The following is a 57182-nucleotide window of genomic DNA, read 5'->3' as shown; positions in this document are numbered from 1 at the left end:
TAGCTTCTTCTTCTGCTCTTGCCGCTGCTTTACGCTCAGCTTCTGCTTCAGCTTTTGCTGCAGCAACTGCTTTACCATTTTCTGCTTCTTTAGCATCAGCAATTGCTTTTGCTTCAGCAGCTGCTTGAGCGGCGATTTCAGCTTCTGCTGCTACTTTAGCTTCAGCTTCTGCTTGCTGTTGTTCTTCAACTTCGCTGCGCTTAACATAAGTGCGTTTTTTACGCACTTCAACATTAACTGACTTAGCTTTACTGCCATGTCCCATCGTTAACGTTGATTTAGATTTACGGTTAAGCGTCATTTTTAATGGTCCGGCTGTTGAGTCGTCACCATGTTGCTTTTTCAAGTGGTCTAACAATGCTTCTTTTTCATCTTGTGATACGGAATCGGTCGCGGATTTATTCACGCCAGAGTCAGCCAATTGGCTAACTAAGCGGTCCACCGGTGTACCAATTTCTTGAGCAAGTTCTGCTACAGTTGTGTTTGACATCTACTATATTCTCCCGGGAATTATTCTTCGTTAAACCAACAAATATTACGCGCAGCCATAATTAACTCGCCCGCTTTGGTTTCATCTAATTCTTCAATATCGGCAATTTCGTCAACGCCTTGTTCAGCTAAGTCTTCAAGGGTAATTACACCACGACTTGCTAATACAAATGCTAAGTGACGTTCTAAACCGTCTAGCGCTAATAAATCAGCTGCTGGTTCTGCATTTTCAAGAGATTCTTCACTTGCTAATGCACGAGTCGTTAATGCCGCTTTGGCACGTTCACGAAGCGCTTCAACAATATCTTCATCCATACCGTCAATTTCTAACATTTCAGCTGCTGGTACGTAAGCGATTTCTTCTAACGTAGCAAAACCTTCTTCTGCTAATAAGTTAGCAAAATCATCATCGATATCTAAGTTATCTGTAAACAATGAAATAACTTTATCGTTTTCGGCTTGATGCTTCTCGTTCATGTCAGCAACAGTCATCACGTTTAATTCCCAGCCAGTTAATTGGCTAGCTAAACGGATATTTTGACCACTACGACCAATGGCCATCGCTAAATTGCCTTCTTCAACAGCAATATCCATGGTGCCTTTGTCTTCATCAACAATAATTGATGCAACTTCAGCTGGAGCCATTGCGTTGATAACATATTGTGCTGGGTTATCGTCATATAAAACGATATCAACACGTTCACCACCAAGCTCAGTTGAAACGGCTTGCACACGTGAACCACGCATACCAACACAAGCACCTACTGGGTCAATACGCTTGTCATTAGATTTTACAGAAATCTTTGCACGTGAACCTGGATCGCGAGCAGCGCCCTTAATTTCTAGCATCTCTTCGCCAATTTCTGGCACTTCTACGCGGAAAAGTTCAATTAACATTTCAGGCTTAGAACGAGTCACTAATAATTGTGCGCCGCGCGTTTCTGTTTTAATTTCGTATAACAAACCACGAACACGATCCCCTGGACGGAATGTTTCACGAGGTAACATATCGTCACGGTAGATAACCGCCTCTGCATTATTACCTAAATCAATAATGATGCTATCGCGACTGGCTTTTTTAACAACACCTGTCACTAGTTCGCCAATTTGTTCTTGGTAAGCTTCAACAATAAGAGCACGTTCTGCTTCACGAATTTTTTGTACAATAACTTGTTTTGCTGTTTGCGTAGTTACACGGTCAAATTTAACTGATTCAATTTGATCTTCAATGTAATCGCCTAACTGCAACTCTTCATTGTCATACTGTGCAGCTGACAAACTCATTTCTGCAAATGGGTTTTCTGCTACGGCGTCATCGGCAACAACCAACCAACGTCGGAAAGTATCAAATTCACCATTAGTACGGTCAATAGCAACACGAACAATAATGTCACCTTCATATTTTTTCTTTGTTGCTGTTTCTAAAGCGGTTTCCATTGCTTCAAAAATGCTTTCACGGGGTAATGCTTTTTCGTTAGATACGGCATCTACAACCAGTAATATTTCCTTACTCATGCTACTTAGCCTTTTTAATCGTTTCTGAACAGTTCAACTATTTATGTAATGACGTTGAACAACTACGTATTTTTATTTTATTGTTATTATTTGCTTAGCTTTTTTTATTATGATTAAAAACCAAATTGCCCTTAACAATATTACCAAGCACTAATTCATAGTCTTCACTGTCGACCGTTACTACTAAAGTATCGTTTTCAACGGCAGCTAAGCGACCTTTAAATTTGCGGCGACCGTTTAATGGTATAGATAATTTTACTTCAATAATTTCACCAATCACTGCTTCATAGTGTGGTTTATCAAATAACGGTCGGTCTAAACCGGGTGACGAAACTTCTAAATTAAACTCACTGCCGATAGGGTCTTCAACGTCAAGAATAGCGCCTACTTGACGGCTAACTTCAGCACAATCATCAACATCAATGCCATTCTCATGGTCGATAAACAAACGTAATACTGAGTTATTACCAGCACTAATATACTCAATGCCTAATAATTCCTTACCAACTTCTTCAACAGCAGGACGTAACATGTCTGTTAATTTATGTTCAAACTTAGCCAATCATTTTCTCCAAATAAAATCTTACTTTGTCTTCATGTATCAACATCCAGATACAAAAAAAGGGCTTATAGCCCAGCAATTCTTAAAGCTTATCGTGCTGAACAAATGTCCCAGATACGAAAAAGCCCCAATACGCGGGGCTTATTACACTGAACCCACGATGTTGATTTAACCTAGTGACTTATAAAATAAGCCGTCAAATCGATACAACAATATAAAATTATCTTCTAACTTTGCTTTAAGCAATAGCCAAAAAATTAATTTCAGTGAAATATTGTTATATTTAAGCTAGGTCAATTATATAGCGACTACCGCCGAATCGCAAGCCTAATTGATAGGATAAGCAATAAAACCTTAAGTTATAGAGCTCATTAACGCCTACATTATATATCGCTCTAAATAACAGTAAGTTAGTAATTTTTTATCAAGCATGCTATAAATTGAAGTAGGCCTAACTTTTCAGTAAATCAACATATTATGTATAGCTATTCTCAATTATTAATGCGCAACGTCATTTTAGGGATGTTTTTTAATATTCTTATTGTTGTTATGGTGAGTTATTTCTTTGCTACCTCACTCTCGAGTAAGCAATTAATGATGCAAAACTCTATTTCAGCTATTATCGACACATCAGATAAGACCAACCAATTAGAACAAGTTAAACACTTAGTTAATCTAGCTGATTTTCAATTATTTTCCCTACAACAACAAAACAAAGAAATAGTTAATTATAAAGTAGAAAACACCAACCTGCTTGTCTCTTATATTTCCCCACCCATAGTCGTATTTACTCACCCATCTAATACGACCGTTAGTTATCAAATAAACAGTAATGATGCCGCGACATTGATCTTTAAAATAATGCTGGTATCTATTTTAGCCAGCCTTATCATTATTGTTATTGCTTGTACGTTAAGTGTTAAACACACTAAAAAGCTTGTTTTTGTGGTTAACAACAAAATAAAACAGGGTATTGCTCAAGTTATATCGATGAATAAACTTGAGGCTGGTGATGAAATTATCGACATGCCTGAATTAACTCATGGACTAAAAAAAGTCGAGGCATTACTTTCCGCGCATGTTAATGATGCCAGTGCACTTGAAAAGCAAGCTTATATAGAACCTCTTACAAAATTAGAAAACCGTAATCGCTTTATTCAGTTTTTTGCTAATGATGAAAACCAGGTTGAATTTGGTGTCTTAGCGATAACACGCTGTTCTGAACTGCAAACGATAAATCAAATACACGGTTACAGTGAAGGTGATAATTATATTTGCAAAGTTGCCGACATTATCAAAAGCGTTACTGCAACCTACCGAGGTGCAAATGTTTATCGACTTAATAGTTCTGACTTTGCCACTTTGCTTCCTAACGTAACATTAAAAGAAGCTGAAAACGCTGCGAATGAAATATCCAGTAAGTTTAACGCTTACCAACAATCATCAGATTTAGATTCAGTTGGCTACACTGGGTTAGTCTATTTCGAGAAAGACAAACCACTTGGCGAATTACTGGCACTCGCTGATACCGGCATCAGTATTGCACAAACTCAACAACTAAATTCTTGGTATTCGCAAAGCGACAGTGACATTTTACATAGCTCTAGTGCGAATTATGGCAACCAAAATTGGCGTCAAGAAATAGACAGCGTATTAGAAAACCAACGGGTTAAATTACTTGTCCAACCGATAAAACCTAATAGCCGTAACAATAAAGTCTATGGTGAAATTCTTGCCCGCTTTTTAAATTCAACTGATGAAATGTTACCCACCGCTTCTTTTATAGCTATGGCGGAAAAGCTTGATAAAATGATGGCTGTTGACAAAATGATTATCGAAAAAGTGATCAGTGAAATTAAAACAAAAAATTTACATGACCAATTTTTTGGCATCAACATCAGTTCACGTAGTATTCATGACGAACATTTTTTAATTTGGCTTGAACGTCGTTTATTGAAAGAAGCAACTATTGCTGCGAAATTGATCTTTGAGATAACGGAATACGGCCTCCAACAAAACATTAAAACCAGTAAGCGTTTTATTGATATGATCCACAGAGTCGGTTCTCGTATTACTGTTGAGCGTTTTGGTGTGGGTTTAACCTCTTTTAAATTTTTCCGCGACCTTAAACCTGACTTTATTAAAATGGATAGTACTTATACACGTGATATTGATGATGATAAAAACAACCAGTACTTCATCAGATTAATGGTCGATCTTGCTCATCGTCTCAGTATCACTGTTCTAGCTGAAAGTGTTGAAAGCCAAGAAGAAAAGTTTACTTTAGAAAAATTATTTATCGATGGTTGCCAAGGTTTTTATTTAGGAAAGCCTGAAGCGATTTAATTGAGTATAACTTAAAGCTAAACGTTCCATCTTAATAAAGGCCAAGCATGGCAAGAAGATAGTGCATATGCAATAAAAATTAAGGCATTGAGCGGTTGTCATCTGACTAATAAAGTCGGATAATAGCGTGAATTATCTCATAAAATTAATTTTCAAATGACAGATTATCTACTGCTGTTAGTTAGCACAGTATTAGTCAATAACTTTGTTCTCGTAAAGTTCCTAGGTTTATGCCCATTTATGGGGGTGTCTTCACGTACTGAAACTGCAATCGGTATGTCATTTGCCACCACCTTTGTAATGACTATTGCTTCGTTACTCAGCTACATCGTAAATACCTATATTCTTACTCCTCTGGGACTCGAATATCTAACAACTATGATGTTTATTTTAGTCATTGCTGTTGTTGTACAATTTACCGAAATGGTCGTACATAAAACCAGTGCCAACTTATACCGTTTACTGGGTATTTTCTTGCCTTTGATTACCACTAATTGCGCGGTATTAGGTGTTGCTTTATTAAATATTTATGAGCAACATAATTTTCTTGAGTCGATTGTTTATGGCTTTGGCGCGGCTGTCGGTTTTTCTCTTGTACTTATTATGTTTTCAGCGATGCGCGAAAAACTTGCTAATGCTGATATCCCAAAACCTTTTAAAGGTTCCGCTATCGCTATGATAACCGCTGGCTTAATGTCACTTGCCTTTATGGGTTTCACTGGATTGGTGAAGTTGTAATGACCACCCTATTAGCAATACTAGTACTTGGCTGTATGGCATTAGTCTTTGGCGCCATTCTTGGCTTTGCCTCTGTAAAATTTCACGTTGAGGGCGACCCTCTTGCCGAGCAGGTTGATGCTATTTTACCACAAACGCAATGTGGCCAATGCGGTTACCCCGGTTGTAAACCTTATGCAGAAGCAGTCGCTAACGGTGAGGCTATTAACAAATGCGCACCTGGCGGCGAAGATACCATCAAAAAAATAGCAGACTTAATGGGGGTTGAACCACCACCTCTTGACGAAAACCATGATACAGACAATTCTCCTAAAGTTGCTTTTATTATTGAAGAAGACTGTATTGGTTGTACTAAATGTATTCAAGCTTGCCCTGTTGATGCAATCTTAGGTACGACCAAACAGATGCACACTATAATAGCCGACGAATGTACTGGCTGTGACTTATGTATAGACCCTTGTCCGGTTGATTGCATAATAATGATACCTATCGCTAAAACACCACAAAACTGGCAATGGGATCTTAATAATATACCTGTGGTACAGCTTGATTAGGTGAGGATTCGTGGGATCAGTTATTGAACGTATAAAGCGCGCTAATTTTTGGACTTTTCATGGCGGTATACATCCACCAGAACAGAAGTTCTTAACCACTGATAAGCCTATCAGAGCGGTTAGCATACCTGAACAGCTAATACTGCCATTACAGCAACACATAGGTATTGCTGCAGATTTACGGGTAAAAGTAGGTGATAAAGTACTTAAGGGGCAAGCACTCACCCAGAGTATGCATCCTATGGCTGTTCCTATTCACGCTCCTACGAGTGGCACTATTACTGCCATTAAAAATGCCGTTATTGCTCATCCCTCAGGCCTAAGCGAATTATGCTTATTTATTAAGCCAGACGGAGAAGATACATGGCAAGAACGTCATATATGTACTGATGTAAGTAAATTAAGCCATAATGAAATAATTGATAAAATTTCCTCAGCCGGTATATCAGGCATGGGCGGTGCTGGCTTTCCTACACAAGTTAAAATAAGTACTAGAGACAAAATACAATTCCTTATTATTAATGCCGCTGAATGTGAACCTTATATTAGTGCTGACGATTTACTAATCCGCGAGCACAGCCCATCAATTCTTGATGGCATTAATATACTTGACCGTCTTCTTTCACCTGAACATATCCTCATTGGTATTGAAAATAATAAACCTGAAGCGATAAAAGTACTTCAGCAAGCAACCGCTAATAATGAAAAAATTCAAGTGTGTGTTGTGCCAACTAAATATCCTACTGGCGGTGAAAAACAGTTAATTCAAATATTAACAGGTCAAGAGGTTCCTTCAGGCGTTTTCCCAAGTTCTATGGGTATTGTTATGCAAAACATTGCCACTTGCTTTGCGATAGCTGATGCGGTAATAAACGATATTCCATTAATTAAGAGAGTGGTCACTGTCAGTGGCCAAGCTTTACAAAAGCCACAGAATGTCTGGTCATTACTCGGCACCCCAGTAGGCTTCTTGCTCGAACAATGTGGTTACCCCAATAAAGATAAAAAGCATATCATTATGGGTGGTCCAATGATGGGCTATAGCTTACCCACAGACCAAGTTCCCGTTGTAAAAACAACCAACTGTATACTTGCACCGAGTGAGCAGGAAATATCATCACCTTATTCAACCGGCACAAAAGAGGTTGAGTGTATCAGATGTGGCCAGTGTAGTGATGTCTGCCCCAGCCAATTGTTACCACAAGAATTACAGTGGAGCGCTAAAGCAAAAGATCACCAACAACTTGATAAATTAAACTTATTTGATTGTATTGAATGTGGTGCTTGTGCCTATGTTTGTCCGAGCCAGATCCCCTTGGTGCATTATTACCGAGTAGCAAAATCTGAAATTCGTCAACAAAAACAACTTGATCTAAAAGCTGAACATGCAAAGGTAAGATTTGAAGCACGAAAAGAGCGTTTAGCCAGAGATAAAATAGCACGAGAAGAAAAACACAAAGCAGCAGCAGAAGCACGTAAAGCGCGGATGAACTCAGGTACCAGCGAAGCAAAAACAGAAAAATCAGCGGTTGCTGCCGCCTTAGCTAGAGTTAAAGCGAAAAAAGCTCAACAAACCCAAGGTAGTGAAAATGTCACTGCACAGACAGAAGCACCATCGGTAGAAAATGAACAAAAAAGTCAAGTGAGCGCAGCTATTGCAAGAGCGAAAGCGAAAAAGCTAGCAGCTCAACAAAATACGGCAACTTATAAATCAGAACCACAAAGTGCGCTGGGAGATGTTCCACCGGCAATTGATGATAAAAAAGCTAAAATTGCCAATGCTGTTGCAAAGGCGAAAGCCCGTAAGCTAGCTGAAAAAAATAAGAATAGCGCAGATGATAGCGACTTAACCCTTGATAATAACATTGTTAACGAAGCAGACGCACAAGCAAACCAGGCTGATATGCTCGTTCCAGCTGATGATAAAAAAGCTAAAATTGCCAAGGCTGTTGCAAGGGCTAAAGCCCGCAAGCTTGCTGAAAAAAATACGAATAGCGCAGATAATAGCGACTTACCCCTTGATAATAGCATTGTTATCGAAGCTGACGCACAAGCAAACCAGGCTGATATGCTCGTTCCAGCTGATGATAAAAAAGCTAAAATTGCCAAGGCGGTTGCAAAAGCTAAAGCCCGTAAGCTAGCTGAAAAAAATAACAATAGCGCAGATGATAGCGACTTAACCCTTGATAATAACATTGTCATCGATACATACGCACAAGCAAACCAGGCTGATATGCTCGTTCCAGCTGATGATAAAAAAGCTAAAATTGCTGCAGCAATTGCAAAGGCGAAAGCCCGTAAACTTGCCCAGCAACAATCAAAATCAACGGCTAATACTAGCGAAGAAAAAACCAACAAACCCGTAAAATCAGAGTTGACGTAATATTATGGCCTTTTGGATAGCAAGCTCACCACATAATCATGTTCAAAGTGAAACATCATCAATAATGCGTATGGTCATTTACGCCACTATTCCCGGTGTATTTGCCCAGTGGTATTTTTTTGGCTGGGGTAATTTAATCCATATATCACTCGCTGTGATCACCGCATTAATAGCAGAATTTACCGTTTTATCTTTACGGGAGAAAAATATCAAGGCGCAACTATTTGATGGCAGCGCTATTTTAACGGCGGTATTACTGGGGATTAGTTTACCCGCCATAGCGCCGTGGTGGATCACTGTTATCGGTGTATCTTTTGCCGTTATTGTCGTAAAGCAACTATACGGAGGTCTAGGTCATAACCCTTTCAACCCTGCAATGGCCGCTTATGTCATGCTATTGATTTCATTTCCGGTACAAATGACATCGTGGTTACCACCACTTGAACTAATGACCTTACCGTTAAATTTTGTTGATACACTCTCTGTAATCTTTAGTAGCTTTACCATTGATGGCTATTCTGTTGAGCAACTAAGAACACATGTCGACGGTTATACCATGGCAACCCCCCTAGATACGGTAAAAACAAACCTAACACTGGGCTTAAACATTGCAGAAAGTATGACAAGCCCGGTCATTGGTGAAAATTTTGGAGTGGGTTGGGAATGGGTTAGTGCAGGTTTTTTACTCGGTGGTCTATTTTTAATAGGCAAAAAAACAATTCATTGGGCAACACCCGTTAGCTTTTTAGCAAGCATATTTGTTTGTTCATTAATTGCTTTTTTATATAGCCAAGATACTAACGCTTCAACACTCTTCCATTGGTTTAATGGTGCATGTATGTTTGGCGCATTCTTTATTTTAACGGACCCAGTTTCCGGCGCTACCAGTATTAAAGGCCGAATCGTTTTTGGCGCATTAGCAGGCTTTTTAGTCTTTATTATTAGAAAATACGGCGGTTACCCTGATGGCGTCGCGTTTGCAGTGCTAATTTGTAACATGGCTGCTCCACTAATAGATCAATACACACGCCCCCGTACTTATGGGCATAATATTTCATCAAGTAAAGCAGGCAAAGAATAATGGTCCTTTCTCTTACCAGTGCAGTCAGTAAAAATGCCAGGATCCTCGCTTTATTTGCTATTGCTTGCACGGCAATTGTTGGCGTGGTTCATTCACTCACCAAAGATCAAATTATCTTGCAGCAACAACAAGACTTATTGCGTAATTTAAACAGTATCATTGCCAAAAACAGCTACAACAATGTTATCTATAAAGACTGCTTCATTTTACCTAACGAGGCATTAGGCACAGTTAACCCACCAAAAGTTTACCGTGCAAGAAATAATAATAGCCCTGTTGCTGCAGCAATTACCACCGTTGCACCAGATGGATACAGTGGTAATATAGAGCTTATTGTTGCCATCAATATCGATGGTAGCATAAGCGGTGTTAGAACATTAAAACACCAAGAAACGCCTGGACTAGGCGATAAAATTGAAGAGAAAAAAAGTGATTGGATCAATAGTTTTACCGGTAAAAAGCTCATTGATAAAAATGATAATCGTTGGTTAGTAAGAAAAGATGGCGGCATGTTTGACCAGTTCACCGGCGCGACAATAACCCCACGTGCTGTGGTCAAAGCAGTACGTAAATCCGTTAATTATTTTAACGCTCACCAAGATGAATTATTTGAAGCAGCGAGTAATTGTTCAAATCAAGATGTTGCTAAGGGAGCTTAATCGTCATGAAAATTAACGATGAATATAAAGAATTAGCTTGGCAAGGTTTATGGAAGAACAATCCGGGTATAGTACAGCTTTTAGGATTGTGTCCATTATTAGCCGTAACATCGACCCTAACCAATGCTATTGGTTTGGGCTTAGCGACCTTATTTGTTCTAATTTGTTCAAATACTACCGTATCGGCAATACGAAAATGGGTACCTAAAGAAATTAGGATCCCTATTTTTGTTTTAATTATTGCTTCTTTTGTTACCTGTGTGCAATTATTAATGAATGCCTATACTTTTGGCTTATATCAATCACTTGGCATATTCTTACCCTTAATTGTTACTAACTGTGCCATTATTGGTAGAGCGGAGGCATATGCCTCTAAAAACCCAATTAAACAAGCAAGCTTTGACGGTTTAATGATGGGCTTAGGCTTTTTATTAATATTGATGTTGTTAGGTGCAGTAAGAGAAATACTTGGCCAAGGAACGCTGTTTGATGGCGCTAATTTATTACTTGGCGAATGGGCAAGTATATTACGTATTGAAGTTTACACCCTCGATAGTCAATTTTTACTCGCCATACTACCCCCAGGTGCTTTTATCGTCATGGGCTTATTTATAGCTTTAAAAAACGCCATTGATGATCGAGTAGCAGCCGCTAAGCCTAAAACAGAAAGTAAGGAAATTGAACGAGTTCGTGTCAATTTTGATGAAAAATAATAATAAAAGAATAACGCCATGAATAAAGTACAACGTTTAGAAATATTAACTCGGTTACGAGACAATAATCCACACCCAACCACTGAACTTAATTTTTCTTCACCTTTTGAGTTGCTTATTGCTGTGCTGCTTTCAGCACAATCGACTGATGTTGGTGTTAACAAAGCCACAGCAAAGCTTTATCCTGTTGCTAATACCCCTCAAGCTATACTTGATTTAGGCCTTGATGGCTTGAAGTTTTATATAAAAACAATTGGTTTATTTAATACTAAAGCGGCAAACACGCTAAAAACATGCCAAATGTTAGTTGATTTACATAATGGCGAAGTTCCCAAAGAAAGGGCGGCATTAGAAGCCTTACCTGGGGTTGGCAGAAAAACAGCAAATGTTGTTTTAAACACCGCTTTTGGCCAACTAAAAGATAATGAAGGTAAGTACTTTATTGCAGTAGACACCCATATTCAAAGACTGGCAAATCGTACCGGTTATGCGAAAGGGAAAACAGTTGAAGAAACCGAAAAAAATATTATTAAAAACACACCAAGAAAAACAGAGTTTTTTTATAACTTGCATCACTGGTTCATTCTGCATGGTCGTTATACTTGTATAGCAAGAACCCCCCGTTGTGGTTCTTGTATAATAGAAGATTTATGTAGTTTTAAAGAGAAAACCAGTTAATTCGTTCTCAGTTATTATCAGTGTATAGCCGTTAGTTATAAATTTATATACTTGTTGTATATCCGCAAAAACTCACCACTTTCCTTGATTTTAGTTAACCCTAAATTAAAATCATCTCGAATTTTTTTATCTCTAAATACGGGACGATAGTCCATGGGTTTATCTATAGTAAGTTTGTGCTCGGTAATTTCTTGGCTATCTAGACCATGCATTAAATTAAGTTTCTTTACAAAATATCTAAAGATATAACGATCGCTTACCACCACATCATAGCGCCCAAAATACAGTAACTTCACTTGTGTTAGTTGGTCGCTAACGCCATAAAACCTACTGTCTTCTTTTACTTTTTTTAGCCATTTAGGGTAGCGTTTATCTGCTCCTTGAAAAGAAACCACATTCAACGAATCTAAATCTTTAGGCCTTTCCAGTAAAATATTTTTATTCTTTAAAGTAATAAATACATTGTCATAGATTACAGCTGCCTTGGCATAAAAACCGCCTTGTGATTTTAAGTTTACCCCCATATCTCCCATGACTGCATTAACTAAATTATTGGTGAAAGCATAAGGAATTCGTCCTAATGGAAAGTACATTGGCTTTAACGTATGCCCTTTATGAGCTAAGGCGGCTTTAATAATATCTATTTCGATTCCACTATTATCATCTTCAAAAATATAAGGAGGAATTTCTTTACTAAAAGCCATTGATACTTCTGTAGCTTGGCTAATAATAGGCCATAGGAGACTACAGATAATCAAGCTATATGTGAGTGGTATTATTTTTATCATGTCATTAATTTGTTGTAATATTGTTAACAGACTACATAAGAATATAAAATAAACTATTGATAATGTCATTTTATTTTTCAGTGGGTGTATTTACTGATATTCGCTTTTAATTAGCATAGTAAATAAAATACTTTCTGTTTATAGTGGCAATTAATGTAATGGTAAATGAATTATTATCTAAACAACAGATGAAGTTTTTGCTGTTTGTAAATCATTACTTTTTATTAGCTAACAATACAAAACAGGTACAAAATGAAATTTTTACACACAATGGTTCGCGTACATGATTTAGATAAGTCACTCAATTTTTATATTAATCAGCTAGGGCTCATTGAAACAAAACGTGTCGATGTACCCAAAGGGAAGTTTTCGTTGATTTTTCTTGCGACAGAAGTTGGCGGCCCTGAAATAGAACTGACCCATAACTGGGATTCTGAAGAAGAATATACCGTTGGCAGAAACTTTGGTCATTTAGCATTTGAGGTTGCTGACATATATAAAACTTGTGCGGCGCTTATGGCATCAGGTGTTGTTATTAATCGTCCGCCTCGTGACGGCCATATGGCTTTCGTAAAATCTCCAGATGGCATATCTATTGAGTTATTGCAAAAAGATGACGCATTAGCCCCTCAAGAGCCTTGGTTGAGTATGGAAAATCAAGGAAGCTGGTAAAGTAACGGCTTAATTATCTTGTCGATGACATATCACTCGACAAGATATTTAATGTTTACTTGAGTACTGATAATAAATCACTGTGATCATCGGTCCATATTATACGACTCTTTTCGCCAATATTTGGCATTGGCCAAGCACTCGCGTATATTTTAATGCGCGCATCATTAAGAAAAAACTCATTATTTGTTACTAGCACCCACTGAACATTATGTTCATTTTCTTTATCCGCTAGCGTTTCCACATAAACAATTTCTTTATCTAATACATCGGCTAAACCACGCACTAAAGGTGTTAAATTAAGGTGTGAATTAGAAATGTGTATCGCTAATACGCCATCTTTTTTTAGGTGCTTAAAATAAAGCAGCAATGCTTCTTTTGTTAATAAATGCTGTGGGATGGAATCACCCGAGAAGGCGTCAATGACTAATGCATCAAACTGTTTGCTTCCTGAATCTTCAAATTGTTGCTTTAAACTAACCCGACCATCACCTAAAACCACTTCAATGTTGGCAGCAGAATCTTTTAAGTAACTAAAATAGTTATTAGCGGCAAAAATAACCGCAGGGTTTAATTCATAAAATATATAGTGGTCAGTTTTATTACCATAAGCAGCTAAGGTACCTGCGCCCAAGCCCACAAATCCGGCATTTATATTTTGAGCACTCCCCTCTTGTACTCTTTGTTTGGTCAGTTGCTCAAGTGTAAGAGCAACACCGGTATTTTTTCTATAGTAACTTAATGGCGTTTTTTCATTGCCTTTCTCTAATGATTGCGTACCGTGTGATGTTGTTCCATCAATCAAACGACGTTGCACTTTATTATTAACTTCTACATCTTTAACACTTAAAATTCCATAAAAATTGCGTTCACTTGCCACATTAGTTTTAACAAAAAGCGTATTAAGATAAAACAATCCCACGGTAAAACTGACCGCTAAAATAAGATTAGATGCTACCAACCAAGTTTGTGTTTTTATTGCCGTATTTCTTTGTGAATAAATACTCAAAGCTAAAAGAACAAAGACACTAATAATGGCTAAAGGAAACTCTAAAAATTGATCAAAGATATTTTGCGCAATAAAAGCAACAAAGGCACTACCTAAAAAGCCACCCAATGACATAAATAAGTAAAACAAAGTTAACTGCTGAACTTGCGGTTTTAAACGTGCTAATTCCCCATGACAAATCATACACGCACTAAATAATATACAAGCGTAAATAACCACTTGTGAAATAATGTCGAGTTGCGAGCCAATAAAGTACATCAACAAAGCTAAACAAGCCGTGAGTACAAATAGCGCAAACCAATATTCTCTGACATACCACTTAGAGCTATGAAAACTAATAATAAAAGTCAGTAGGTATAAACACAGCGGCACTATCCATAAAAAAGGCACAGGGGGAATATTTTGTGTCATAGCATTGGTGGACGCCACTAATAAAATAACACCAACCATGGCTAACGCTATCCATAAAACTTTATCCAATAATGTGGTTGTTACGACACTTTTATCCAACGCTTGCTGAGTACTTTGCTCAACAGAAGTAAAGCTTAATTTTGACATTTTTAATAATAACGTTACCAGTAGTAACGCATAACAACCATACCCGAACGTCCAATAATTTGATTGTTGAGTTGTGGTTAGCAGCGGTTCAAATAGAAAAGGAAAACTGATTAACGCCAGCAAAGAACCTACATTGGATAATGAATACAATTGATAAGGGAGTTTTCCTATTTCGATATAAGTTAACCATCGCTGTATTAACGGGCCCGTTGACGACAAAATAAAATAAGGTAACCCTATCGATACTGTTAATAACAGTAGGATATTTTGAAGTGGCGAACTTGTCTGTGATATATCACCCCAATCTTGAATGCCAATAGGAAGAAATAACACACTGACAAGTAGAAAGACCGAGTGAATAATTAATTGTTTTTTGACAGATTTAACTTGTGTTAAACAGTGAGCGTAAAAATATCCTAATAATAGAAAAGCTTGAAAAAACAATAAACATGCAGTCCAGACAGCTGAACCACCGCCAAAGTATGGCAAAATCAATTTAGCAATAAGGGGTTGTACTTGGAATAATAAAAAAGCACTTAAAAAAATAATCGCCAGATATAGCATTTAATATATTTCTCTTAATCGTCAATCTAACTAGCTAATTGCTGGTTACGCTTGTGTTACCTAATGTGGGCATTTTTTAATCCCCTTTATCCTGAGCACGTCATTCTTTCACATCGAGATACATGGATGTATTAATGCCGCGATGTCAAAGAGCGGCCATGTGATCATGACATACTATTCATCCTGAACACGTCATTATTTCACCTCGACATACATGGATTTATTAATACTGTGATGACATGGCTGTCAAAAAGCGGCCATGTCATCATGCATACTGTTCATCCTGAACATAAAAAAAAGCGCTACATAGCGCTTTTTTTTATTTTAAGCTAAATATATATTATTCAGCTTTCGGTTTTGCCTTAGCTTTAGCTTTTGGCTTTGCTTTAGCCTTGGCTTTGGGTTTTACTTTTTTCTTTGCTTCTTCAACCCATTTACCCTCAACATACTTTGCATTCCAGCCCGTTGCTTTAGGTTTTGCGCCATCAGCTTCAGGTGCAAGTTCAGTCATGACATACTGTTCTTTGGTTTTACGACTATAGCGCACAACGGCTAAGTTTCCATCAGGATCCTTAATAGGCGCATCGGCTAAATAATAAAATTTACTCGATATTCTGTCTCTAAAACGCTGTAGCTCTTCAACTTTAGGTGCACGTGTTTCTCTTGAGCGCGGAAAAGTGTTCGCTGCCAAGAAAATACCCGCTGCGCCATCACGTAAAACAAAATGTGCTTCTGATTTTTCACAAAGCAATTCAGGTAGTTGCACAGGATCTTCTTTTGGAGGAGCCGCTTCACCACTTGCTAGTAACTTACGTGTGTTTTTACATTCTGCATTGGTACAATCAAAATATTTACCAAAACGGCCTGACTTAAGCTCCATTTCAGCCTCACAACGATCACATTCTAAAATGGGACCATCGTAACCTTTTATTTTAAACTCGCCGGTCTCAACTTCAATACCATCACAAACAGGGTTATTACCACAAACATGTAGCTTACGCGTTTCGTCAATTAAATAACTGTCCATCGCAGTACTACATTTATCACAGCGTCGCATGGCACGTAATGCATCAGTTTCTTGGTCTTCGACTAATACACTGACCGCTTCTTCGCCAGAAGTAAGGTTCATCGTTTGCGTACAGCGTTCTTTTGGCGGTAAAGCGTAACCAGAACAACCTAAGAAGACGCCAGTAGAAGCAGTACGAATACCCATTTTACGACCACAGGTCGGACAATCAATATCTGTTAATACCGGTTCATTATTACGCATGCCACCTTCTTCAGTAGGCATATCAGCTTGGCTTAACTGTTTAGTGAAATTTTTATAGAAACCGTTAAGGACATCTTTCCAATTAGCTTTACCCTCAGCAACTTCATCAAGCTCTTGCTCCATGTTGGCGGTAAAATCATAATTCATTAAGTCTTTAAAACTTTCAGATAAACTGTCAGTAACAATTTCGCCCATTTTCTCGGCGTAAAAACGTTTTTTATCTAAGCGAGCGTAACCACGGTCTTGAATAGTAGAAATAATTGACGCATACGTTGATGGGCGACCAATTGAACGCTTTTCTAATTCTTTTACTAGTGATGCTTCACCAAAACGAGCTGGTGGTTTAGTAAAGTGTTGCGCTGGATTTAACTGCTCTAGGGTTAATACTTCACCAACAGATAAATCAGGTAAATGCTTGTCATCACCTTTTGATAATTGCGGATGGACTCTTGTCCAACCGTCAAATTGCATGACGCGACCTTTGGCCTTTAAATCAAAGCCTGAAGCACCAACAGTAATGGTACTAACGGTATAGCGCGCAGCTGTCATTTGACAAGCAACAAACTGTCGCCAAATTAGGTCGTAAAGCTTCTTAGCATCGGCTTCAATGCCTTCCATAAATGCAGATTCTATTTTAACATTTGATGGACGAATCGCTTCATGGGCCTCTTGTGCACCCGACTTACTGCTGTAAATTTTCGCTTTTTCAGGTAAATAATTTTCACCAAAGTTTTTAGCAATATAACCACGACACATTTCAACCGCATCTTTACTTAGATTGGTTGAATCGGTACGCATATAAGTGATATGACCTGCTTCGTATAAACGCTGAGCTAAACCCATAGTACGCTTTACGCCAAAACCTAATTTAGTACTTGCTGCCTGTTGCAGTGTCGACGTAATAAAAGGAGCAGAGGGGGTACTTTTTGACGGTTTATCATCACGTTTATTTACGGTATAGGCTGATTTTTCTAAGCTTGCTAATGCTGTTTTCGCATCTTTTTCGTTGGTCGGCTTAAATGCTTTACCATTTTCGTGGGTAACATCTAATGGAAAATCTAAACCAGAAGCGGTTTTTGTGTCAGCGGTGATTTCCCAAAATTCTTTCGGGTCAAACGCTTTAATCTCACGTTCTTTTTCAACAACTAATTTAACAGCAACCGACTGTACGCGACCGGCAGATAAACCACGGGCAACTTTTTTCCACAATAATGGGCTAACCATAAAGCCAACAACACGGTCAAGAAAACGTCTTGCTTGTTGAGCATTAACACCTGGCATACTTAATTCACCGGGTGTAGAGAAAGCTTGCTGGATAGCGTTTTCAGTTATTTCATTAAAGACAACACGTTTAAATTTGCTGTCATCGCCGCCGATAATTTCTTTTAAGTGCCAAGCAATCGCCTCTCCCTCGCGATCCAAATCGGTTGCGAGATAGACAGTGTCGGCTGAACCGGCAAGTTTGATTAATTCAGCAACAACTTTTTCTTTGCCTTCGAGTATTTGATAATTTGCTTCCCAATCGTTTTCAGGATCAATACCCATGCGGTTAACAAGTGCTTGCTTATCTCGTTTAGCTTTATATTTAGCTTTTGCTGCAGGTGCCATTTTTCTGACTTCAGCAGGAGATTTCGCGGCAACTTTTTTACCAGTACTACTGTGAGGAAGATCACGTACATGACCGACACTAGATTTCACAATAAAGTCTTTACCAAGATATTTGTTAATTGTCTTCGCTTTGGCTGGTGATTCGACAATAACCAGAGATTTTGCCATATATATATACTTTCCTACGTCACTGGCTATTTTTTTTGCCAGTATAATTACATTTCGGTCAGAACTGTCTAAAAATTAGCCGAGCAACTCATTTTTAGCACAAAAAAACCATAAATCATTGAAATTAGAATTCCTATTAGATATATCGGTAAATAAGCAAGCTGACAAGTTATTATTTTTAATAACATCGCCTAATTGAGCTATTTTCGTTATAATGGCGTCAATATTTCGGTATGACTATTATAAAAACTTTCCTGCCAACGATAATTTAATTCTATCTTAAATTCAATTGTTGCCAGTCAAAAAGCCTATATCACCGTGTAAAACAATATTCATTTAATGCTTACTATCAATGTAAATTATTCGGATAAATAACAAGAGTACAAATATATGACAACATCATGGACTAACTTACAGGAAAAACTAACCAACTGTTTATGCCCAGCAGGTAACGGTGTTTTTACCGTCAATACCGCTAAAGAGCGTAAAGAGCAATTGCATCAAGCCTTGTTCGGTCAATCGACAGACATTGATAATATTTGGAAAGAGTCATTAAAAGGGCTTCCTGATGCGTCAAATGCCGTTATTTTAGGTGTTGCCTCTGATTGCGGTGGCGGAATTTTACGTGGAGCAAATTGGGGGCCATTATTTGTCCGTTCAACTTTACTTGAACAATACCCTGAGCTTGAAGCATTTGATATGGGAGATGTTCGCGTTATTCCACATTTACTTCATGATAAATATTTAAATGAAGCAACGCTTTCTAACTGTAGAAAAGCCCTTTATAAAGATGAAAACAGCCCTTATGCTGTTAGCCCATTAACCATTACTGAAGATGTATTACACGACTTTTATGCTGAGTTCCCACAAAAAGGTATTTTCGGCATTGGTGGCGATCACTCAGTAAGCTACCCGTTAACAAAAGCTTACTTGCAAGCAAAGAAAAAGCGCGGTATTCGTGCCGCTATTATTCATTTTGATGCTCACACTGATTTATTGGTTGAACGCCTTGGCATTGATTTATGCTTTGGCTCTTGGTGTACGCATATTTTAGATGATTTACATGAAAAACATCATTTGATTCAAGTGGGTATTCGCTCGAGCGGTCGTCCTAAGTCGCATTGGGAAAACACTTTTGGTGTAAGACAACATTGGGCTCATGAAGTGAAAGAGCTGGGCGTTGAAAAAATCATTGAAAATATTTTAGCGCAATTAAAAGATGAAAACATTGATGAATTGTATGTAAGCTTTGATATTGATGCACTTGATGAAACTGTCGCTGCTGCCACAGGCACACCAGAGCCAGATGGTTTATTTCAAAATGAAGCGATGGATATACTTCGCGCTTTAGCAGCAAAATACCGTATTACCGGTGCCGACATGATGGAAATTGCTCCTTTTACCGATAGTACAGGTTTAGGAAAAGAGAGTCGTGATAAAACGTTAGCGGCTGGCGCAGAGATCTCTGCCTTTTTAATAGCAGAGATGGCTAAATAAATTTTTAGTTTTATCTGTTTTCGATAAACAAAAATAAAAAAACCGCTTAACAAGCGGTTTTTTTTATAGGTGGAAAAGTTAATTATTATTGAATAATAATACTAACACCACTAAATACAGTTGTTACACCACCAGGGGTTTCAACTTTTATTTCTAATGGTCCACTGGTTGGTTCCGCTTCACCTTTAATCGCAACACTAAATTGACTACCGCCGTTACTAGAATCCCCTGGCCATGTATAACTAGGGGTACCAACGACAGATCCAACACTAGCTACAAATGACACAATAGTACCAGCCGGCATAGGTTGGTTATGTAAATCAGCGATAACAACACTGACTGTTCCGGTACTTTCGCCAGCAATATAGAGAGAAATATCGTTTCGGTCATAGTTTGGTGACGTATCGACAACGGCATCGTTTGTTGCTGTAACGGTTATATACGGTGACGTACCTGACATAATAATAACGGTAGAGCCACGTACATTGGTTGACACTTTTTGCGCTTTTTTGGTCGGATCAGGTTCATCATCTGGATTAGCACAATATTGATTGGCTACCTCGGTACCTGGATTTGTTATGTCATTTAAACCACATAAAATACCATTATATACACTGTTTTCTATATCGAAAACTCCATTGCTATTAAAGTCAACAAACTCTTCTAACTCGCCACCAGCTTGAGTGCTCACTTCTACTGGATTGTATAAATTGTCTTCATTATGGTCAACAAAGGCTTCTTTTAGGTCGTAAAGTCTATCGCCAACATCTTTTCCTTGAAACAAAGTGTACTCACTCTCATCAAAGCGACCATTACTATTTTTATCAGGAAATGACTCTTCGCCAATAGCAGTTGCTAATATTGTCACTCTTCCGCCATATTCCTGTCCAAGATAATTATTACCATTTGACAAAGGTTGACGAGCACAAAAGATCGTTGGATCATCATTTTCAGCCACTGTACAAAAACTACTGGTTAATACTTGTCCCGCTGGACGAGGGTTTTGACTGGTCCACGTAACAGAGCATGCACCATTAGTTGTTGTACATGAGGAACCTACAGAACCACCTTCAGTAGTAAAGTTAACAGCGGTTCCATCTGGTACTGGATTATTAAATGCATCAGCCATGCGAACAACAACAGGTACTTCTACACCATCAATGCCCCAAGCTTCAGGGTTTGCGACCCCCCGGGCCAAGCTAAAGCTATCTTGGTCCGGTAAACCCGTTGAAACGACGAGTTGACTAGATTGAGTAAATACAAAAGTGCCACCTAATGACTCTGTCGATGCTGTAACACGCACTGTAGTTGCAACAGAGCCTGAATTAACAACTGTTTGTACTAAACCTTGATCGTTAGTGGTCGCAAAATTTTGACTTAATTTTATACCACCCACATTGGTATTTAAGGAAAAATTCACTCGACGATTATTATAGGGGTTACCATCGGTATCTTTTACTTTGAACATCACCGTTGAACTTTCAGAGCCTCCAACAATACCAGCGCCTATTATACCAATATGCTCTGGCGATGCAGACACATACTCGATACTACCAATGTCAGCAGCTAAAACGCTAACAGATGCTGTTGCTGATAAATTAATGCCCCCAGCATTAGCAGTGACATTAATCGTGTCATCACCTACACACCCCTGTGCTAGATAAGTACTTGTCGCCGCACCATTAGAGGTAGTAATCGGTGTACTTAGTGTAGCGGTTGATTGTGCCGTACACCCAGATGAAAAATTAACATCTACAGGTTCAGTAAATAGATTACCTTGATCATCAACAATTGATACTGAAATAACACTCGTTCCGCCAGCAGAAATATTCGTTAAACTGACATCAGCAACACCTTCTATAAATGGGCTACCTGCTCCCATAATGACAGTTGAAGAACCAACAACAAAAATTGTTTGACCCGATTCTCCACTGGTAATTGATGCAGTAATAGTTCCTGCACCTAAGTTTTCACCTGCATAGATATCAACAATCGCTTGATTATTTGCATTCGTGATAGCCGATGGGATAGGTATATCACCTACAGTAGAACTAAAAGTAACAATCAAAGGAGCACTAATACCATCAATTGTCGCAATTATTCTTGCCGGTTTTGATGACGTAACCGTGTCAGTGGCATTGCTATCACCATCTATTAAAGTGACATTAATATTAATATCACCGACAACACCTATATCATCACCTTGTGTTTTAAAGCCTAATGGTACTAACGAGATCTCACCAGAAGAAAGAGAAGCGGATATCTCACCAGCACCACGAACACTACCTGCTGTGAGGGTAATCGTAGCGATACCATCTTCATTTGTTAAAGCAGAACCAGAAGATGGCGAAAAGGCTCCTAAATTTGTTGCGAAGGTTACCGCTCTGTTTGAAACAGGAGCACTGCCTTGCATTACTGTTGCTGTAACCGTTACCGGTGCAGCACCGGTTACCGTACTATCGGAAATATTGAGTGAAATAGTACTGGCAACAGATCCACCTGCAACCGGAGTTTCCACTCTAGATAAACCGCCATCACCACTACCACCACAACCACTTAGTGCGATAATTAAAATCCAAAAACTCAAACGTTGAAGCAGTGCCATACAAGCATCCCTTAGTATTTTTATTTACATCTCTATTTATAGTAACTTATATTCTAGAAATTTCATTAAAAATAGCGCTATAGTTGCTTTTTAATCAATAGCTTTTTTATCAATGAATTACCTGTTAATCTACTATTCATAATTTATAATAAAAAATAACGTTGCATTTCTTTATGACTGATAAAAAAAAAGCTAGTTTAACCGCTAGAATTGTTACTGGCATGCTTGCCGGTATCGCGGTAGGCGTATCCTTACAATTTCTTATGCCAGACAAATCAGACTTTGTTATCCCACTCTATTTCTTTGAACTTTCATTACGATCATTTTTGGTTGACGGGATTTTTGAAGTCATTGGACAAATTTTCATTTCAAGTTTAAAAATGTTGGTAGTACCACTGGTTTTTGTATCGCTGATTTGTGGGACTTGTTCCTTAAAAGATACCACAAAACTTGGACGTATTGGCGGTAAAGCCATTTCACTCTATTTAATTACAACAGCTATAGCGATTAGCTTTGCAATGTTTTTAGCGTTATTAATAAGCCCTGGCGAAGGGGTCAACATGGCCTCGGACACAACGTTCACTAGTCGTGAAGCGCCTTCTTTAGCGCAAGTCTTTATTCAAATGTTTCCGAGTAATCCGTTTGAAGCTTTTGCAAAAGGCAATATGCTTCAAGTCATTATATTTGCTTTGTTATTTGGTATTGCTATAGCGCTTTCAGGTAAAGCCGGCGAACGTATTGCTAGTTTATTTGAAGACATGAGTACCGTTATCATGCGCTTGGTAACTATATTAATGAACCTTGCTCCTTATGGTGTGTTTTGTTTATTAGCGAGTTTATTCACTGATATGTCACTTAAGGTATTCGGCAACCTAATTGTTTACTTCTTAGTCGTTTTCTTTGCACTAATTTTACATGCTACGGTAACTTATTCTACTATCTTAAAAGTAATGACGGGTTTAAACCCAATTACTTTTTTGAAAAAAATGCGTGATACCGTTATCTTTGCATTTTCAACAGCCAGCAGTAATGCAACCATTCCGGTAACACTTGAAACTGTTACCAAAAAAATGGGTGTTAAAAATTCAATCGCTTCGTTTACCGTACCTCTAGGTGCAACCATTAATATGGATGGCACGGCTATAATGCAAGGCGTAGCGACTGTATTTATTGCGCAAGTGTTTAATGTTGATTTAACATTTAGTCAATATTTAATGGTAATACTTACCGCGACCTTAGCTTCAATTGGCACAGCTGGTGTTCCAGGCGTAGGTTTAATTATGCTAGCTATGGTACTAGATCAAGTAGGTTTACCTGTAGAAGGCATAGGTTTAATTATAGGTGTTGACCGTTTGCTTGATATGACACGAACCGCGGTTAATGTCACGGGTGACAGCATGGTCTCAATTGTTGTCGCTAAATCAGAAAATCAGTTTGATGAAGATATTTTTTATGATGAAAATGCAGGAAGTAAAATTGAGAATATTGATTTTCAAGACTTAGAAAAAAACCAAAGTGGCGATTAGCACTTACAAGACAGAATATTAAACAAAAAAAAGGTGCTTTAAAGCACCTTTTTTATGTTTTGGGTATTTAAAACATTAATACTTATCATACCTTGCTAAGCAAAAACAATATTGCAAGCGCCCTTATAAGCACTATCAAATTTGTACAGATATCACCTTATCAACGGATGTTTACCATACACTATTTGCAATGTCATAGTGGTAGTAAGCCAATCGCTGGTGCTAATATTCAAGTTAAATAATACTAATTTCTAGTAGCGTATCACGTTAAACTGAAGCTGGTTTTCGACAGAAAAATAGCTAAAGTTGATACCGACAGCTTAAAGTCGGCTCGATGTCGAGGTGATGTCACCGCCTTGTCGTCACGTATAATACAATGCGGCATTATCATAGAGAATAATCTTAACACATCAGTACAAGGAAAATTAATGGACATTAATAGTGTAAAACTCAGGGAGATGCGCCTTGAAAGGCATTGGTCACAAGAGCAACTCGCTACACTAAGCTCCTTAAACCTTCGGACAATCCAGCGACTTGAATCTGGTGCTAAGGTATCAACAGAGTCTTTACGAGCGCTTGCCGCCGTATTTGAAGTACCTGCAGAGAGATTACTGCTAAATGCCGATAAACCCAGCGAATCTGCCCTCGCATCAATTCACGAAGGTATATTAAAAGGCCTAGAATTTAGTGGATTGACTTCACGCGCAGATTTTTGGTGGCTCGCGCTCGCCATAACGATGCTACTCGCCTTCGCTAAATTACTCGCCGAGGCTTTCGCTAGTCCGCTGCCAATGCAAATTGCCTCATTACTAGTTTTACTGCCGTGGGTCGCTGCATGTACTCGACGTCTGCGTGACGCTGGGCTAAGTATTTGGTGGCAGCTAATAAGCTTAGCGCCAGTCGCCGGTATTATTATACTGCTCTACTTACTCACCTACAAAACTCAATCAAAAGAGCCCGATGAGGATCACCCTAAGTGATTTCAGCGCAATTTAGTATTGTTCCATACTCGTGCTAAGGACAACCCCGAATAACCACTATAAAAAAATGCGACTAAGATGACTAAGCAAGATATTATATCAGCTATAAAAAACCTGAGTAGCTACTCAGGTTTTTGTGTTTTAACGACGCTTTTATTGTTACTAATCAGTCAATAATGGCTCAAATGATTTAACTAAATCGTCAATTGATTTCATTTGCTGTAAGTAAGGCTCAAGTTTATCAAGCGGCAACGCACAAGGGCCATCGCATTTAGCGTTATCAGGATCAGGGTGTGATTCTATAAATAAACCTGCTAAACCTAATGCCATACCACTACGCGCTAATTGTGCAGCTTTAGCACGACGACCACCTGCAGAATCAGCTCGGCCACCCGGCTGCTGTAAAGCATGAGTGGCATCGAATATGACTGGCGCATAATCTTTCATTTCATCCATCGCTAGCATATCAACAACAAGATTATTGTAACCATAACAACTACCGCGCTCGCAAAGAATAACTTGCTCATTGCCTGCTTCTGCGAATTTATTAATAATATGACGCATTTCATGTGCTGCTAAGAACTGTGGCTTTTTAACATTAATAATCGCATTGGTTTTTGCCATAGCAACCACTAGGTCTGTTTGACGCGCTAAAAATGCCGGTAATTGAATAATATCAACCACCTCGGCTACAGGTTGCGCTTGATGTATTTCATGCACGTCGGTAATGATAGGTACGTTAAAGGTCGACTTTATTTCTTCAAATATTCTCAGACCTTCCTCTAAACCTGGTCCTCGGTATGAATGAACAGACGAACGGTTCGCTTTATCAAAAGATGCTTTGAATACGTAAGGAATATTGAGCTTTTGTGTCACTTCTACGTAGTGCTCTGCAATGCTCATCGCTAAATCACGTGACTCTAATACATTCATACCACCAAATAAAACAAACGGTTTATCGTTAGCGATTTCAATATCGTATTTAGTCAATTTAATTGAAGTTATTGTCATAATTTTTCCAAAATAAAGTCTGGAGCTAACAAACAATTAGCTACCAATAATTCTTAATAACTGGCCACATAACCAAGCCATATAAGTACCTAAAGCATAACCTAACACCGCCAGTAGTACACCAACCGGCGCTAAAGAAGGATGAAATGCTGATGCGATAACGGGCGCAGAAGCAGCACCACCGATATTGGCTTTACTGCCAACAGCTAGATAGAAGATCGGTGCTTTAATCATTTTGCCAACAATAAGCAGTAAAGCAACGTGGACTAACATCCAGATAACTCCAATGGCTATGTATTTCGGTGACTCAACAATTTGAGTAACGTCCATATGCAAACCTATTGTCGCGACTAATACATATAATAAGCTACTACCAACTTTCGAAGCTCCTACGGCTTCAAGTTTTCTTACTTTAGTAAACGACAATGCTAATCCTATCGTAGTCACTAAGACGATTATCCAGAATAGTTTTGAATGTAAGCTAAATTTTTCTAATTCAGGAAAGTTTGTCTGAAAATAAGGGACTAAAAAGTCAGCGGCAAAATGTGCTAAACCAGCAGCGCCAAAACCTACCGCTATAATCATCATAAAGTCTTTTAGTAACGGCAACTTGATATTTTCACGTTGAGCAGACTCTACTTTATCAATTAATCTATCAATTGCTGAAGTGTCAGCGCCACTCTTCGCATCAATACGCTTATGGTTTGCTGCTAAATAAAGTAATACCGCCATCCACAAGTTGGCTACAACAATATCAACGGTCACCATAATGGTGAATATTTTGCCATCAGCGCCATAAATTTCTTTCATCGCCAACATATTTGCGCCGCCACCAATCCAACTCCCCGCAAGCGCAGCCATACCACGCCAAACAGCTTCAGGACCAGTTACACCAAGTAATTCAGGCCAAATAGCAGAAATAACTAAGAGCGCAATTGGGCCGCCAATAACCACACCAACCGTGCCGGTTAAAAACATAATAATCGCTTTATTACCAAGACCAACAATTGCTTTTATGTCGATGCTCAAAGTGAGTAAAACCAAACAAGCCGGCAATAAATAATACTTGGCGACTTCGTCTACTTGACTCAATTCTGCACTAACAATGCCAAAAGTGTTTAGCAAAGAGGGTAATAGGTAGCACATAAGTAATGCTGGCACGTATTTATAGAACTTCTTAAATGCGGGGTGTTCACTATTTGAAGTATAAAAAACGAATCCAAGTATTAGTGCGAGTAACCCCATAACCGTGGCGTCATTCGTGATAAAAGGTGTATTGTTGATAATTTGATCTTCCATTGATTAACCTTGTTATTTTTATTTGATTTATTGGTTTTATTTGTAAACTACAGCCTTATTTCTAAGGCTTATTAATGTAATACCGTATCAGCTATAGTGATTTTGTCCAATTGCATTTTTAATAATTGCGCAGCAGGATCTTTTGGACATTTATCGACAAAATATTGGTAATCATCGTAAGCGACTTTAAAACAATCGAGTTGATGCAACAAAAAACCTCGGTCGCGACGCTCAAACGGATCTTCTGGGCGTAACGCTATTAATATATCAACACACTTTAATGCTTGAGCAAACTGCCCTTCGCGGATCAAAGCATTTTTCAATGAGCTAACGTGCTTAACAATTAAGCTTAACCTTGAAATATCTTCAATTTGGTCGCTTTGTGGATCGCCATCAAGTTCATCCATACATAAATCAAGCTCCTGCCAATTTAAAGACTCTCCAGTAATGGGATCAAAAACAATCGCATAAACATCATCACAGACGACGCGAATCATATTTTTCTTTGGTACGTACACCACATCAGCTTCAAAACCACAAAGACGAAATATATGGCAAAGCACTATACTTTTTAGCGCTGGGGCCATTAATTTAAAATCGAGTCCACTTTGTAACTTATGAGCACTAACGGGCCAAAAATCACGTTGATTATCAATAAAAAGTTGCCCAATGAAAAGTTCGTTGATTAATTGCTCAGCTTTTTCAAGATACTCTTCTGTATCAGAAATTAATTCTGAACATTGTTCAACTATTTGACTAAGGTTTGTTGGCTCAAAGTCACTATCACCAAAAACAACTTCTTCAATAAGTACAAAAGCTTCAATAAGTGATTTATCGTCATCATTGAGCTCGGAAAATAATAATTCATTCATGCTGTAATTTTTAATTGCTGACTCTATTTATAGTTATTGCTTATTTCAGGGTATATTTATTATAAAAATATCGTTTGTTTTGTTGTCGCTATTCGCACCACTAACATAATCCAGCCCATAGCTGCTAAATAACCTATCACTTGCATCATTCGGTTACGAGCTAACTTCAACGTATAATAGCCGGTAAAAATATAAAAAATAATGGCAAGTAACTTTTCGCCTAGCCATAAATATTCTATTGGATTTATCGCTAACTTGACAGCCAGACCAACACCTAATAGTAATAAAAAAGTGTCAACGATATGAGGGCTGATTTTCAACCATTTTTTATCTAATTGTGCTGAATTCATCAAGGTTAATGCAAACCGGTAGGTGAACAATATAATGCTTATTGCCGCCAGAGTCATATGTAAATGTTTCATGCAAAAACCTTATATTTATCTTCATTGTTCTTGTTGTACATAAATACAGCAAGTAACTCGGTCATTTCCGCCGTAATCTTTAAATGTTTCAATCGACTGATAACCCAATTGCTTTAATATATCGCTAACGCCAGCCGCTTGTTCAAAGCCATGTTCAAAATAGAGTGCACCATTATGGGTTAAATAACCTTGTGCGTCTTTGGCAATACGTTTGATATCTGCAAAACCATTATCCCGAGCAACCAGAGCAGATAGCGGTTCAAACCTGACATCGCCTGCAATTAAATGCTGATCGGCTTCATCTATATAAGGGGGGTTGCTAACGATAATATTAAACTTTTTATCTACAGCTACATTAGAGAACCAATCACTTTGATAAAGCTCTACCTGTGGTAACTGTAACCGTTGAGCATTTTTTTTAGCTAAACTTATCGCAGCGTCACTAAAATCAATGCCGTGAATTTGCCACTGCTTTTGTTCTGAAGCAAGCGACAGAGCAATAGCTCCGGTACCCGTACCGAGATCCAAGCACGATAAATCACTTGCTAGATGGCGCGCTAAAATATGTTCGACCAGTAACTCTGTATCTGGACGAGGAATTAAGGTTGCTGGTGATACGTAAAAAGGCAGTGACCAGAATTCACGTTCTTGTGTAATATAAGCAATAGGCTCGCCTTGCAAACGGCGCTCAAACAAAGCTAAAAAAGCGTGGAATTCATGCTCTGCTAACTTTTTGTCAGGCCAAGTTAACAAATAACTTGTTTCTTTATTTAAAACAAAGGCAAGTAGGATTTTACAATCGAGTTTTGCGCTATCAGAAAAGGCAGCGAGTAACTGCTGCCCTTGATTAATTATTTCAGCAAAACTCTGCTGGCAATATGTTATTGACGGTTTTAAGGATTCGCTCAAACCAATAACTAGTTTTGCTCAGCAAGAGCCGCAAGTAAATCGGCTTGATTTTCTAACATAATAGGCTCTAGGACCAAATGCAAGTTACCTTCAAGGACTTCGTTCAAACGATATAAAGTCAAGTTAATACGGTGGTCCGTCATACGTCCTTGCGGATAGTTGTAAGTACGAATTCGTTCTGAACGATCACCACTTGCCACTAAATTACGACGTGAAGACTCTTCTTCACTGCGGCGTTTTTCATCTTCTGCTTGTTGTAAGCGAGCTTGTAATACCGACATCGCTTGCGCACGGTTTTTATGCTGAGAGCGTTGTTCTTGACACTCGACAACTACGCCTGTTGGAATATGGGTAATACGAATGGCAGAATCAGTTTTGTTAACGTGCTGTCCACCCGCACCTGATGCGCGAAAAGTGTCAACTTTTAAATCTGCTTTATTAATTTCAATCGCGTCAGCTTCTGGTATCTCAGGCATAACAACAACGGTACAAGCAGAAGTATGCACTCGACCTTGAGATTCAGTTTCAGGAACACGTTGCACACGATGACCACCAGACTCGAACTTCATTTGTCCGTAGACGCCTTCTCCAAGCACTTTGAAAATGACTTCTTTATAGCCACCTTGTTCACTTTCATTGGTGTTCATAACTTCAATACGCCAGCCTTTCTTTTCACAGTAACGGCTATACATGCGGTATAAGTCGCCAGCAAAAATTGCCGCTTCATCACCACCGGCTCCTGCACGTAATTCAACAAAACAGTTATTGTTGTCGTTTGGATCTTTAGGTAATAGTAAAATTTGTAATTGATCGGCTAATTCTTCAATGGTTTTCTTAGCTGATTTAAATTCTTCTTGCGCCATTTCACGCATTTCAGGGTCTTCATCTTTTAGCATTTCTTCAGCTAAAGCAAAGTCTTCTTCTGCGCTTTGGTAGTCATTAAACACACTAGTGACTGCTTCTAATTGAGAAAACTCTTTTGATAAGGCAATAAATTTTTCTTGATCTGAAAGTGTTCCAGGATCAGAAAGCAAGGCTTGAACTTCTTCAAAGCGCTCGACTAATATTTCAAGTTTTTGATAAACAGATTTATTCATTAAGAAATCTTATAATTAGGAAACAGCGGATAAAAATTGGTGATGTGCAGTTTAAAGGGTTAGTTGAGCACTTTCAATCAAAGGTGTAAAAAAGCTGTAAATACCCAGCTAAGCTCAAATGTTCATCAAAATACGGTTTGGGTGTGTTGTAAGGTCGAGATCGTTATTTAATGTTATAAATATCGCGTAAGTATACCAATTTATCTAATTCGCCACCTTGGGCCGCCGATTGAATAGCGCTAGTGGGTGCATGCATAAATTTATTGGTCAACTTAGTGGCTAACTCAGCCAAAATAGCTTCTGGTGACTTATTACCCTGCAGTTGTAACAATGCTTTATCAAGTAACAGATCGCGATGTTCTAAACACTGTTTACGGTAATCTATAACGGTATCTTGGGTATTTAAGCCACGAAGCCATGACATAAACACATCAGATTGAGTAGAAACTATTGCCTCAGCTTGAACAGCTTCTTTGCGACGATTAGCTAAATTTTTCGCGATAATGCCTTGTAAATCATCGACCGTATATAGAAAAACATCTTCTAGATCACCAACCTGTTCTTCGATATCACGAGGAACCGCTAAATCAACCATAAAAATAGGACGATGCTTACGCTTTCCTAATGCGTGTTCAACCATACCTTTACCTATAATGGGTAAAGTACTACCGGTTGAACTAATAACAATATCGGCGTCAGCCATTTTGTCAGGGATTTGCGCCAAGGTAATAACGTCAGCGCCAATAGCACCAGCCATTGCTTCTGCACGGGCAATTGTGCGGTTAGCAACAGTTATTTTACCCACTTTATTCTCGTATAAATGTTTAGCAACCAGTTCAATAGTTTCACCGGCCCCCACTAATAGTACTTTTACATTTTCAAGACTGGCAAAAATATGTTTTGCTAGATTTACCGATGCAAAAGCAACCGAAACCGCACTCGCGCCAATTTCAGTTTCAGTGCGAACTTGTTTAGCAACACCAAAAGTACGTTGAAATAAACGGTCCATGACTAAAGACATAGAACCAGCAGCTTTCGCTTGGCTATAGGCTTGCTTCATTTGACCTAAGATTTGCGGTTCGCCTAAAACTAAAGAGTCTAAGCCACAAGCAACCCGCATCATGTGGTTAACGGCCTGTTGATCAGTATGCCAATATAAACTTGGCGTAATAGTTGAAGCAGGAACATTGTGATGTTTTTCTAACCAGCGGACAACTTTTTCTTGGGTAACCCTTACATCGCCTTCTTGAACTAAATACAGCTCTGTACGATTACATGTTGATAAAATAGCCGCTTCACGACATTCTACGTTTCCAAGTAATTCAGTTAATGCCACACTTAAATTGTCGGGATTAAAAGAGATTTTTTCTCTCACGGCAACAGGGGCAGTTTTGTGATTGATTCCAACAGCAACTATAGACATAACGGAACGATTCAGCCTTTTTAAGACGATTAATATAAGAAATAAAAATTATCGATAGCAATTTTTTTCCATTAATCTTTTTATTAACGACATTATTAATCAAGTTTTATAAAAAACCTATGATCTATGATAAATAATGATGTTAATTTTACGAAAAATCGCAGAAAATTAAAAGCATCAAATACGCGATAACGCAATATTATGGCGATTAACTCAATAATAATGGTTTATATGAATAAAATTACCTTATCGCTGCCACTCTTTTTCAGTTTTTTACTGATATTTCTATCTGGTTGTAGTTCTTTAACGAATAACCATCAGCAAATTACTGAACATCAAAACATTACCGAGCGCACTAAAAAGCTCACAGCAATGTCGAATTGGAAAATAAAAGGGAAAATGGGCATAATTAGCCCTAATGAGCGTCATAGCTTAACATTAAATTGGCATTACCAAGGAGATAAAAATCGCCAGATGCTAAATTTAACCACAGTGCTAGGTATTCAAGTTTTTACTTTAGAGTCGGTCAATAATATGCATGTTATTAATGTCGATGGTGAGCGCTACCAAAGCCCTGATTTAAACACCCTGCTTGCTTCGCTAACAGGTTTTACATTACCGACACACGCGATGACTTTCTGGTTAAAAGGCTTACCTTATTTAGCTAGTGATAAAATAACGTATAACGAAACAACACAATTACCCCAAACATTGACCAGCTACTCTGGTGAAAAAAAATGGTTTATTAAGTATAGTGGCTATCAACAAGTAGACCAATATCAATTAGCAACGAAGTTCACCATAAAAAAAGATAACATCACCATTAAAATTAATGTTCATCAATGGGACGTGACAAGTAATGACTAAGACTAACCAGCAATTTTATAGTTTTCCTGCACCGGCAAAGCTTAATTTATTCCTCCATATTATTGGTCAACGCAACGACGGCTATCATCAGTTAGAAACTATTTTTCAATTTTTAGATCACAGCGACACCATAGAAATAAGAAAGACTCAGGGTAATAGTATTGAATTACTCACGCCGATTGATGGTGTATTACATGAAGATAACTTAATTGTAAAAGCAGCTCGGTTACTACAAAACCACCTATTAAAAAATCCGACTACTTTTAATAACGTATATTTAGGTGCACAAATAAAAATAACAAAAATTCTCCCTATGGGGGGGGGATTAGGTGGCGGGTCATCCAACGCCGCGACTATTTTATTGGCATTAAATACTTTGTGGCAGGCCAACTTGTCTACCACCGAGCTAGCAAAACTTGGCCTATCGCTAGGTGCTGACGTACCGATTTTTATTCATGGTTTTTCTGCTTTTGCTGAAGGTGTTGGTGAAGAACTCACTGCTGTTTATCCTCAAGAAAGCTGGTTTTTAGTCAGTAAACCTGATGTCAGTATTTCTACTGCCAGTATTTTTACTGATGCTGACTTAACTCGCAATACGGCAAAAGTTAATTTAAATGATGATATTAGTAAGTTAGACATAGACTTATGCCACAATGACTGCCAGACGTTAGTAATAAAAAAGTATCCCGAGGTTGCCAAGTTACTGGCTTGGTTGGTAGAATACGCCCCGTCTCGAATGACTGGTACCGGAGCGTGTATTTTTTCTCGTTTTGATACTGAGCAAGAGGCTTGTCGCATCCAGTCATTACTTCCTAATGGAATAATTTCTTTTGTGGCAAAAGGTGTCAATACATCTCCATTACGCAATGCCATTAACAACTTAGTAACATTGCAAGTAGAAAATGCAGAATATTAATACCATTGAGAATTTATTTTCATAAAAATGCCAAGAACCACTGGAAAAAATTTAATAATTTGCTGATAGTAAACTCAAGGTTTACTAATAGCGTAACTTAAAATGTCAATAGTTTCCGAGGAACTGACCGTGCCTGACATGAAAATATTTACGGGTAATGCCACCCCTGAACTGGCCAAGAAAGTAGCTGATCGTTTGTATATGACTTTAGGCGATGCCAAAGTCGGTAGTTTTAGCGACGGTGAAATCAGTGTTGAAATTAACGAAAACGTGCGCGGTGCGGATGTTTTTATTATTCAATCAACTTGTGCGCCAACGAATAATAACCTAATGGAATTAATTGTGATGATTGACGCATTACGACGAGCATCTGCTGGTCGTATTACTGCAGTTATTCCATATTTTGGTTATGCTCGCCAAGATAGACGTGTACGTAGTGCTCGTGTACCAATTACTGCGAAAGTTGTCGCTGACTTTTTATCAAGTGTTGGTGTTGACCGAGTATTAACGGTTGACCTACACGCTGAGCAAATTCAGGGTTTCTTCGATGTACCGGTAGATAACGTATTTGGCACACCTATTTTACTTGAAGATATGCTTTCTCGTGATCTAGATAACCCGATTGTAGTTTCTCCTGATATTGGTGGTGTTGTTCGCGCTCGTGCCGTAGCTAAATTACTCAATGAAGCCGATCTTGCTATCATCGATAAGCGTCGTCCAAAAGCCAATGTTGCACAAGTTATGCACATCATTGGTGATGTTGCTGACCGCGACTGTATCATTGTCGACGACATGATAGATACTGGTGGCACATTAGCAAAAGCGGCTGAAGCATTAAAAGCACATGGCGCTAAACGCGTTATTGCTTATGCTACTCATCCAGTTCTTTCTGGTAATGCTGCACAAAACCTAAGAGATTCTGTTATTGATGAGTTAGTGGTAACAGATTCAATACCACTTACCGACGAAATTAAAGCGCTTGGTATTGTTCGTCAACTTACTTTAAGCGGTATGTTGTCTGAAGCGATTCGCCGTGTGTGTAACGAAGAATCTATTTCAGCAATGTTTGACAGTTAAGCATTCCTGATAAAAGAACTTCATAAATAATAAAGCCCCGAGTCATATTTTGACTCGGGGCTTTTTTATTTAACACAACACTAGAGCTACGCTCGCTTAATTCTTTTTGTCAGACGTTGACTATTTCTCTAAAACATCCGCTAAAGCCGCTAAACATAAAGTCACATTTTCAGTTCTTGCTGCATAGCCCATTAATCCAATGCGCCATGCTTTACCAGCAAAACCACCTAGGCCAGCGCCAATTTCTAAATTATATTCATTAAGTAAGGTTTGGCGAACAGCTGCATCATCAACGCCTTGAGGAATCAATACCGTATTTAATTGTGGTAAACGGTATTGCTCTTCAACAACAAACGCTATGCCTAGTTTTTCTAATCCCGTTTTTAATTTCAGGTGTTGGTTTTTATGGCGTTGCCACGCATTTTCTAAACCTTCATCTTGTAACATCACTAAAGATTCATGCAAAGCATAGAGAGAATTCACCGGTGCCGTATGATGATAACTACGTTTACCTGTACCGCCCCAATAGCCCATAACCAAAGATAAATCTAAAAACCAACTGGGCACTTTAGACTTTCTACTTGTTAATTTTTCAACAGCTTTAGTACTAAAGCTAATCGGTGATATGCCGGGCACACACGATAAACATTTTTGACTACCCGAATAAATAGCATCGATTCCCCAATCATCAACCTTTAGTTCAACACCGCCTAATGAGGTCACTGCATCGACGATAGAAAGCGCTGAATTTTCTTGAGCTATGGCACATAAGGCTTTTGCATCAGACAATACACCAGTAGATGTTTCAGCATGAACAAAGGCTAAAAATTTAACATCACTATTGTCTTTAAAAGCTTGTTTTACTTTATTGACATCGACAGGCGTTCCCCACTCATCGTTTATAACGATGGCTTGAGCCCCTATGCGTTGAACATTTTCCACCATACGCGAACCAAAAACACCATTTACACAAACAATCACTTTTTCGCCTGGTTCAACTAAGTTAACAAAACAAGTTTCCATACCTGCCGAGCCTGGCGCTGAAACCGCCATCGTTAATTCATTCTTGGTTTGAAATGCGTATTGTAGTAATGATTTAATTTCGTCCATCATCTGCACAAACTCTGGGTCTAAATGACCAATGGTCGGACGACCTAAAGCAGATAAAACACGGGGTGAAACATCACTAGGACCGGGGCCCATTAAAGTACGAGGAGTTGGATAGAAAGATGTAATTGTCATAGTTAATTCTCTTATCGACATTAGGCATTAGAAGTTATGAGGCACATATACCCGCTCAATTTCAGGACGCAGGTTGCTAGAGTGTATTTTGAATGGTAACGGGTCTAACACCTAAGTTTCAATAAAAAATTATCTATAACGGTCATTTAGCCCAATGATACCCATAATAAGCAGCCATCATTAATAGGTTATTAATCATATTAACGTTGGATATGTTTAAGTTGAGGTGTTATTATGCCGCGCCTTTTATGATGATTGAATTATTTTTATTGTTGTAAAGGTTCATTGTTGTTTTTGGTCGCAAAAAACAACTCAACTAACTCTTTAATATTAGGTATTAAAAAATGACTGATTTATTTACTTTAGAAGCTGAAGTTCGTACTGACCTAGGGAAAGGTGCGAGCCGCCGCCTACGTCACGCAAACAAAGTTCCTGCAATTTTATACGGTGAAGGCCAAGAGCCGATTTCTTTAACGTTAGAGCACAAAAATGTTTACCGTGCACAACAAGAAGAAGCATTCTACTCTCACGTTTTAACTGTAAACATCGACGGTAAGCCAGTTGAGTGTCTTTTAAAAGACATGCAACGTCATCCGTTCAAGCAACTTGTAATGCATTTAGATTTTTTACGCATTGATGCATCTCATGCAGTTCACGTTAACGCTCCTATTCACTTCCTTAACGAAGAAGAAGCAGAGAAAAAAGGTGGCAACATTACTCACCAGATTAACGAAATTGCGATTAGCTGTTTACCTGCTGACATTCCAGAATTCATCGAAGTTGATGTTGCTGATTTAGAAGTTGGTCAAACATTGCATTTATCAGACGTTACTTTGCCTAAAGGCGTAACATCTGACGAATTAGCAAAAGGCGAAGATCATGATCAAGCTGTTGTTTCATTAAATGCACCGAAAGGCGTAACTGAAGAAACTGATGAAGCTGAAGAAACTGAAGCTACTGAATAATCATTAAGTATAAGCTTAAATGACTATTCAACTAGTTGTGGGCCTGGGTAATCCAGGCCCCGAATATACAAAAACTCGTCATAATGCCGGAGTTTGGTTCGTCGAAGAACTTGCTTCTCGCTACAACATCTCCCTCAGACCAGAAAAAAAATATTTCGGACTTTACGGCAAAGGCCTAATAGGTAACGAAGTTGTTCATTTGCTTGTTCCAACAACGTTTATGAATAGAAGTGGTCAGTCTGTAGCGCCTCTTGCAAATTTTTTCCGTATTCCCGTCGATAATATCCTTGTTGCTCATGATGAGTTAGACATGGAACCGGGCGTCTGTAAAATTAAAAAGGGTGGCGGGCACGGTGGACATAACGGCTTACGCGATATTATTTCGTGTCTGGCTAATAACAAAGAATTTTATCGGTTACGCATTGGTATAGGCCACCCAGGTCATAGAGATCGCGTTACCGGACATGTACTTGGCAAAGCACCAGCTATTGACCAAGACAAAATAGATCAAGCGATTGATGAAGCAAGCCGATGTATCGACATCTGGCAAACAGACGATTTAAAGAAAGCTCAAAATCGTTTGCATTCATTCAAGCCGCTATAACTAAACTTTTAAAACAATTTTGCAACACAATTAAGGTATTATCATGGGATTCAAATGCGGTATTGTTGGCTTGCCCAACGTAGGTAAATCAACACTTTTCAATGCATTAACAAAAGCAGGTATTGAAGCAGCTAATTTTCCATTTTGTACTATTGAGCCGAATACGGGTGTAGTGCCCGTGCCCGACCCTCGTTTAGATGCATTAGCCAAAATTGTAAACCCTGAACGCGTGCTAGCAACTACTATGGAATTTGTTGATATTGCAGGTTTAGTGGCTGGCGCTTCAAAAGGTGAAGGTTTAGGAAATAAATTTCTTGCTAACATTCGTGAAACCGATGCAATTGGTCACGTTGTGCGTTGTTTTGATAATGACAACATTATTCATGTTGCCAATAAGGTTAGCCCTAGTGATGACATAGAAGTGATCAATACTGAGCTGGCTTTGTCTGATATGGACACTGCGGAACGAGCAATTTTCCGCTTAGCGAAGAAAGCCAAAGGTGGCGATGCAGACGCTAAATTTGAAATGCCGGTATTAGAAAAGATATTAAAGCATGTTGAAGAAGGACATATGATACGTTCTTTAACATTGTCTAAAGAAGAAAAAGCAGCGGTAGACTACTTAAACTTTTTAACACTAAAGCCGACCATGTATATCGCGAATGTGAATGATGATGGCTTTGAAAATAATCCTTACCTAGATCAAGTTCAAGCAATTGCTGATGCCGAAGGTGCTATCGTTGTTGCTGTTTGTGCTGAAATTGAAAGTGAATTGTCTGAAATGGATGATGAAGACCGTGTTGAGTTTATGGCTGACCTTGGACTAGAAGAACCTGGGCTTAATCGTGTTATTAATGCTGGTTATTCTTTGCTTCACTTGCAAACCTATTTTACGGCAGGTGTAAAAGAAGTACGTGCATGGACAGTAAAGCAAAATGCTACTGCTCCACAAGCTGCTGGTGTTATTCATACCGACTTTGAAAAAGGCTTTATTCGCGCAGAAGTTATTGCCTATGATCACTTTATCGAATTTAATGGCGAGTCAGGGGCTAAAGAGGCCGGTAAATGGCGTTTAGAAGGTAAAGAGTACCGTGTTAAAGATGGTGATGTGGTTCACTTCAGATTTAACGTGTAATGTTTACGCTTTAACGCGAATAAATTAAATAGTAAAAGGAGCTTCGGCTCCTTTTTTGTCTCTAAAAGTAAGTTATTACTCGTCATTAAAATTTGAAAAAATGACTAAAAAAGAAAAAGATATAAATAATAAACAATGAAAACAATAGACTACTTAATTTAAAAAATTTAAAAATATCTTGTTTTATTTCTAAAATATACCACAATTATCATAATACCAATCTGATATAAGTTAAAATCATCAACGTCAGACCAATAACCTATTACTTTAATAAACAATAAAAAGGCAGACCATGAAAAAAACACTCCTACTTGCTAGCTTAATTGCCGCTTCAGTAACTTTTGCCCCTGTGACTAAAGCCGATAATATATCTCTTCGTATTTGTGAATACGTTGCGGCTAATGATAAGAACCGCTTACGTTCATTTATGAAACAAAATAAATTAAAAATTCGTGCACTTTTTGGTAGTATCGAATGTAACGGCCAAAATTTATTAGTTTTTGCTGCATCTAATAGCGCTTTAGAAACAGGTGAATTTATTATTGGTAAAGTACCTTCAAAAGAAGTTGCTAAACATATCGCCGATATTGGTAAATACTCAAAACATTTAGAAGAAGAAGCAAAAGAACGCGTAAAATAATCATAAGTTGATATCTACGCTTCTTTAAAATAAAGCAAGAACTTAGCGTTCTTGTTTTTATTTTAAAGAGATTGCGCTTTCCTAGAATATTAAACGCCCAATTTGTAGACTAAACAAGCAAACAGAAAGAAATTAGCATTTATTATAAAAAAACGGTTGACGTAGCCTAAGCAGATTTGCATAATACGCGCCACTTGCTGAGAGGCAATACGGAAAGGCTACATAGCTCAGCTGGTTAGAGCACATCACTCATAATGATGGGGTCCCAGGTTCAAATCCCGGTGTAGCCACCATTTAACTCTTAGTAGTGAAAGAAGTATTAGAAGAAATGCGGGTTTGGCGGAATTGGTAGACGCGCTGGATTTAGGTTCCAGTATCGAAAGATGTGAGAGTTCAAGTCTCTTGACCCGTACCATTCTAACTAACATTTATCATCATGATATTTGTTAGAAAGTAAGTAACATTGCAGGGGTATAGCCAAGCGGTAAGGCAGCTGGTTTTGATCCAGTCATTCAGAGGTTCAAATCCTCTTACCCCTGCCACTTTCTTGTTTAACATTCCTTTTTTAAAACTCAATCAGTCTTTATTAAAACTAATATTAAACATTATAAGTGTCATATTTACTTGTTATTTAGAATACCTACAGGGGTATAGCCAAGCGGTAAGGCAGCTGGTTTTGATCCAGTCATTCAGAGGTTCAAATCCTCTTACCCCTGCCACTTTATTGTTTAATATTCATTTTTTAAAACGTAATTAATTTTTATTAAAAAAATAGTAAACATTACTGAGTGACATAATAATTATTTGAAATATCTACAAGGCTATTAATGCTTAGTAGTATTAGAAGCAATGCGGGTTTGGCGGAATTGGTAGACGCGCTGGATTTAGGTTCCAGTATCGAAAGATGTGAGAGTTCAAGTCTCTTGACCCGTACCATTCTAACTAACAGTTATCATCATGATAGTTGTTAGAAAATAAGTAACATTACAGGGGTATAGCCAAGCGGTAAGGCAGCTGGTTTTGATCCAGTCATTCAGAGGTTCAAATCCTCTTACCCCTGCCATTCTTTTTGAATCTTACCTTAAACACCCAATAAATATTATCTTAAGACTTAATCTATTACTGCATTGAAAAATTTCTTTTAAGATCCATTATCACTTCAACTTATACACCACAAGCGTAAGCTAAAGCCTTATTTTTCAAAAAAGGTATCTTATTTGCCATTGTCAGCCCTATGTTTCGAAAGAGTTTAATAGCTGGTGATGGGTGGCTAAACGTTGCATACAGTGAATCCATCGTTGTCATCATCAATAGATTGTCTATTCGTCGCTTAGATTCGTAACGTGATAAAACCTCAGGCAAGTGCCAACACTCATTATTACCAATGGCACTGGCTATGACGGTTTGTAAAGCCTTAACATCTTTAAAGCCAAGATTTACTCCCTGCCCTGCCATGGGGTTAATGGTGTGCGCTGCATCACCTAATAATAATACTCGACCTTTTTGATAAGTATTAGCATGTCGACGAGTCAGTGGAAATGCCCCTTTATTAATAACCTTTATTTGACCTATTCGTTGTGGAAATTTTTCAATGATTTCACTTTGCAGTTGTTCATTAGATAAAGCCGACAACCTTTTTATCTCGTTTTTTTGATGATACCAAACCAAGGAAGCATAACCACCTAATTGACTTTCTCCTGGCAGCGGTAAGAAAGCAATTGGGCCAGTCTGAAAAAATTGTTGCCAGGTAATATCTTGTTGTAAATGTTGAGTTTCAACATTAATAAGCATTGCTGATTGCTGATAATCCCAACCCGTTATACCTATATGAGCTAGTTTTCTTACCTGTGAATGAGCGCCATCAGCCGCAATTAATATTTGAGTGGTAATTTTTTCTATTTCACTACACTCTTTTTCAGCCGGTTTAATTGCCAAGCTTACTGCGATTTCATTTTGATGTTCAGTAAAGCTTTCTAAACTCGCTGGTGCAAATAAAGTCACCTTACTGTGAGTTTTAATTTGCTGCCATAAGGCAAGCTGAACTAAGCGATTTTCAATAATATGGCCAAGATGAGATTGCCCAATGTCATCGGCGTTAAACTCGGTATAACTTGCCTGATTTTCCCAAACACCTAATCGTTTATAAGGACACATTCGCCATTGTTTTAATTGTGGCCAAGCCCCCAATTGTGTTAACAAATGCTCAGAAGCAAGCGATATAGCTGAAACACGTAAATCTAGTGCTTGTGTTTCATTAAAACAGACGGGTTGCTTTGGTTCGACAATAGCCACAGTTAACCCTAAGTTTGCCAAAGATAACGCACTAGCAGCGCCAACCATACCACCACCGACCACGACACAATCAAAATTGCTCATAAAATTTACACTTTTTATTTAATGATTTTTCAAAGTTATTCTAACCAACCTATATCAGTTATACGAATATTATTAATGGTTGCGGTCAATAATTGAGATCAGATAGACCCGCGCCACTTAAAGTTGAATCGGGTACTGGCGTCAAGCGTCAAGAAGGAGTAAAATATGCATCCTTAAATTGAACTAACTGCGAAGCAATAAATTTCATGTTAGTTTGTCTAAATTTTTAAATATTTAATGAGTGGAAAGTTAATGAGTAAAAAGCTATATATCAAAACTTGGGGTTGCCAAATGAACGAGTATGACTCGCAGAAAATGGCCGAATTATTAGATTCAACGCATGGTTTTGTATTGGCTGACGAAGCTGAAGATGCTGATGTCATCTTATTAAACACTTGTTCTATACGCGAAAAGGCACAAGAAAAGGTTTTTCATCAGCTAGGCCGTTGGAAACATCTAAAAGACAATAAACCCGGTTTATTAATTGGTGTTGGTGGCTGTGTTGCTTCTCAAGAAGGTGATGCTATTCGCCAGCGTGCGCCTTATGTTGATATGGTTTTTGGCCCACAAACATTGCACCGCCTACCTGAAATGATCCAACAAGTTACCGGTGATCATAATCCTGTTGTTGATGTTAGCTTTCCTGAAATTGAAAAGTTTGATCGTCTTCCTGAACCTAAAGCTGATGGCGCTAGCGCTTTTGTGTCGATTATGGAAGGCTGTAGTAAATACTGTACCTTCTGTGTTGTACCTTACACTCGTGGTGAAGAAGTCAGTCGTCCACTTGACGATGTATTATATGAAATAGCTCAACTTGCTGCACAAGGTGTACGAGAAGTTAATTTATTAGGACAAAACGTTAATGGCTATCGTGGTATTACGCACGATGATGAAATTTGTCGTTTTTCAGAATTATTGCGTTTGGTTGCTACGGTTGACGGCATTGACCGTATTCGCTATACAACATCACATCCGATTGAATTTACCGATGATATCATTGAGGTCTACAAAGACGTTCCTGAATTAGTAAGTCACCTACATTTACCGGTACAAAGTGGCTCAGATAGAATTTTAACGCAAATGAAACGTGGTCATACTGCATTAGAATATAAATCACAAATTCGAAAATTAAAGAAAGCACGTCCAGATATTTGCATGAGTTCAGATTTCATTATTGGTTTTCCTGGTGAATCGGATGCTGACTTCCAAGCAACAATGGATTTAATTAAAGCGGTAGATTTCGATTTAAGCTTTAGTTTTATTTACAGTGCTCGCCCTGGTACACCGGCAGCAGATATGATTGATGATATTTCTGATATCACTAAAAAAGAACGTTTAAAAGTGCTTCAAGACCAAATTACCCATCAAGCATTACGTATTGCACGTCAAATGTTGAATACAGAACAACGTATTCTTGTTGAAGGTCCTTCAAAGAAAAATCCGATGGAATTACGCGGTAAAACAGAAAATAACCGCACGGTTAATTTTGTTGCTCCTCACACGGTTATTGGTCAATTTGTTGATATTAAAATTACTGATGTTTATGCTAACTCGCTGCGCGGTGAATTAGTGCGCGAAGAAAGTGAAATGGGCTTGCGCATTGCGTATTCTCCACAAGACATCCTAGCGAACAGTCATCATACTAGCAAAAGTAGTAACATCGACGAGTTAGGTGTTGGTAGTTTTACGCCTTAATAATTAAAACCTTAGCCTATAAAAACGGATATAAATTTGACTACAAGTATTAGCAAACAATTTGACTTAACACCGCTTGATAATAATCGCCTAGCGAATTTATGTGGTTCAATGGACGATAACTTAAAAACCATTGAACGTCGCCTTGGTGTTAAAATAAGTTACAGCAGCAATGAATTTAAAGTGATGGGTGAACCCGCAAATTGTGAAGCCGTCATTGTCTTGCTTAAGAATTTATATATTGAAACAGCAACCGTAAAAAATGAGCTAAAAGAAATCACAGAAAAAATGGTCCATCTTGCTATTTTAGACGCAAAAGTGCTTGAGCAAGAGCCCACTAAAGTTGATGTTGATTTCGACAAGTTAGTGACTATAAAAACCAAACGTGGTGTCGTCAAACCTCGTAATCCAAACCAGCAAAGTTATGTGCATAACATTATGAGTAATGACATTAGCTTTGGCGTTGGTGTTGCGGGTACAGGTAAAACCTATTTAGCCGTTGCTTGTGCTGTTGAAGCTTTAGAAAAACAAGAAGTTAGACGAATTCTGTTAACACGCCCAGCCGTTGAAGCGGGTGAAAAATTGGGATTCCTTCCAGGTGATTTATCACAAAAAGTGGATCCTTACCTGCGCCCATTATACGACGCACTCTTTGAAATGCTAGGTTTTGAAAAAGTTGAAAAGCTTATCGAGCGCAATGTCATTGAGATTGCTCCTCTTGCTTATATGCGTGGCAGAACATTAAATGATGCTTTTATAATTCTTGATGAAAGTCAGAATACGACCGTAGAACAAATGAAAATGTTTTTAACCCGTATTGGCTTTAATGCCCGTGCTGTTATCACCGGTGATATTACCCAAGTAGATTTACCACGTGGTGCTAAATCAGGCTTACGTCACGCGATTGAAGTACTTGACGATATTCCTGGCATTAGTTTCAACTACTTTGAATCAAAAGATATTGTCCGCCACCCGGTTGTGGCTAGAATTGTTGATGCATATGATGCTTTTGAACAAAAAGAAAAACGTTTAAAAGATGAAAAAAGAAATAAAGCGGCACTTGATGCTATGGATAATCAATAGTGGCAACACTACTCGATCTTCAACATGCTTGTGATGCCAAAAATTTACCCAGCAATGAACAGTTTCAATCTTGGGTAAATATCGCTTTAAATAATGATAAAACGGATTTTGAACTTACCATTCGTCTCGTTGACGTTAAAGAAAGCCAGTCTCTGAACTTACAGTATCGTGGAAAAGATAAACCGACCAATGTTTTATCATTTCCTTTTGAGGTACCAGCAGAAATTGAACTAGACTTACTCGGTGATTTAGTGATTTGTGCTGACATCGTCGCCCAAGAAGCCAATGAACAGCACAAAGACCTGCATAATCACTGGGCTCATATGGTGATTCATGGCTGCTTACACTTATTAGGTTACGATCATATTGATGAAGTTGAAGCCACAGAAATGGAAGCACTGGAAACAAAATTACTTAAAGCACTCGATATATCCGATCCTTATATTATAAATGAATAAATTTATCCTTTAGAATTCATAGATAAATAACCACTTACTACTTGAATTTACTTTCGATTGATTAGAAAATAAGCAACAAGTTAACCTTACAGGAAATAAATAAGCTCTATGAGCGATGACCACCCCCACTCTAGCAACGGCTCTGCAAATCGATCGATACTTGATAAAATAGTACAGGTCTTTACCGGAGAGCCCAAAAGTAAAGACGAATTGGTTGATGTATTAAATGACGCTGAAGACCGCGACTTAATTAAGCCAGAAACCAAGTTAATGATCCAAGGTGTATTAGAAGTTTCTGATATGCGAGTGCGTGATATTATGATCCCAAGATCGCAAATGGTCACGCTTGATATCAACGATCCGATTGAACATTCTTTACCGATCATCTTAGAGTCTGGTCACTCTAGATTTCCTGTTATTAACGACGATATTGATCACATTGAGGGAATTTTACTCGCTAAAGATCTGCTCGCTTACGGCTTTGGTCAACAAGAAGAATGCATCATAGCCAAAATAATTCGTCCATCGATTATTGTTCCAGAAAGTAAAAGAGTTGAACCGTTATTACAAGAGTTTCGTTCTCAGCGTTATCATATGGCAATTGTTGTTGATGAATATGGTGGCGTTTCTGGTGTTGTCACTATTGAAGATATTCTTGAATTAATTGTTGGTGAAATTGAAGATGAAACAGATGATGAAATTGAACTAGATATTAAGTATCTTGCCGGTAATGTTTATCAAGTTAAGGCATTAACAGAGCTTGATGACTTCAATGAATATTTTAATACTGAGTTTGATGGCAACGATGCCGATACTATTGGTGGCGTAGTGTTACATCAATTTGGCCATATGCCTAAAAAAGGTGAAATAATGACGATTGGTGATTTTGAATTTAAAGTCACCGCCGGCGATAATCGCCGTATCCAAAGCTTACATATTACGATTCCAAAAGACCATAAAATCAATGGAAAGATAGTCGACTAACCTCAATGGCGCTCAAGACACTAGGCACTCGCCTAATAAAACGACTACGCGATAACTTATTTAATAAGCGTAACTGGCTCAGCTTCCTTGCTGGGCTCAGCTTAGTGCTCGCCTACGCACCTTTTTCGCTATGGTGGCTGATGCTTATTGTGCTGCCGTTATTTCTCCATTCTATTAATGGTACTGATGTAAAGACAGCCACTAAACAAGGTTTCATCTTTGCTCTTGGTTGGTTTGGTAGCGGTATTAGTTGGGTGCATGTCAGTATTGATCAATTTGGTGGTTTGCCACTATTTTTCTCACTGTTATTGATGGTGTTATTGTGTTGTTATTTGGCACTTTATCCAGCACTTGCTTGCTATTTATCAACGAGGTTTGCGCCAAAGAAAAAATTCTCTCTGTGGTTACTGCCACCCTGCTGGCTTATTTCAGAATATTTGCGTGCTAACATCTTGACTGGTTTTCCCTGGCTTTCAATTGGCTATAGCCAAATCGATGGTCCACTAGCGAGTTTTGCACCACTGATTGGTGAAATAGGAATAAGTGCTTTGCTGCTGGTAATCAGTATTGCGGTTATTAATGTTATAAATAACTGCTATCGCAAGACACATATACTCTTATTGATTGCTGTGTCTATCTCCGCTTATTTATTAACGAATGTTGCTTGGGTAACACCGACCAGCAAAACAATTACCGCTGCTTTAGTACAAGGTAATGTTGAACAATCAATGAAATGGCAGCCCGAAAAAGAGTGGCCCATCCAATTAAAATACCTAGATCACAGCCGAGAAAATTATGATGCTGACATTATTGTTTGGCCGGAGTCAGCAGTAACAGCATTAGAACCCGCTGCACAAGACTTTCTCAGTATGGCCGATAGATCTGCCGCACTCAATGATAGTGCTATTATTACCGGTATTTTAGATTACAAATATCAATCAAAAACCTATTTCAATTCACTGATTGTCATCGGTAAAAAAGAAAGTAACGACGATACTGGGCATTACCGTTATAACCATAGTAACCGCTATTATAAAAACCACCTGTTACCCATAGGTGAATTTGTGCCTTTTGGTGACATATTAAGAAAAATTGCGCCAATATTTAATTTACAATATTCTTCTTTCACCCGAGGTGACTATATTCAACCCAACCTTGTTGCTAAAGGCGTTCATCTATTACCGCTTATTTGTTTTGAAATTGCCTTTCCTGAGCAATTAGCCGCTAACTTTACCAACGAAACCGACATTTTACTCACGGTTAGCAATGATTCTTGGTTTGGCGATTCACATGGTCCACATCAACATTTAGACATTGCTCGCATGCGCGCTTTGGAATTTGGTCGACCACTGCTACGTGCCACCAACAATGGTGTAACCGCTATCGTTGATCACCAAGGAAATATTCAAGCCACACTGCCACAGTTTACTGACGCTGTGCTTAAAGCTGACCTTGAACTCGTCCAAGGAAAGACTTTTTATAGTCAATATTGGCAACTTATTCATTGGTTATTACCATTAATACTATTAATTTTATTTTTCTGCCTTTATCCTATGCTCAATAAAAAAACATAAAAAACAATAATACATAGGATTTATTTATGAAAGTATTGACTAAACACCTGTCCACTTTAACCTTATTTTTACTGACCTCTACCAGTTTAGCCTTCGCACAAACAACCATTATCACCAATGTTCAGGGCTATACTTTAGCTGACCAACAATTAAAGCAGTTTACGGCTATTCAATTTACCGATGATAAAATTGATAAACTTTTTATCGATGGTGAAGTATTACCTAAATCCGGTCAGATGACGGTTATCGATGGCCAGGGTAAAACACTACTTCCGGGCTTAATTGATGCTCATGGCCATATATTAAGTTACGGCTTAAGTTTGATGCAAGCAAATTTACTTGGCTCACTTTCAGAAGAATCAGCGGTAAAGAAAGCCATAAATTATGCAAAGGCAAACCCAGATATTACTTGGGTACAAGGACAAGGCTGGAACCAAACTCAATGGGAAAACACCCAATTTCCAACAGCAAAATCGCTAGATAAACACTTTCCTAACAAACCAGTATTCTTACGACGTGTTGATGGACATGCGGGCTGGGCCAATACTAAAGCGATGGAGCTTGCTGGTATAACATCAGCGACACAAAGTCCAACGGGTGGCGATATAATTCGTGATGACTCTGGTCAGCCAACAGGAATTTTTATTGATAATGCCATGGATTTGATCACTAAAAGCATTGCCCCTTTGACCAAGCAAGAACAAAAATTAGTCTTAAAAAAAGCGCTTAATAAATTGGTATCTTTTGGTTTAACCAGTGTTCATGATGCTGGTATTTTTACTGATAACCTTGAACTATTCAAAGAATTGAGCAATGAAAACGCCCTCCCTATGCGTGTCAACGCTATGTTGTATTTACCCTCTGAAAATTGGCAGGAAACACTCAAGCAAGGACCATTCACTAGCCGTGATAACATGCTTAATTTTAATAGTGTGAAAATTCAAGCCGATGGTGCTTTGGGTAGTCGTGGCGCCTCTTTAATTGCTGATTATTCAGACCATGCTGGTCATAAAGGTTTAATGTTACATGACAAAGAAAAGTTAACCTTGTATATGAATACTGCGATGAAGGCAGGTTTTCAGGTGAATACTCATGCCATTGGTGATAATGCTAATAAAGTGGTTCTAGATTTATATCAACACCAAATAAAAGCAACAAATAGCGAAGCGCTTCGTCATAGAGTTGAACATGCGCAAATATTACAATTAAGTGATATTCCTCGCTTCGCTGAGCTCAACATTATCGCTTCAATGCAAGCTACACACGCAACCAGTGATAAAAACATGGCTGTTGACCGAATTGGTGAAGAACGTATTTTAGGTGCTTATGCATGGCGTAAATTGATGAATGCCAAAGCTATAATCGCTGCAGGCTCAGATTTTCCAGTGGAATCTCCTAATCCATTTTTTGGTTTACACTCTTCAGTCACCCGTCAAGATCATCAGAACCAACCGAAAAATGGCTGGTTCAGTGAAGAAAGTATGACACGCTTAGAAGCCTTACGAACTTTTACTATTGACGCGGCTTATGCAGCACACCAAGAAAATACTTTAGGTAGCTTAGAAAAAGGTAAAAAAGCTGACTTTATTTTATTAGAAGATAATTACTTTACAGAAAACCAACAAGATATCTGGAAGAATAAAGTCATAGCGACTTGGGTAAATGGAAAAAAAGTTTACGCTCATTAAAGTAAATATTTTATATAAAAAAAGCCCATAAGGGCTTTTTTTATGACTTATTTGTAACGAACTAAACTAGTTGCTTAGGGTGCAAGGCTATTTGATTACGGCCATTATCTTTTGCTCGGTACATAGCGGCATCAGCACACTCAATCCAAGCTTCATAACTTTCAATACTAATGTCTATTTCAGCAATCCCCATACTTACCGTATATTTAACATCAATGTCATTATATTTCACCACAGATTTTTCAATCTCTTCTCTTAATCGTTCAGCAAATACTTTACCATTATCTAATGGTGTGTCCGCTAATAATATAACAAATTCCTCACCACCGTAGCGCCCCGAAACATCTGTTTCACGCACATGATGGCGAATAAGTCCTGAGATATGGCGAATAACTTCGTCACCAACGACATGGCCATAGGTATCGTTAACCACTTTAAAATGATCAATATCAATCATCACTAAGCAACTAGGGTTTTGACTACGGATCCAACGCTTGTATTCCGCTTGCAAGCAATGCTCCCAGTGCGTGCGATTAAACAGTTTTGTTAGGCCATCAGTTTGACTCAAAATAGCTAATTCTTTATTCGCCTTAACTAAGTCTTTTTTATGAGAAGCATTATCAGTCACATCATAAATAATGAGACATAAATGAGTCACTATTCCTGTCGCTGACATCAAAGGAATAAAAGTAGTATTTTGATACATATAATCAGCCGCCCCTGTGATAGGACGATAATTTTGAAACTTAAACAAATAAGGACGTTGTTCCCAAATTGTAAAGGCTTTATTTTTTAGTAAAAAGACTGATTCAGCTTTGCGCTTAAACCATGCTTCAGGTATTTCATCAAACAAAGGGAATAGCACTTTATCTTTCACTTCACGGGGTAACAGACCGCTATGATTCTCCATAAAACCATTCCATATTTGCACTTTATAATCTCTATCTAGTACAACCAATCCTACATCGATGGTGTGTAACATTTCCATTAACCAATGTAATTCATTTATTTGTGATGTTTCTAATGACATAGTTAATCCAGTAAGTAAGAGATTTTATTATTGAGTGTACGCATAGACTCTTCGGTAAAGAGTAAGAGTAAATCACATTTGATTGAATAGTCTTCAATGCTATAACTAATTTCGATAGCTAAGGTACGCTTCCATTTTTTAGAGTTGGTCGCTATCAACTCAGATATTTTTTTATGTTGTCCTAAAACAACGGGGTGGCCTTGGCTAAAAGGCATATCTAATTGGGCAGAAACACCATTTAAACAAGCACCAATAAGTACATTGGCTAGATCCATTAATAATTCAAGCTCAGTACTTTCATCAACTTCATACTTATAATTCATTAATGAAGCAACATCTTTAAAACTTGAGTCATTTAAAATAAGTAGTGCTTCACCAGAAATACCCGCGCCAATAAATCCTTGGCAAATTCCCGAAGTACTTTCTTGTTCTTCTACATCAGAGAGCGCCATGCTCAGTTCACTAACTTCAATTAAGTTGACATTAGGAATGGGGAGAACAACAAACACATCAAGTAAACGCGCTAATAAATCTCCTGCTTGTCCCATAGCGACGTTGGCTATTTCTTGGTAACAGTCTCGAAGTTCAGGGTCTAAGAAAAACGCTTCATCTGATTGTTCTCTTTCAATACTAACTGTCTCTGCCGCTTGTGTCAGTGGTGCCAACTCGCTATGTTTAGGAGCTGGGGCTATCACCGGCGGTTTTTCGATTTCAACGGGTAAAGGCTTTTCTTCTTCGCTGTTTTGGGTAAAAATACCGTAAGCCGATAATATTTCTGTTAGTTTGGTTTTATTGACTGGCTTTTGAATAAAGTCTAGAGCACCTAAGCTCGTAACACGTTGGTGTGCTTCTGGCTGTATATCGCCAGAAATTACAATCACCATAGTGTTTAAGTCTTCTTTAATAATAGTTTCAAGGACTTGGTAACCGTCCATCACTGGCATATTTAAATCAAGTAAAAGTACATCACCTTTACCAGCTTTTATTGCTTGAATGCCTTCTTCGCCGTTAGTAGCAAAGCTTATCTCGACATCCCAATCATCAGGTAAAGAACGTGCTACCTGCTTACGCGCCATATTTGAGTCATCACAAATTAACAAGGGTATTGACATATTTTCGTTATTCCTATTTTCAGATAATAGTTGTGGTGATGATTTTTCAACATTTTACTGTTTATCTATAAATAACAATAGATAATATTTGAAATAAAGCACTAAATAATGGCTATTTTTTATCGTCAAAGTTAACATCTCTTTATCCAAAATTTTTAAGCGCGCTTAACATTATGAAATTTTCAACCGTATTTCTTACTTTTTCACTGATTTTAACTTTAAATAGCCTGAGCATTTTTGTGGCATCTGCAAAGCCACTTGATGAAGATAATTTACAACAAACAACTGACTTAGTTAAGGCAAATAACAAATTCATCACGCTATTAGGTACACAAGTTGATGTTGGTCAAAAAGCCCCTAATTTTAAAGTGGTTAATGCCAGTTTTGTGCCGGTAACTCTCGAAGCATTCTCAGGAAAAAACATTCTTATCTCTGTGGTACCAAGTTTAGACACCGGCGTCTGTGCCTTACAAACAAAACGTTTCAACGAAGAAATGGCAAAATTACCCCAAGACATTGTTGTGTTAACGATTAGCAATGATTTACCTTTTGCGCAAAAACGTTTTTGTGAAGCAGAAAGTATCGATAAAATAACGGTCTTATCTGATTCAGTGTGGCGCAACTTTGGTAGTAATTACGGCTTACTCATTAAAGATATGGGCTTATTAACGCGAGCGATATTTATTATTGATTCATCAGGAATGATCGCTTACAAGGAAATTGTTGCTGATATTTCAAAGCACCCTAATTATGAATTAGCCCTTTCGACCATACAAGCATTAAGCCCAAGTGAAACACTGGATATGGAAACGGTTCAAGAGAATAACGACAAACAATAAATCATTACATTTCAAAAGCTTAAATTAAAAACAATTTTAATTTAAATTTAAAACTTGAAAAATAAAACATCGCGCCCATCTTTATTAATGTAGTCGCCACAAGCTAAACGGGACTACATTAACCGCCTGTTCAATATTGAAAGGCACCTTAAATCTCTGAGAATAATAATTTCAGCCTAGCTATATCGCGACTTTATGTTGGTTATAGTAAGCACAGAAATATTCAAAAGAGATCCCATATTGCTAATACCCTTACATCTCAATTATGGGTATAACTAATAGGATATGAATTATGCGTATACAAACAGATATCAGCCCACTTTACCGTTCATTTATTGGCTTTGAACACTTAGCGGGTTTAATTGAAAAAGCGTCTCGTACAGACAAGCAATCATCTTACCCCCCTTACAATGTAGAATTACTTGCCGAAGACCAATATCGTATTACTATGGCTATTGCTGGCTTTGCCGATGAAGATCTTGAAATTGAATCAAAAGAGAACACCTTAATCGTTACCGGTACCAAACCTGTCAACGATAATGGTTCACCAAGAAACTTTGTACATCAAGGTATTGCTGAGCGTAACTTCGAACGTAAATTTCAACTCGGTGAACATGTCAAAGTCATCGGTGCTTTTATGGAGCATGGTTTGCTGCATATAGATTTAGAGAGAGAAATACCTGAAGCGTTAAAACCAAGAAAAATTGCGATAAATGGTAAAAGTTTACTGCAACCACGTGCTGCTTCAAGAACTAACCATTCGATAGGAGCAAACGAAAGCTAAACTTTTATTGATTATGTTTCTCCCTTATATTTTTTGCCCAGTCTATGACTGGGCTTTTTTTGTTTAAGAGGTATAAAATATAAAACGTTAATAAGCTCTTTAATTACACAATTATATCGCTGTAATACATGTTAACTACTCATAACGTAGCGCATCAATAGGATCTAAATTAGCCGCTTTAGCCGCTGGAATAATACCAAATAACAGCCCAACGCCTGCACTAAAACCAAACGATAACATTATAGCCCACATAGGTACTTCTGCTGATGGTAAATCAATAAGGCTACTCACCAAAGCGCCAGCACCATAACCTAATGCCAAACCAATTAAACCACCCAGTAAACATAAGAACACAGCTTCTATAAGAAACTGCAAAAGTATATCTACACGCGTTGCGCCAAGCGCTTTTTGAATACCTATTTCGCGGGTGCGTTCAGTCACTGAAACCAGCATAATATTCATAATACCAATACCGCCTACCAATAATGAAATACCAACAACACCACTGAGCACCATAGTGGTACTTGAGGTAATACTATTGACGGTTTCAAGCATTTGCTCTGCGGTACTAATTTTAAAATCATCCGCTGTTTCTTTAGATATATTATGATTTCGACGCAGTAGATTTTGAATATGCTGCTTAATACTTTCAAGTTGATTTGCATCGTCCACTTGCAGCGAAATACTGATATCGGGTTCTTCAGCACCACCTAACAAAGCTCTTGTTGTTGTATAAGGCAACAGTATAAAGTCATCTTGATCAAAGCCAAAAAGTTTACCACGCTTTTCTAGCACGCCAATCACTTTAAACCACTCACCGCCAATCATAATATACTGACCAACAGCAGAACCTTTGATTTCAAGTTTGTCTATAATCGAGTCCCCTAACACGGCTACGCGGCGTCGAGACTTATCATCATTTATATTAAAAAAGCGCCCCGTTTCAGGAAAGATGCCATATAGAGATTGATAACTAGAGCCTGTACCGACAACGCGTGTTGCCGTTGACTCCCCTTTATACTGAACTACGCCATTTGGGCCTGTTGCGGCAACCGTTGGAGTGATATGGCTAATGCCTGAAACTTTATACTGTATTTCTAAAAAGTCACGGTAAGTTAATTTGGCAACTTTGCCTTGAAGACGTTCTTTTAGCGGCGTAAAAGCATTAATACTGACAACATTAGTGCCCATATCGTCGAACTGCGAAGTAATACTGCTGCTTAATCCTTGTACGACAGAGACAACAGCAATCACTGAGGCAACGCCAATAATAATACCTAAGGTTGTTAAAAAACTTCGAAAACCGTGAGCACGCACCGAATGTGCCGCTGAACGAGTACTCTCAACAATTTTAAAGAAAACACTAGACATTAGCACTCTCCTTTATCAGTTGCTGCTCTTTATAGTGCTGTTCAATATTTGGGTTTAATGAATCAGCAACTAAGCAGCCATCAGTTAAGCGTATAACTCGCTGACAACGATCGGCTATTTCCTGTTCATGGGTTACAATAATTAGGGTTTGGCCATCTTGGTGAAGCTCATCAAACAGTGCCATAATTTCCATTGTGGTTGCTGAATCTAAGTTCCCGGTAGGTTCATCTGCTAACAATATCGCAGGTTCAGTGACTAATGCCCGAGCGATAGCGACACGCTGACGTTGTCCACCAGACAACTGATTCGGTAAATGGTCAATGCGGTCCTTTAAACCGACCCGGGTTAAGGCTAGCTTAGCCTTTATACGGCGTTCTTTGATTGGCATGCCTCGATATATCAATGGTTGCATGACATTTTGTAAAGCACTTGATCTGGGTAATAAATTAAAACTTTGAAAAATAAAGCCAATTTCTAAATTTCTAATACCCGCCAGAGTTGTTTCATCAAGCTTAGCTACATCTCTGTCTTTAAGTTTATATTCACCACTTGTTGGATAATCTAAGCAGCCAAGAATATTCATCAAGGTCGATTTACCTGACCCCGACTGTCCGGTTATAGCAATAAAGTCATTATATTGAATATCCAAATCAAAATTATTGAGTGCATAAAACGCTTGATTACCCATTTTATAAAGGCGAGCGATATTTCTTAATGAAATAATTGGCGCTATCACTTTTTTTTCTTGAGAAATGTTAGACATCATTTATGCCTCTTTATCGATCACTTTCACCGACTGAGCATCTTTTAATTTACCAAGTGCTCTTGCGGGTCCAATGATCACTTTATCACCTACTTTTAGGCCTGAAGTAATTTCTTGTAAGCGATCATTTGAGATACCTAGCTCAACATTCTGCTTTACAGCCTTACCATCAATAAGCACAAATACGTGGTCAACATTATCTGCAAGCGCTTCGTTATCGCTTTCATCGTCTACTTGAACGTTCTTGCCCTGTGTAGCAAAAATGACTGACTCACTGGGTACCGCTATCGTTTTACTTTTACTCTGGGTATATATTTCGGCGCGACAACTCATACCAGGTCGAACGGCGATAGTATTTGAGTCAGACAATAATATTTTAACTTTGAAGCTTAAACCTTGTCGTCCTTGTGCGCGCTTAGCTGTGGTGGCAATGCTCTGAACTTGCCCCTTAAGCGCTTTATCAGGAAAGGCGACCGCAAAGATATCGGCTTGCTGTCCAACAAGAATATTTGCAATATCTGCTTCGTCGACCTCTACTTCAATGAGAATAGAAGAGGGATCAGCTAAAGTAATTAAATTTGATCCTGAAATATTTGTGCTGCCACTAATGGCTGTTTCGCCTTGTTTAATATCAACTGACGTCGCAATACCCTTTATAGGAGAACGAAAAACGGTTTTATCTAAACGCTCTTGTGCTTTATCAAGTGTAGCTTGCGCTTGCAGTAAAGATTCTTGACGAGAACGTAAATCAATTTTTGCTAATGCGTATTGATTGTCGATAAGTTCATAAGCGTCACGGTCAAGAATTTTTCGTTGATATAAGTCATGTTTGCGCTGCCATTGAGATTTTAAGTTTTCAATTTTCTTGCTTTGATGCTCGATGGCAATCTTTTGAATACGAACAAAAGCCGCTTGTTGCTCGACATCAGCACGGAAAGTGCGAGGTTCAAGGCGCATTAATACTTGCCCCTTAGTCACCTCATCACCTTCTTCTATTAACATTTCACTGACTTGGCCAATAACTTCAGAGCGTAACTGAACCTGCTCTTTATAAACTAAAGTGCCTGAGGCCAAAATTGAACGTTTAATGTTTTCAGCAGCCACTTGCTGAACCTTAACTTCAAGCCTCTGGGATTGACCCGTTTTTTTAAAGTAAGCTAAACTGACTAGCCCAATAATAACCACAATAATAATCAGTATTTTTTTCATAAAATCGTGCTCTTTTTAAGCGATAAACATTATGTATAAAGCCCAAGAAATAAAGATAAGTATTTGCGGAGCAGCAGCAATAAAAAATGCTTTTTGAGTGTTAATATTCAACCAAGAGCGCAGACCGATAGTGGTCACTGCAATCAGCCAAAATGAAAATAAGTTAATCGCTTCAAGCAGGCCAAACCAAGCATTGTTTGCCTCAACAGAAAATAATAAGCTATTAAAACTTGTTGGCTGCAAATCTTGCATTGACACCCTACCATCGCCAGCAAATACAATAACAAGTGCACTTAGCACGACAGAAATAATAGCAGGAAAACTTGCCCACCAAGTAAACGCAAACCATTGAGTAAATTTATACTCACTTGCCGCGCTGACTTTCGTCACTATGTGGTAATAGACGGCCGTCAGCATGTTAATAACCACAAAACCTAAAGAGCCACCAATAGCGGTTGTCCAAATCATGGTATCCTTTTGATAAAAACTTGCTACGGCTTTAAGCTCATCATCGGTCATCGGTTTTGACGCCGCAATTTGGTTAATCATTTGCTCTTTTAACCAAGTAAAATCAACAACACTAAAGTAATAGATAAATAACACAAAAGTAGAACTAGTCAGCAGAATAAAAGGTAACCATGACCAGCCTTTTTTTTCTTTAACCGTATCAAAAGCAACAAGGGGTGAAAGTATAGTATCCAAGCAAGCTTGAAAAGGGTTTGCAGACAATTTCATAATTTTCTCTTTTTAGTTTTTTTAGTTTTTTTAGTTTTT

At 38.2% G+C, this 57182-nt stretch carries 49 protein-coding genes and 6 tRNA genes; 33 read left to right on the top strand and 22 right to left on the bottom strand.

The window, feature by feature from the left end; translation table 11 throughout:
* The 3 genes from H4J56_RS16710 to rimP all read right to left on the bottom strand — a co-directional run.
* Positions 1-490, bottom strand: a 490-nt coding sequence (locus H4J56_RS16710; RefSeq protein ID WP_182259627.1) for a translation initiation factor IF-2 associated domain-containing protein, incomplete at its 3' end; no start/stop codon positions are given.
* A 20-nt stretch (positions 491-510) separates the two neighbouring features.
* The gene (nusA, locus tag H4J56_RS16705; RefSeq protein ID WP_070376182.1) at positions 511-2004 is read right to left on the bottom strand and encodes a transcription termination factor NusA; all 1494 of its coding nucleotides are present in this window, start codon (positions 2002-2004) and stop codon (positions 511-513) included.
* 94 nt (positions 2005-2098) lie between these two features.
* The gene (gene rimP, locus H4J56_RS16700) at positions 2099-2566 is read right to left on the bottom strand and encodes a ribosome maturation factor RimP (protein WP_070376181.1); all 468 of its coding nucleotides are present in this window, start codon (positions 2564-2566) and stop codon (positions 2099-2101) included.
* A gap of 477 nt (positions 2567-3043) precedes the next feature.
* On the opposite strand from rimP, the gene H4J56_RS16695 reads away from it, so the two are divergent.
* The 8 genes from H4J56_RS16695 (at position 3044) to nth (ending at position 11718) form a co-directional block, all read left to right on the top strand.
* Entirely contained in the window at positions 3044-4912 is a 1869-nt protein-coding gene (locus H4J56_RS16695; RefSeq protein ID WP_182215447.1) for an EAL domain-containing protein, read from the top strand.
* Positions 4913-5068: 156 nt separating this feature from the next.
* Positions 5069-5650, top strand: coding sequence for an electron transport complex subunit RsxA (rsxA, locus tag H4J56_RS16690; protein ID WP_070376179.1), 582 nt, complete (start codon positions 5069-5071; stop codon positions 5648-5650).
* On the top strand, positions 5650-6204 hold the full coding sequence (gene rsxB, locus H4J56_RS16685) for an electron transport complex subunit RsxB (protein ID WP_070376178.1): 555 nt from the start codon (positions 5650-5652) through the stop codon (positions 6202-6204). Before rsxA ends, rsxB begins: the two co-directional genes overlap by 1 nt.
* Before the next feature lie 10 nt (positions 6205-6214).
* Entirely contained in the window at positions 6215-8587 is a 2373-nt protein-coding gene (gene rsxC, locus H4J56_RS16680) for an electron transport complex subunit RsxC (RefSeq protein ID WP_182259626.1), read from the top strand.
* A 4-nt stretch (positions 8588-8591) separates the two neighbouring features.
* Positions 8592-9668 carry an electron transport complex subunit RsxD gene (rsxD, locus tag H4J56_RS16675; protein ID WP_182215450.1) on the top strand — a complete coding sequence of 359 codons (1077 nt, stop codon included), beginning with the start codon at positions 8592-8594 and terminating at the stop codon, positions 9666-9668.
* Positions 9668-10327, top strand: a complete 660-nt coding sequence (gene rsxG, locus H4J56_RS16670; protein ID WP_182259625.1) for an electron transport complex subunit RsxG — start codon at positions 9668-9670, stop codon at positions 10325-10327. Before rsxD ends, rsxG begins: the two co-directional genes overlap by 1 nt.
* 5 nt (positions 10328-10332) lie before the next feature.
* The gene (locus tag H4J56_RS16665) at positions 10333-11040 is read left to right on the top strand and encodes an electron transport complex subunit E (RefSeq protein ID WP_182215452.1); all 708 of its coding nucleotides are present in this window, start codon (positions 10333-10335) and stop codon (positions 11038-11040) included.
* A gap of 18 nt (positions 11041-11058) precedes the next feature.
* Positions 11059-11718, top strand: coding sequence for an endonuclease III (gene nth / locus H4J56_RS16660; RefSeq protein ID WP_182215454.1), 660 nt, complete (start codon positions 11059-11061; stop codon positions 11716-11718).
* A 35-nt stretch (positions 11719-11753) separates the two neighbouring features.
* Here the strand turns inward: nth and H4J56_RS16655 are convergent, their stop codons facing one another.
* Entirely contained in the window at positions 11754-12422 is a 669-nt protein-coding gene (locus H4J56_RS16655) for an ABC transporter substrate-binding protein (protein ID WP_182215456.1), read from the bottom strand.
* A 336-nt stretch (positions 12423-12758) separates the two neighbouring features.
* Between H4J56_RS16655 and H4J56_RS16650 the strand changes: the two genes are divergently transcribed.
* Complete coding sequence (locus H4J56_RS16650) at positions 12759-13178, top strand: VOC family protein (RefSeq protein ID WP_182215458.1); 420 nt, start codon at positions 12759-12761, stop codon at positions 13176-13178.
* Between the two features lie 55 nt (positions 13179-13233).
* On the opposite strand, the gene H4J56_RS16645 is transcribed toward H4J56_RS16650, so the two are convergent.
* Both H4J56_RS16645 and topA read right to left on the bottom strand, forming a co-directional pair.
* A complete protein-coding gene (locus H4J56_RS16645; RefSeq protein WP_182230478.1) occupies positions 13234-15309 on the bottom strand; it encodes a fused MFS/spermidine synthase in 2076 nt (691 codons plus the stop codon).
* Between the two features lie 340 nt (positions 15310-15649).
* Positions 15650-18355 carry a type I DNA topoisomerase gene (gene topA / locus H4J56_RS16640; protein ID WP_182215461.1) on the bottom strand — a complete coding sequence of 902 codons (2706 nt, stop codon included), beginning with the start codon at positions 18353-18355 and terminating at the stop codon, positions 15650-15652.
* A gap of 390 nt (positions 18356-18745) precedes the next feature.
* Between topA and H4J56_RS16635 the strand changes: the two genes are divergently transcribed.
* Positions 18746-19852, top strand: coding sequence for an arginase family protein (locus H4J56_RS16635; protein ID WP_070376168.1), 1107 nt, complete (start codon positions 18746-18748; stop codon positions 19850-19852).
* Positions 19853-19937: 85 nt separating this feature from the next.
* Here H4J56_RS16635 and H4J56_RS16630 read toward each other — a convergent pair whose 3' ends face one another.
* Positions 19938-22457, bottom strand: a complete 2520-nt coding sequence (locus H4J56_RS16630; protein WP_182259624.1) for a hypothetical protein — start codon at positions 22455-22457, stop codon at positions 19938-19940.
* Positions 22458-22630: 173 nt separating this feature from the next.
* On the opposite strand from H4J56_RS16630, the gene H4J56_RS16625 reads away from it, so the two are divergent.
* The gene (locus H4J56_RS16625; protein ID WP_070376166.1) at positions 22631-23983 is read left to right on the top strand and encodes a dicarboxylate/amino acid:cation symporter; all 1353 of its coding nucleotides are present in this window, start codon (positions 22631-22633) and stop codon (positions 23981-23983) included.
* Positions 23984-24411: 428 nt separating this feature from the next.
* Positions 24412-24963, top strand: a complete 552-nt coding sequence (locus H4J56_RS16620) for a DUF805 domain-containing protein (protein WP_182215466.1) — start codon at positions 24412-24414, stop codon at positions 24961-24963.
* A 162-nt stretch (positions 24964-25125) separates the two neighbouring features.
* Here H4J56_RS16620 and kdsA read toward each other — a convergent pair whose 3' ends face one another.
* From kdsA to hemA, 7 genes are all read right to left on the bottom strand, one after another.
* A complete protein-coding gene (gene kdsA / locus H4J56_RS16615) occupies positions 25126-25974 on the bottom strand; it encodes a 3-deoxy-8-phosphooctulonate synthase (protein ID WP_182171330.1) in 849 nt (282 codons plus the stop codon).
* A gap of 36 nt (positions 25975-26010) precedes the next feature.
* The gene (locus H4J56_RS16610; protein ID WP_070376163.1) at positions 26011-27273 is read right to left on the bottom strand and encodes a DUF819 domain-containing protein; all 1263 of its coding nucleotides are present in this window, start codon (positions 27271-27273) and stop codon (positions 26011-26013) included.
* A 71-nt stretch (positions 27274-27344) separates the two neighbouring features.
* A complete protein-coding gene (locus H4J56_RS16605) occupies positions 27345-28145 on the bottom strand; it encodes a SirB1 family protein (protein WP_070376162.1) in 801 nt (266 codons plus the stop codon).
* Between the two features lie 59 nt (positions 28146-28204).
* Complete coding sequence (locus H4J56_RS16600; RefSeq protein ID WP_182222691.1) at positions 28205-28567, bottom strand: SirB2 family protein; 363 nt, start codon at positions 28565-28567, stop codon at positions 28205-28207.
* A gap of 21 nt (positions 28568-28588) precedes the next feature.
* Positions 28589-29476: a peptide chain release factor N(5)-glutamine methyltransferase gene (gene prmC, locus H4J56_RS16595; protein WP_220465342.1), complete on the bottom strand. Its 888-nt coding sequence runs from the start codon at positions 29474-29476 to the stop codon at positions 28589-28591.
* An 8-nt stretch (positions 29477-29484) separates the two neighbouring features.
* Positions 29485-30573 (bottom strand): peptide chain release factor 1, encoded by a 1089-nt coding sequence (gene prfA, locus H4J56_RS16590; RefSeq protein ID WP_070376160.1) that lies wholly within the window; start codon positions 30571-30573, stop codon positions 29485-29487.
* Between the two features lie 163 nt (positions 30574-30736).
* Positions 30737-31996: a glutamyl-tRNA reductase gene (hemA, locus tag H4J56_RS16585; RefSeq protein ID WP_070376159.1), complete on the bottom strand. Its 1260-nt coding sequence runs from the start codon at positions 31994-31996 to the stop codon at positions 30737-30739.
* A gap of 231 nt (positions 31997-32227) precedes the next feature.
* On the opposite strand from hemA, the gene lolB reads away from it, so the two are divergent.
* From lolB to H4J56_RS16570, 3 genes are all read left to right on the top strand, one after another.
* The gene (lolB, locus tag H4J56_RS16580) at positions 32228-32863 is read left to right on the top strand and encodes a lipoprotein insertase outer membrane protein LolB (protein ID WP_182259623.1); all 636 of its coding nucleotides are present in this window, start codon (positions 32228-32230) and stop codon (positions 32861-32863) included.
* Positions 32856-33779 carry a 4-(cytidine 5'-diphospho)-2-C-methyl-D-erythritol kinase gene (ispE, locus tag H4J56_RS16575; protein WP_182244527.1) on the top strand — a complete coding sequence of 308 codons (924 nt, stop codon included), beginning with the start codon at positions 32856-32858 and terminating at the stop codon, positions 33777-33779. Before lolB ends, ispE begins: the two co-directional genes overlap by 8 nt.
* A gap of 129 nt (positions 33780-33908) precedes the next feature.
* Positions 33909-34856: a ribose-phosphate pyrophosphokinase gene (locus tag H4J56_RS16570; protein WP_070376156.1), complete on the top strand. Its 948-nt coding sequence runs from the start codon at positions 33909-33911 to the stop codon at positions 34854-34856.
* 120 nt (positions 34857-34976) lie between these two features.
* Here the strand turns inward: H4J56_RS16570 and H4J56_RS16565 are convergent, their stop codons facing one another.
* The gene (locus H4J56_RS16565; protein ID WP_182215473.1) at positions 34977-36098 is read right to left on the bottom strand and encodes an alanine--glyoxylate aminotransferase family protein; all 1122 of its coding nucleotides are present in this window, start codon (positions 36096-36098) and stop codon (positions 34977-34979) included.
* A gap of 344 nt (positions 36099-36442) precedes the next feature.
* On the opposite strand from H4J56_RS16565, the gene H4J56_RS16560 reads away from it, so the two are divergent.
* The 10 genes from H4J56_RS16560 (at position 36443) to H4J56_RS16515 (ending at position 40505) form a co-directional block, all read left to right on the top strand.
* Positions 36443-37063, top strand: a complete 621-nt coding sequence (locus tag H4J56_RS16560) for a 50S ribosomal protein L25/general stress protein Ctc (RefSeq protein ID WP_182215475.1) — start codon at positions 36443-36445, stop codon at positions 37061-37063.
* Between the two features lie 19 nt (positions 37064-37082).
* The gene (gene pth, locus H4J56_RS16555) at positions 37083-37667 is read left to right on the top strand and encodes an aminoacyl-tRNA hydrolase (RefSeq protein ID WP_182215476.1); all 585 of its coding nucleotides are present in this window, start codon (positions 37083-37085) and stop codon (positions 37665-37667) included.
* Positions 37668-37710: 43 nt separating this feature from the next.
* Positions 37711-38802, top strand: coding sequence for a redox-regulated ATPase YchF (ychF, locus tag H4J56_RS16550; RefSeq protein ID WP_070376152.1), 1092 nt, complete (start codon positions 37711-37713; stop codon positions 38800-38802).
* 292 nt (positions 38803-39094) lie between these two features.
* The gene (locus H4J56_RS16545) at positions 39095-39442 is read left to right on the top strand and encodes a DUF3718 domain-containing protein (protein ID WP_182222688.1); all 348 of its coding nucleotides are present in this window, start codon (positions 39095-39097) and stop codon (positions 39440-39442) included.
* A 216-nt stretch (positions 39443-39658) separates the two neighbouring features.
* Positions 39659-39735, top strand: a tRNA-Met gene (locus H4J56_RS16540).
* Positions 39736-39772: 37 nt separating this feature from the next.
* A tRNA-Leu gene (locus H4J56_RS16535) sits at positions 39773-39857 on the top strand.
* Between the two features lie 52 nt (positions 39858-39909).
* Positions 39910-39984 (top strand) — tRNA-Gln (locus H4J56_RS16530).
* Positions 39985-40086: 102 nt separating this feature from the next.
* A tRNA-Gln gene (locus tag H4J56_RS16525) sits at positions 40087-40161 on the top strand.
* A gap of 132 nt (positions 40162-40293) precedes the next feature.
* A tRNA-Leu gene (locus H4J56_RS16520) sits at positions 40294-40378 on the top strand.
* Between the two features lie 52 nt (positions 40379-40430).
* Positions 40431-40505 (top strand) — tRNA-Gln (locus H4J56_RS16515).
* Between the two features lie 101 nt (positions 40506-40606).
* Here H4J56_RS16515 and H4J56_RS16510 read toward each other — a convergent pair.
* Complete coding sequence (locus H4J56_RS16510; RefSeq protein WP_182244529.1) at positions 40607-41818, bottom strand: FAD-dependent monooxygenase; 1212 nt, start codon at positions 41816-41818, stop codon at positions 40607-40609.
* A 252-nt stretch (positions 41819-42070) separates the two neighbouring features.
* Between H4J56_RS16510 and miaB the strand changes: the two genes are divergently transcribed.
* The 6 genes from miaB to H4J56_RS16480 all read left to right on the top strand — a co-directional run bounded on the left by miaB (position 42071) and on the right by H4J56_RS16480 (position 49300).
* Positions 42071-43513 (top strand): tRNA (N6-isopentenyl adenosine(37)-C2)-methylthiotransferase MiaB, encoded by a 1443-nt coding sequence (gene miaB / locus H4J56_RS16505; protein WP_182215480.1) that lies wholly within the window; start codon positions 42071-42073, stop codon positions 43511-43513.
* A gap of 36 nt (positions 43514-43549) precedes the next feature.
* A complete protein-coding gene (locus tag H4J56_RS16500) occupies positions 43550-44596 on the top strand; it encodes a PhoH family protein (RefSeq protein WP_182215481.1) in 1047 nt (348 codons plus the stop codon).
* The gene (gene ybeY / locus H4J56_RS16495; RefSeq protein WP_182215483.1) at positions 44596-45054 is read left to right on the top strand and encodes an rRNA maturation RNase YbeY; all 459 of its coding nucleotides are present in this window, start codon (positions 44596-44598) and stop codon (positions 45052-45054) included. Before H4J56_RS16500 ends, ybeY begins: the two co-directional genes overlap by 1 nt.
* 108 nt (positions 45055-45162) lie before the next feature.
* Positions 45163-46038 carry an HlyC/CorC family transporter gene (locus H4J56_RS16490; RefSeq protein ID WP_070376146.1) on the top strand — a complete coding sequence of 292 codons (876 nt, stop codon included), beginning with the start codon at positions 45163-45165 and terminating at the stop codon, positions 46036-46038.
* A gap of 5 nt (positions 46039-46043) precedes the next feature.
* Positions 46044-47612, top strand: coding sequence for an apolipoprotein N-acyltransferase (lnt, locus tag H4J56_RS16485; RefSeq protein WP_182259622.1), 1569 nt, complete (start codon positions 46044-46046; stop codon positions 47610-47612).
* 26 nt (positions 47613-47638) lie between these two features.
* Positions 47639-49300 (top strand): amidohydrolase, encoded by a 1662-nt coding sequence (locus tag H4J56_RS16480; RefSeq protein ID WP_182259621.1) that lies wholly within the window; start codon positions 47639-47641, stop codon positions 49298-49300.
* A gap of 61 nt (positions 49301-49361) precedes the next feature.
* Here the strand turns inward: H4J56_RS16480 and H4J56_RS16475 are convergent, their stop codons facing one another.
* Together H4J56_RS16475 and H4J56_RS16470 are read right to left on the bottom strand one after the other, a co-directional pair.
* Positions 49362-50330 carry a diguanylate cyclase gene (locus H4J56_RS16475; RefSeq protein ID WP_182222684.1) on the bottom strand — a complete coding sequence of 323 codons (969 nt, stop codon included), beginning with the start codon at positions 50328-50330 and terminating at the stop codon, positions 49362-49364.
* 2 nt (positions 50331-50332) lie between these two features.
* Positions 50333-51442 (bottom strand): response regulator, encoded by a 1110-nt coding sequence (locus H4J56_RS16470; protein ID WP_182222683.1) that lies wholly within the window; start codon positions 51440-51442, stop codon positions 50333-50335.
* Between the two features lie 173 nt (positions 51443-51615).
* Between H4J56_RS16470 and tpx the strand changes: the two genes are divergently transcribed.
* Positions 51616-52281, top strand: a complete 666-nt coding sequence (gene tpx / locus H4J56_RS16465; RefSeq protein WP_182215491.1) for a thiol peroxidase — start codon at positions 51616-51618, stop codon at positions 52279-52281.
* Between the two features lie 292 nt (positions 52282-52573).
* Positions 52574-53065, top strand: a complete 492-nt coding sequence (locus H4J56_RS16460; RefSeq protein WP_182215493.1) for an Hsp20 family protein — start codon at positions 52574-52576, stop codon at positions 53063-53065.
* Positions 53066-53200: 135 nt separating this feature from the next.
* On the opposite strand, the gene H4J56_RS16455 is transcribed toward H4J56_RS16460, so the two are convergent.
* From H4J56_RS16455 to H4J56_RS16440, 4 genes are read right to left on the bottom strand one after another with little or no spacing between them, the layout of a single operon-like run.
* Complete coding sequence (locus H4J56_RS16455) at positions 53201-54436, bottom strand: ABC transporter permease (RefSeq protein ID WP_182215494.1); 1236 nt, start codon at positions 54434-54436, stop codon at positions 53201-53203.
* A complete protein-coding gene (locus H4J56_RS16450; protein WP_310733593.1) occupies positions 54429-55169 on the bottom strand; it encodes an ABC transporter ATP-binding protein in 741 nt (246 codons plus the stop codon). Before H4J56_RS16450 ends, H4J56_RS16455 begins: the two co-directional genes overlap by 8 nt.
* A 33-nt stretch (positions 55170-55202) precedes the next feature.
* Positions 55203-56408 carry an efflux RND transporter periplasmic adaptor subunit gene (locus H4J56_RS16445; protein WP_182259620.1) on the bottom strand — a complete coding sequence of 402 codons (1206 nt, stop codon included), beginning with the start codon at positions 56406-56408 and terminating at the stop codon, positions 55203-55205.
* Positions 56409-56423: 15 nt separating this feature from the next.
* Positions 56424-57143 carry a YIP1 family protein gene (locus tag H4J56_RS16440; protein ID WP_182215500.1) on the bottom strand — a complete coding sequence of 240 codons (720 nt, stop codon included), beginning with the start codon at positions 57141-57143 and terminating at the stop codon, positions 56424-56426.
* Positions 57144-57182 lie beyond the last annotated feature (39 nt).

Source organism: Colwellia sp. BRX8-4 (assembly GCF_014077345.1).
Lineage (GTDB): Bacteria > Pseudomonadota > Gammaproteobacteria > Enterobacterales > Alteromonadaceae > Colwellia_A.
Note: the sequence above shows the minus strand (reverse complement) of the source record. Positions and strands in the feature narration are given on the sequence as shown.

What these genes read in the sequence shown, in the direction of transcription:
- nusA (WP_070376182.1), bottom strand. Translation starts at nt 2,004, where the DNA reads ATGAGTAAGGAAATATTACTGGTTGTAGATGCCGTATCTAACGAAAAA.
- H4J56_RS16695 (WP_182215447.1), top strand. Translation starts at nt 3,044, where the DNA reads ATGTATAGCTATTCTCAATTATTAATGCGCAACGTCATTTTAGGGATG.
- rsxA (WP_070376179.1), top strand. Translation starts at nt 5,069, where the DNA reads ATGACAGATTATCTACTGCTGTTAGTTAGCACAGTATTAGTCAATAAC.
- rsxB (WP_070376178.1), top strand. Translation starts at nt 5,650, where the DNA reads ATGACCACCCTATTAGCAATACTAGTACTTGGCTGTATGGCATTAGTC.
- rsxD (WP_182215450.1), top strand. Translation starts at nt 8,592, where the DNA reads ATGGCCTTTTGGATAGCAAGCTCACCACATAATCATGTTCAAAGTGAA.
- rsxG (WP_182259625.1), top strand. Translation starts at nt 9,668, where the DNA reads ATGGTCCTTTCTCTTACCAGTGCAGTCAGTAAAAATGCCAGGATCCTC.
- H4J56_RS16665 (WP_182215452.1), top strand. Translation starts at nt 10,333, where the DNA reads ATGAAAATTAACGATGAATATAAAGAATTAGCTTGGCAAGGTTTATGG.
- nth (WP_182215454.1), top strand. Translation starts at nt 11,059, where the DNA reads ATGAATAAAGTACAACGTTTAGAAATATTAACTCGGTTACGAGACAAT.
- H4J56_RS16655 (WP_182215456.1), bottom strand. Translation starts at nt 12,422, where the DNA reads ATGGCTTTTAGTAAAGAAATTCCTCCTTATATTTTTGAAGATGATAAT.
- H4J56_RS16650 (WP_182215458.1), top strand. Translation starts at nt 12,759, where the DNA reads ATGAAATTTTTACACACAATGGTTCGCGTACATGATTTAGATAAGTCA.
- H4J56_RS16645 (WP_182230478.1), bottom strand. Translation starts at nt 15,309, where the DNA reads ATGCTATATCTGGCGATTATTTTTTTAAGTGCTTTTTTATTATTCCAA.
- topA (WP_182215461.1), bottom strand. Translation starts at nt 18,355, where the DNA reads ATGGCAAAATCTCTGGTTATTGTCGAATCACCAGCCAAAGCGAAGACA.
- H4J56_RS16635 (WP_070376168.1), top strand. Translation starts at nt 18,746, where the DNA reads ATGACAACATCATGGACTAACTTACAGGAAAAACTAACCAACTGTTTA.
- H4J56_RS16630 (WP_182259624.1), bottom strand. Translation starts at nt 22,457, where the DNA reads ATGGCACTGCTTCAACGTTTGAGTTTTTGGATTTTAATTATCGCACTA.
- H4J56_RS16625 (WP_070376166.1), top strand. Translation starts at nt 22,631, where the DNA reads ATGACTGATAAAAAAAAAGCTAGTTTAACCGCTAGAATTGTTACTGGC.
- H4J56_RS16620 (WP_182215466.1), top strand. Translation starts at nt 24,412, where the DNA reads ATGGACATTAATAGTGTAAAACTCAGGGAGATGCGCCTTGAAAGGCAT.
- kdsA (WP_182171330.1), bottom strand. Translation starts at nt 25,974, where the DNA reads ATGACAATAACTTCAATTAAATTGACTAAATACGATATTGAAATCGCT.
- H4J56_RS16610 (WP_070376163.1), bottom strand. Translation starts at nt 27,273, where the DNA reads ATGGAAGATCAAATTATCAACAATACACCTTTTATCACGAATGACGCC.
- H4J56_RS16605 (WP_070376162.1), bottom strand. Translation starts at nt 28,145, where the DNA reads ATGAATGAATTATTATTTTCCGAGCTCAATGATGACGATAAATCACTT.
- H4J56_RS16600 (WP_182222691.1), bottom strand. Translation starts at nt 28,567, where the DNA reads ATGAAACATTTACATATGACTCTGGCGGCAATAAGCATTATATTGTTC.
- prfA (WP_070376160.1), bottom strand. Translation starts at nt 30,573, where the DNA reads ATGAATAAATCTGTTTATCAAAAACTTGAAATATTAGTCGAGCGCTTT.
- hemA (WP_070376159.1), bottom strand. Translation starts at nt 31,996, where the DNA reads ATGTCTATAGTTGCTGTTGGAATCAATCACAAAACTGCCCCTGTTGCC.
- lolB (WP_182259623.1), top strand. Translation starts at nt 32,228, where the DNA reads ATGAATAAAATTACCTTATCGCTGCCACTCTTTTTCAGTTTTTTACTG.
- ispE (WP_182244527.1), top strand. Translation starts at nt 32,856, where the DNA reads ATGACTAAGACTAACCAGCAATTTTATAGTTTTCCTGCACCGGCAAAG.
- H4J56_RS16565 (WP_182215473.1), bottom strand. Translation starts at nt 36,098, where the DNA reads ATGACAATTACATCTTTCTATCCAACTCCTCGTACTTTAATGGGCCCC.
- H4J56_RS16560 (WP_182215475.1), top strand. Translation starts at nt 36,443, where the DNA reads ATGACTGATTTATTTACTTTAGAAGCTGAAGTTCGTACTGACCTAGGG.
- pth (WP_182215476.1), top strand. Translation starts at nt 37,083, where the DNA reads ATGACTATTCAACTAGTTGTGGGCCTGGGTAATCCAGGCCCCGAATAT.
- ychF (WP_070376152.1), top strand. Translation starts at nt 37,711, where the DNA reads ATGGGATTCAAATGCGGTATTGTTGGCTTGCCCAACGTAGGTAAATCA.
- H4J56_RS16545 (WP_182222688.1), top strand. Translation starts at nt 39,095, where the DNA reads ATGAAAAAAACACTCCTACTTGCTAGCTTAATTGCCGCTTCAGTAACT.
- H4J56_RS16510 (WP_182244529.1), bottom strand. Translation starts at nt 41,818, where the DNA reads ATGAGCAATTTTGATTGTGTCGTGGTCGGTGGTGGTATGGTTGGCGCT.
- miaB (WP_182215480.1), top strand. Translation starts at nt 42,071, where the DNA reads ATGAGTAAAAAGCTATATATCAAAACTTGGGGTTGCCAAATGAACGAG.
- H4J56_RS16490 (WP_070376146.1), top strand. Translation starts at nt 45,163, where the DNA reads ATGAGCGATGACCACCCCCACTCTAGCAACGGCTCTGCAAATCGATCG.
- lnt (WP_182259622.1), top strand. Translation starts at nt 46,044, where the DNA reads ATGGCGCTCAAGACACTAGGCACTCGCCTAATAAAACGACTACGCGAT.
- H4J56_RS16480 (WP_182259621.1), top strand. Translation starts at nt 47,639, where the DNA reads ATGAAAGTATTGACTAAACACCTGTCCACTTTAACCTTATTTTTACTG.
- H4J56_RS16475 (WP_182222684.1), bottom strand. Translation starts at nt 50,330, where the DNA reads ATGTCATTAGAAACATCACAAATAAATGAATTACATTGGTTAATGGAA.
- H4J56_RS16470 (WP_182222683.1), bottom strand. Translation starts at nt 51,442, where the DNA reads ATGTCAATACCCTTGTTAATTTGTGATGACTCAAATATGGCGCGTAAG.
- tpx (WP_182215491.1), top strand. Translation starts at nt 51,616, where the DNA reads ATGAAATTTTCAACCGTATTTCTTACTTTTTCACTGATTTTAACTTTA.
- H4J56_RS16460 (WP_182215493.1), top strand. Translation starts at nt 52,574, where the DNA reads ATGCGTATACAAACAGATATCAGCCCACTTTACCGTTCATTTATTGGC.
- H4J56_RS16455 (WP_182215494.1), bottom strand. Translation starts at nt 54,436, where the DNA reads ATGTCTAGTGTTTTCTTTAAAATTGTTGAGAGTACTCGTTCAGCGGCA.
- H4J56_RS16445 (WP_182259620.1), bottom strand. Translation starts at nt 56,408, where the DNA reads ATGAAAAAAATACTGATTATTATTGTGGTTATTATTGGGCTAGTCAGT.
- H4J56_RS16440 (WP_182215500.1), bottom strand. Translation starts at nt 57,143, where the DNA reads ATGAAATTGTCTGCAAACCCTTTTCAAGCTTGCTTGGATACTATACTT.